We start from the raw sequence: 57671 nt of genomic DNA, 5'->3' as shown, positions 1-57671 counted from the left end.
GCTGCCTGTTCGACGCCATGGGCGCTCTGTCCACCCAATACAACGAGACGCCCGAACGTGCGTCGCGCGCCTACGATGCTCAGCGAGACGGCTTCGTGATTGCCGGCGGTGGCGGCATGGTGGTGGTTGAGGAACTGCAGCACGCACTCAAGCGCGGCGCAAAGATCTACGCGGAAATCGTCGGCTACGGCGCAACCAGCGACGGCTATGACATGGTCGCCCCGAGCGGCGAAGGTGCCGTGCGCTGCATGCAGCAAGCCCTGGCTAACGTAACTACGCCTATCGATTACCTGAATACCCACGGCACGTCGACCCCCGTCGGTGATGTCGCCGAAGCCCGTGCCGTGCGCGAAGTATTCGCGGACAAGGCGCCGCTGATCAGCTCCACCAAGAGCCTCTCCGGGCATTCGCTGGGTGCTGCCGGCGTTCAGGAAGCCATCTACTGCCTGTTGATGATGCAAGGCGGCTTCATTGCCGGCTCGGCCAACATCGACACCCTTGACCCCGAGGTCGCCGATCTGCCCATCCAGCGCAGCACACTGGAAAACGCCAAGATCGACACGGTGATGAGCAACAGCTTCGGTTTCGGTGGCACCAATGCCACCCTGGTACTCAAGCGCTGGCAAGGCTGAGGCAGGCGACAGAACATGCCCTGTCAGTGCAGGGCATGTTTTGTATTGACCGGAGGGGCTGCATGGATCCGCAAGACTTGTTGAAGCTGGTCAGCCAGAGCATGCCCTATGGCAAATACCAGGGCCGCCTGCTGGCTGACCTGCCAGGTCATTACCTGGCCTGGTTTGCCCGCCAGGGTTTTCCACGCGGCGAACTGGGCCGCCTGCTGGCCCTCATGCACGAGATTGACCACAACGGACTGAACGCCCTGCTCACTCCGCTGCGCCGCCAGACGCCTGGCTATTAAGCCGACTGGGTAGCCCGCTGCAGGCTGGGCTGGGCAAAAATCCCCACTTCCACAGCCAGTTCCAGCAGCCTTTCCAGGTCACAGCGATAGACCAGCACTGCCTGCAAGGCATCATCCAGCGGCTCGCTGAAGTCCACTAGCACATAGCCGCCCTTTTCCGGATACAACGCCGACAACTGCACCTGAATGCGATTGAGTGCCTTGGCGGCCTCAACCTTGTGCAACTGCTTGGCCTTGAGCACAAAGTTCACCTGCGGCCCGAAAGACTCGGTGATCTGCTGGAACAACTGGTCATAGCGGTCAGCCTGGAACAGTACGGTATCCGGCAGACTGCCCACCACCACCCATTCACCCAGGGGGATGGGGAATTCATCGTCGTAATTGATATCCGCATTGGCCTGCAGGAAGGCCTGCGGATCGGCATAAGCCTGCGCGGCTTCCTCGGCTACGCGGGCGATCTGCTCATCACTCATGCATCCGGAGCTGATCAGGGTAATGAGTTCCTGCAAAGCGGCTTTCATGGCGCTACCTCAACAACCAAACGCCGCATTGTCGCCGATACGACAGCGCAGCGCCCAGTGGTTTATCCTTGCAGCCCCGTTTCAGACTTCACGGAGCAGCCTGTGTCAGCGGTTATCGCCATCCAGCAGCTGTCAAAAACCTATGCCTCGGGGCACAGCGCCCTGCGCCAGGTCGACCTGGAAATTCAGCGCGGCGAAATCTTCGCCCTGCTCGGCCCCAACGGCGCGGGCAAGACCACGCTGATCAGCATCATCTGCGGCATCGTCAACCCCACTAGTGGCCAGGTACTGGTCGATGGCCAGGACATTGTCCGCGACTACCGTGCCGCGCGCAGCCAGATTGGCCTGGTACCGCAGGAACTGGTCAACGATGTGTTCGAGACCGTCAGTGCCTCGCTGCGCTTCAGCCGTGGCCTGTTCGGCAAGAAGCCTGACCCTGCCTACCTCGAACAACTGCTACGCGACCTGTCCCTGTGGGACAAGCGTGACGCCAAGATTTTCGAGCTATCCGGTGGCATGAAGCGCCGGGTGATGATCGCCAAGGCGCTGGCCCACGAACCACGCATTCTATTCCTCGATGAACCCACCGCTGGCGTCGATGTCGAGCTGCGCCGTGACATGTGGGAAATGGTACGGCGCCTACGCGAGCGAGGCGTGACCATCATCCTGACCACTCACTACATCGAGGAAGCCGAGGAAATGGCCGATCGCATCGGCATCATCCGCAAGGGTGAAATCATCCTCGTCGAGGATAAGGCGCTACTGATGCGCAAGCTCGGCAAGAAACAGCTGAGCCTGCAACTCAAGCAACCACTGGCCAGCCTGCCGGGCAGTTTGCAGGGCTTTGCCCTGGAGCTCGACGCACAGGGCCAAGTGCTGCGTTATCACTACGATGGCCAGCAGGAACACAGCGGCATTGCCGAACTGCTGCGTACGCTGGACGAGGCGGGTATCGAGTTTGGCGACCTGCAATCCAGCCAGAGCTCGCTGGAGGAGATTTTCGTCAACCTGCTGAGGGAGTCGGCATGAACCTCTATGCCATTCGCGCTATCTACCGCGCTGAACTCGCACGCACCTGGCGCACGCTGATGCAGAGCATCGCTACGCCGGTCATTTCGACGTCGCTGTATTTCGTGGTGTTCGGCTCGGCGATCGGCAGCAGCATGACCCAGGTACAGGGGGTCAGCTACGGTGCCTTCATCGTCCCAGGGCTGATCATGCTCGCCCTGCTCACCGAGAGCATTTCCAACGCCTCTTTCGGCATCTACATGCCACGCTACTCGGGCACCATCTACGAAGTGCTCTCGGCCCCCGTCTCACCTCTGGAGATCGTCATTGGCTACGTCGGCGCGGCTGCGACCAAGTCGATCATTCTTGGTTTGATTATTCTTTGCACTGCACGCCTGTTCGTCAGCTTCGAGATCGCTCATCCGCTGTGGATGGTGGCCTTCCTGCTGCTGACGGCCATCACCTTCAGCCTGTTCGGCTTCATCATCGGCCTCTGGGCAGACGGCTGGGAGAAACTGCAGATCGTACCGGCGCTGATTGTCACCCCGCTGACCTTCCTTGGCGGCAGTTTCTACTCGATCAGCATGCTGCCAGCCCTCTGGCAGCAACTCACCCTGTTCAACCCGGTGGTGTACCTGATCAGCGGCTTTCGCTGGAGCTTCTACGGCGTTACCGACGTACCTGTCGGCATCAGCCTGGGCATGACCCTCGGCTTCCTGGCGTTGTGCCTGGCTACCGTTTACTGGATGTTTCGCACCGGCTACCGGCTGAAAAGCTGACCTGCTCTCAGCGTGGCAAGGTAGCCGTAGCTGCCACCAGTGTCTGTGCCTGGTAGCCACGCAACAATTCCAGCACGCCCTGCGCAGGCAGTGGCCGGCTGAAATGGTAGCCCTGCATCTCGTCACAATCATGCTGCGCCAGGTAGAACAGCTGCGCCTGGCTTTCCACACCTTCGGCCACCACGCGCAGTCCCATGCGATGCCCCAGTGCAATGACCGAAGTGGCAATGGCTGCTGCACGCAGGTCCGTGGTGACATGTTCGACGAAGCTGCGATCGATTTTCAGGTAATCCACGGGCAGCCGGCTAAGGTAGGCCAGGCTTGAGTAACCGGTGCCGAAATCATCGATCGACAGCTTCAGCCCCATCTGCTTGAGGCGAGCCAGCACACCCAGTGCCTGCTCGGGATTTTCCATAAAGATGCTTTCGGTCAGCTCAAATTCCAGGCAATGCGCCGGCAGCCCCGTCAGCTGCAACACCTCGGCCACTCGCTCGGGGAAGCCGGGCTGCTTGAGTTGGTCGACGGAAATATTCACGGCCATGGTCAAGGCTGGCAGCCCTTGCTCCTGCCAGCGCCGGCTTTGCTGGCAGGCTTCCAGCAATACCCAATCACCCAGCGCATGAATGAGGCCACTCTCCTCGGCTACCGGGATGAATACCTGCGGCGAGACATATTGACCGGTACGCACATCGCGCCAGCGAGCCAGCGCTTCCACCGCATGGATACGCCCGCTGGCAATCTCGACCTTCGGCTGGTAGTGCAATTCCAGGCCACCCACGCTCAATGCCTGACGCAACGCACTTTCCAGGGCCAGACGCTGCTGGGCGCTGATATCCATTTCATTGCAATACAGGCGCACGCGCTCGACCGGTGATTGCTCGGCATGGTGCAGGGCAATATCCGCATTCTTCAGCAATACTTCGAAGCCGCCGGTAGCCCCCTGCAAAAGACTAATCCCGGCCTTGGGCGTCAGTTGCAGCTGATGCTGCTGCAACAAAAAGGGGCGTGACAAGGCATCGACCATGCGCGTGGCACGCTGCAAGGCATCCTCGGCATCGCGTACCTGGCAGAGCAATACACTGAACTGCCCACCCTCCTGGTGCGAAACGGTGTCCTGGGCTTTTACACAGTTTTTCAGGCGCCGGCCGACTTCACGCAATACCTGGTCACCAACGGCCCAGCCCAGGCTGTCATTGATGGTTTTCAGTCGGCCAATGCTCAGCGACACCATAGCCAGCGCCGGGTGCAACTCACCGGCTTGCTGGCTGGCCTGGGTAAACCGTCGCGCCAGCAACTGGCGATTGGGCAGATTGGTGGTCTGATCGTAATAGGAGACGAAGTCCAAACGCTCGGCGATGCGCTTATGCTCGCTGATATCCAGGTGGATATCGATATAGTGGGTAATCTGTCCCTGCTCGTCACATACCGGGCTGATCGACACCAGCGCCCAGTAAAGTTCACCATTCTTGCGCTTATTGAGCAGTTCACCCATCCATACCTTGCCGCCACGAATGGTATTCCACAAATCCTGATAATTGCTGGAAGCGGTTTCTCCGGAGCGCCAGACACCAGCCTTGTGACCAATCAACTCATCCTCCCGGTAGCCGGTCACCTTGGCAAACTGCGGATTGATGTACTCGATGATGCCGTGTCGATCGGTAATCAGCATGGCCGCCACACTCTGCTCGATAGCCGTGTGCAGTTTATGCAACTCGCGTCCCTGCACGGCGCGGCGCGCACAATCGGCGAGCAGTTGCTCGCGCATACGCTCGAAGGCCTGGCCCAGCCGGCCCACCTCATCGTCCTGCAGTGCCGCCAAGGGGTGATCCAGCTGACCGCCGGCAATCTCGTTGGCAGCCAGGGTCAGGTGCTGCAAGGGTTGCAGGATACGCTTGCGCAGTAGGTGTACAGCCAGGCTGAACAGGGCAAACAGAGCAATGAATGCGAGCAGAACCAGTTGTCTTGCCCATACCGCATTGCGTCGCAACTGTTCGACATTCTCTTCGAACTGCCGGCCCAGGCTGCGCGACATCTGGTGCACGCTCTGGATAGCCAGGGTGGCCTGGGTAAACCACTGCTCGGCGGTTACCTGATAGGCCTCCTCGCGTCGACTGCTAGCCAGGATGTCGGCTCGCAGCTGGTCATAAACCAGCATTTCGCGTTCGAAATGCAGACGCACCTGCTGCAACCCCTGCTGCCCTTGCAACTGGTCAAGAATTGCCTCTGTGCGCCGCCGAGCCTGCTCCACCACGCTGCGATGCTCATCCAGTTGGCGCTGCTCGGCGAGCGTCAGCGGCGAGCGCCGCGACAACACCACGACCAGCAGGGCACGCTCACGGCCCAGGTATTCACCCATGGTGAACAACACATCCTTGATAATCGGCTGCGAAGCATAACTGTAGATGTTGTCTTCCAGCGGCAGCATGCTCACCCCAGCCAGGCTGTGCAGCACCTCGATCATGCGACTGCTGTCACTGATCCATTGGCTGCTTTGCAAGGCCGGCCGCTGCCCTGTCACCGCGGCAGCCACAGCCACGCGGCGCAACTGCAAGGTGCTCAGCATTTGTGCAAGACGCTGCTGGTACTGGGCAAGCGGGTGTCCGGGGGAAAGCTCTACCAGCTCGTCGAGTAAACGGCGTAGCTGTTCATGCTGGCGATCAACAGCTCTGCGCTGCACCTGCACACGCAACCACAGACCATCATCCGGAGCATCCAGGCTGGCCAACAGGCGAGCGGTAAGCCCCCGTTCGACCGCTAGCTCCGCGCTGGCCTGCTGGCTGGTATCGACCAGGCGATTGCTTTTCTGCAGCCAGTCGACCGCCAACACCTTGGTATGGCTGTCAGCCACCAGCCAAAGGCCCAATGCCCCCAGCAACAACACCAGCATCAGGGTCAGCAGGAAAAACAGGTTTCGTATCGACATGCGCTCACTCGTTCCGGACTCGGGCCGCCGCCATTTCACCCACATCACAGCCTGATGCATGGCAGTTTGCGATCTTCTGGGTATTTTCACAAACCCGATCACCCAGAGCGATGCGACCGATGCGCCGAGGCTGATACTCAGGCGCCACGCACCTCGCCGAGTAAATCCCCCTGTAGCGCGCCTGGCTGCGCACTGAACAGGTGTGGGTAGCAGCCCTGCAGGTGCCCCAGAAACAACTCCAGCGGCAGGTCGCTGAACTGCCCGTGATCCCGCAGGTACTCCATGTAGCGGTTACCCGCACTATTGAAGGGATGGAAAACGCTGTCCTGGCGACCATCGAAGTCCAGTGGTGCCACGTTGAAAGCGCGACAAAGCGCAGCATTGAAAGCCGGCGTAGCCTTGACCCAGCGCCCGTCCAGGTACAGCTCGGTATAGCCATGCATGGCAAACACATCCGTGCGCAGTAGCTGCAGCAAACGCGGCGACGACAGGTGATTACGCACATCCGCCAGGCCAATACGTGCGGGAATGCCGCAGTGGCGCGCGCAGGCCGCCAGGAGTAGCGCCTTGGGCACGCAATAGCTTTCCCCTTGCTGCAACGCATGACTGGCCTTGAGCGTGGCCGGTTCACTACTGAAGCAGTAAGGGTTGTAGCGCAACTGGTCACGCACCGCGTAGTACAGGCTGACCGCCTGCTCACGCGGAGCGGCCTGAACGCCACGGTGCTGTTCGGCGAAGGCTTGTACTGCCGGGTGCTGACTATCGATGTACTCGGCGGGTTGCAGGTAGACATGCATGGCAACGCTCCTCTGTCTCCGCCAGTCTAGGACGACAACCGGCAATGTCCCCAGCGCCGATCATGCCAAGTTGCCCGCCTAACAGGCCAGGGCCTTGCGTATAATTGCCAGCCCTACTTCTCCACGGATCACGCCATGACTGCCAAAGATACTGCCCTCGACTATCCCCTGGCTTTACTTCGCCACCTGCGCGGCATCCTGCAGGCGTTGGGCGACGCCGAGCAGATCGAGGACGACAGCCATGCCCTGTTCCTTGAGCGTTATGACGAACTGCAGGAACAACTGCGTGAGGAGCCGGTAACCAGCCAGTACCTGGGCCAGGAACTGATCTGCCAGATATTCCAGCGCTATCCGCAGATTGCCCACCTGGTACCTCGCGACCTGCTGTGGTTCTTCGCCGGCGACTGCCTGCACTACATGCCGGACGAGGAAATCGCCTTGTACCAGCGACTCGATGAACGCCGCTTCGAAGCCGAAGCCAACGATGAACCCTTCGACTGGCAACACGAGAAACAGTGGCTGCTCGAACAGGCCCAGGGCACCCCGCACTGAGCGGGGCTGAGCATAAAAAACGCGACCCGAAGGTCGCGTTTTTTTATGGCCGGGTCATGGCTTACGCCTGACGCAGCTTCTCCGGCTTGATCAGGAAGCGGGCCAAGGCCGGCAACAGCCAGATCGCCCCGAACATATTCCAGAGGAACATGAAGGTCAGCATCAGGCCCATGTCGCCCTGGAACTTGATCGCCGAGAAGATCCAGGTCGCCACGCCAATCGCCAGGCACACACCGGTAAACAGTACCGCCTTGCCGGTGGACTTGAGCGTTTCGTAATAGGCATCCTGCAAAGCCATACCCTGGCGTAGGTAGGTTTCCATGCGGCTGTAGATGTAGATGCCATAGTCGACACCGATACCCACACCCAGCGCGATCACTGGCAGGGTTGCTACCTTCACGCCGATGCCCATGTAAGCCATCAGCGCATTGCCCAGTACCGAAGTCAGCACTAGCGGCAGGATCACACAGAGCGTGGCGGCCAGGGAGCGGAAGGTCAGCAGGCACATGATAACCACCGCCGCATAGACAGCGATGAGCATGGTGGTTTCCGACGAGGCAATTACCTCGTTGGTAGCGGCTTCGATGCCCGCGTTCCCCGCTGCCAGGAGGAACTCTAGGCCGTCTTCGTTATGCTCCTCGGCAAACTGCTTGGCGACTGCAACGGTACGTTCCAGCGTCTCGGCCTTGTGGTCGTTGAGGAACACCAGTACCGGCGCCAGCGAGCAGTTGCCGTTGTACAGGCCTTCGGCACGCGCAATGGAGTTGTTCAGCACGTCCTGGTTGCGCGACAGGGTTTCCCATTTCAGGTTGCCCTCGTTCATGCCCTTGATGACCTGCTTGGACACGCTCACCATGGATACCGCCGACTGCACGCCCTCGGTGTTCTCCATTTGCCACATCAGCTGATCCATCGCCGACAGGGTCTTGTAACTGGAGCAACCTTCTGGCGCCGTCTTGGCCATGATCACCAGCACGTCCGAGCTGGTCGAGTAGTTGCGGATGACAAAATCGTTATCCAGGTTGTAGCGCGAGTCGGGGTGCAGCTCAGGAGCGCCCTGGTCAAGGTCACCGATCTTCAGATTCTGGCCATACCAGATGCCGCCGCCCAGGGCAGCCAGCGCCACCACCACGGAAATCGGCGCCACCAGGGGGTGGGCGAAATTGGAGATCAGGCGCCAGAACGGATGATTCTTGCTGGCCTCTTCACGACTGATGCGTACGGCTTTCTGGCTGATGCCGATATAGGAGATGGTCACCGGCAACAGGATCAGGTTGGTGAGGATGATCACCGCCACACCGACCGAAGCGGCAATGGCCAGCTCGCGGATCACCCCGATATCGATCAACAGCAGGGTAATGAAGCCGACGGCATCGGAGAGCAGCGCCACCATGCCCGGAATGAACAACTGGCGGAAAGCCCGACGCGCAGCCGTCAGGGCATCGGGCGCATCCCCCGAGGCCATGGCAATACCATTGATCTTCTGCACCCCATGAGAAATACCAATGGCAAACACCAGGAACGGCACCAGCATCGAATAGGGGTCAAGACCAAAGCCCAGCACATTGAGCATGCCCAGCTGCCAGACCACGGCAATCAGTGTGGTGCACACCACTGCCAGGGTGCTCTTGAAACAGTGGGTAAACCACAACAGCAGGACAAAGGTAATGGCGATAGCCACACCGAAGAACATCACCACACCGATCAGGCCATCGATCAGGTCGCCGACCTTCTTGGCAAAACCGATGATGTGCACCTTCACATTGGGGTTCTGTGCCTGGTACTTCTCGCGAATTTTCTCTTCCAGCTCATGGGAAAACTGCTGGTAGTCGAGCTTGATCAGACGGCTCTGATCCTGTGGATCCGGGTAGGACTCGAGCAGCGGGACATCAATGATGCTCGACTTGAAGTTGTTGCCTACCAGGCGGCCGACCTGACCAGACTTGAGTACGTTGTTACGCAGCTCTTCCAGACTCTCCGCGGAACCGTCATAGGTCTGCGGAATGACCTCGCCACCATCGAAGCCTTCTTCGGTGACCTCGGTCCAGCGAACGTTGGGGCTCCACAGCGACTTCATGCCGGAACGATCGACGCCGGCAATGTAGAACACCTCGTCATTGATCTGACGCAGGGTCTCCATGTACTCCTTGGTGAAGATATCGCCATCCACCGCTTCCACCGCAATACGCACCGTGTTGCCCAGGTTGGACAGGTCGTTGCGGTGATCCATCATGTTCTTGATGTAGGGGTGCTGCAGGGGAATCATCTTCTCGAAGCTGGTCGACGGACGAACCTGCGCCGCCTGGTAAAACAGGAACAGGCTGATCAGGGTACAGATCAGGATGACCGCCGGACGATTATTGAAAATCAGACGCTCGAGAAAAGGCGCCGGCGTGTGTTGTTGCTTGTTGATGCTCATGGGGCAAACTCCCGGCCTTTATTATTGTTGATCCAGTTCACTGCCATTGGCCGTGGCGAGGTGTACGCCGCCCTGACCAACCAGGATCAAGCCACCATTGCCGGCACTGGCTACTCCCGCCAGCGGCAAGCGGTCGGCACGGTTGATAACCGTGAAACTCTGGCCGGCATCACGACTTAGCAGCACGCTGCCACCATGGCCGACCACAACCAGCTGCCCGTCTTCCAGCAGTGCGCTGCCGGCCAGACCAAACTCCAGCGGGCCGTTCTCCGCTTCCAGGCGAATCGCCTGCCAGCTGTTGCCGAAGTCACTGGAGCGGAACAGATGGCCACGCAAGCCGTACACCACCAGGCTACCGGGCTGCCCAGTGGCACCCACACCAAACAGCGAGCCTTCATAAGGGCTGGCAACAGTTTCCCAGCTCAATCCCCAATCGGCCGAGCGATACATCAGCCCCAGCTCACCGACCACGAACAGGCCGCCGCCCTCCACATAGGTCACCCCGTTAAGGTGATAAGCATCGGGATTGTCCAGGCGTTCGCTGATCTCTTCCCAGGTCTGGCCACCGTTGTTGGTGGTCAGCACAGCACCGTAGGCGCCCACGGCAAAGCCCTGCTGGCGGTTGCGGAACCAGACATCCAGCAACGGCGCCTCGCGTTCGAGATCACGGTACTGACGTTGCCAGGTCTGACCACCATCACGACTGGCAAGGATTTGCGCATCGTGGCCAACCGCCCAGCCATGCTGGTCATCGACAAAGAACACGCCGGTCAGCATCTGCCGAGTAGGCACTTCGGCCTGCTGCCAGTTTTGTCCCTGGTCATCGGAGAAAAGGATATGGCCACGATCCCCCACGGCCACCAGACGCTTGCCGGCACGTACTACGTCGACCAACAGGCTGTGCACGGCACGCTCTGAAGGCACGGCGTAACCAGGCTTGGCAGGCGCAACGGCCTCAGCCTGCACCAGCGCCGGCAGGCTCAAACCGGCCAGCAGGGCCAGCAGCGCGCAAACCTTGCTCAGTGGAAGCAGACGACTGGCTGTCGATGCGGCTACGGGCTCCATGCCCACATCGAATCGCGTGCGCCGCAAGACGGGCTCACTCATACACCTTTCCCCCTTATTGTTATAGGTGAATCTGCATTCGGGCAGACGGGCTATCCTATAGGCCTAGGCAAAGCCCTGACAATCAACCCGTCGTTATGTTTTGTTAAGCGTAACCCCGCATGCTTGAGCATTTCCGGCACTTTTCCCGGGTTTGCACATCAACACGCCGCACAAATGCCGGTCGCCACTCCGCCGTCAAGCCGTACGCAGGCTTTTGTCGAGCACCTCGAAGACATCGCTGGACAATGATCCACTGTCGCGGATACGCAGCAGCTCGTTGCGCATCAACGCTTGGCGCGGCGCGTCGTAGCGTGCCCAACGCGTCAACGGAAGCAACTGACGGGCAGCAATCTGCGGATTGAGGCGATTGAGGGCAATCACCTGGTCAGCCAGGAAACGATAGCCGGCGCCATCGGCCGCATGGAAATGCACCAGGTTCTGGTTGGCAAAGGCACCGATCAGTGCACGCACCTTGTTGGGATTCTTCAGACTGAACGCCGCATGGTTCATCAAAGCCTGCACGCGCGCCAGCGCACCAGGACGCTGGCAGGCCGCCTGCACACTGAACCACTGATCCATGACCAGCGGATTATCGGCAAAGCACTCGGCAAACTGGGCCAGCGCACGCTGCGCGGCTTCCTCGGCGGGGCTGTTGACCAGCACCGCGAGAGCCGCCAGACGCTCCGTCATATTGTCCGCGGTATCGAACTGCTCGACGCAGGCCTCCAGCACTTCGCCACGATTGCACAGCATCAGGTAGGACAGCGCGATGTTCTGCAGGCTGCGCCGGGCAAAGTGCGCGGCCTCGGCCTGATACGGCGTGCTGCGCGACACCTGGCGGTTGGCCTGATAACGCGCCCACAGCGGCTCAAACAGTGCCTCGGCCAGGCGAGCACGGGCAAACTCGCGGGCCGCATGGATAGCCTCGACATCCGCCTGCTCAGCCAGCTCGGCCAGGTAGCCTTCGCCGGGCAACGAGAGCATCTCGGCCACCATGGCCGAATCCAGGCTGTGGTTTTCCAGCACACTGCGCAGCGCCGTAACCAGCCTCGGATCGAGCAACATGGGCTCGCCACGCTGCTGCTGGCCGATCAGCTCCTGCAACACCTGCACGGCCAGCTGCTGGCCAGCTTCCCAGCGATTGAAGCCGTCGGAGTCGTGCTGCATGAGGAACATCAACTGGTCGCGGCTGTACGGGAAGCTCAGCTTCACCGGCGCGCTGAAACCGCGCAACAACGACGGTAGCGGCTGTTCGGCCAGATTGACGAAGGTAAACGACTGCTGCGCCTCGGTAACTGAAAGCACACGCTGAACGCCCTGCGCCTGCGCTTCGCCGGCCAACTGCAGGGGCAGCGCGTTACCCTGGGCATCTAGCAGCCCCAGGGCAACCGGAATGACAAACGGCTGTTTTTCCGACTGCCCCGGCGTGGCCGGGCAGCTTTGTGCAAAGGTCAGGGTATAACGCTGCGCGAGCGCATCGTAGTGTTCACTCACTACCAACTGCGGCGTACCGGCCTGACTGTACCAGCGCTTGAACTGGGCCAGGTCGATGCCACTGGCATCCTCCATGGCCTTGACGAAGTCGTCGCAGGTTACCGCCTGGCCGTCGTGCCGTGCGAAGTACAGGTCCGAGCCCTTGCGGAACAGTTCGGCGCCAAGCAGGGTATGGATCATGCGCAGCACTTCCGCACCCTTCTCGTAGATGGTCAGGGTGTAGAAATTGGAAATTTCCATGTACGCATCCGGGCGCACCGGATGAGCCATCGGGCCGGCGTCCTCGGCGAACTGGTGGGTACGCAGGTAGGCCACGTCTTCGATTCGCTTGACCGTGCGCGAGTGCATATCGGCCGAAAACTCGGCATCACGGAACACCGTGAAGCCTTCTTTCAGAGACAACTGGAACCAGTCGCGGCAGGTCACCCGGTTGCCCGACCAGTTATGGAAGTACTCGTGGGCCACCACCGCCTCGACACGCTGATGGGCGGCGTCGGTGGCGGTCTCGGCACGAGCCAGCACGCAGCTGGAGTTGAAGATATTGAGGCCCTTGTTCTCCATGGCGCCCATGTTGAAGTCGTTGACCGCGACGATCATGAAGATGTCCAGGTCGTATTCGCGCCCGTACACCTCCTCGTCCCACTTCATCGACTTTTTCAGGCTGTCCATGGCGTGCTGCACCTTGTCGATGTTTTCCGGCTCGACATAGATGCGCAGTGCCACGTCCCGCTGGCTCATGGTGGTAAAGGTGTCTTCGACACACCACAGGTCGCCGGCAACCAGTGCGAACAGATAGGCCGGTTTTCTGAACGGATCTTCCCAGGTCGCCCAATGGCGCCCCCCCTCTTCCGTGCCGCTGGCAATCGGGTTGCCGTTGGAGAGCAACACCGGATAGCGATGCTGTTCGGCGCTGAGCGTGGTGGTGAATTTACTCATCACGTCGGGGCGATCGAGGTAGTAGGTAATCTTGCGGAAGCCCTCGGCCTCGCACTGCGTACAGAACATGCTGCCGGACTTGTACAGGCCTTCCAGCGCGGTATTGCTTTCCGGGTGGATACGCACGCTGCTGTCGATGACGAACTGCTCGTGCGTCGGCTGCAGGCTCAACTGGCTGTCGCTCAGCTGGTAATCACCCGCCACCAATACTTGGTCATCCAGTTTCAGCTCCAGCAACTCCAGCTGCTGGCCATCCAGTACCAGCAACGGAAGGCCAGCGCCCGCCTCGGGGTTACGCCGCATCACCAGTTGGGCGTGCACCAGGGTGTGGTCCTCGAACAGCTCGAAGGTCAGGTGTGTCTCGTCAATCAGGTAGTCCGGCACCTGATAGTCCTTGAGGTAGATCATCTTCGGTTGTTCGGTACGCATAAGGGGAGCCTCGTCCAATTCGAGTAACAGCACTGAAAACGGGAAGCTGAACGACTCGGTCATGCGTTCAGCCTCCAGCGTCAAGCGCTCTTTTCGTCTTTAAGCGGCAATCTCGTGGATCGCCAACTGGTAAGCGGTGTATTTGCGGATATTGATGACACCGCCGTCGAACATCAGGTACTGCCCCTTGATGCCCAACAGGGTACCTTCGGCGACAGGATCTTTGTCCAGGTTGAAACTGTTGATCTTCGCCGGGTAGGCCGTGATCGGGTACTGAATGGTCGTGACAGCGACGTCATGCACCGGCTGGATGGCCTGCAGGCCAAAACGCTGCTGCAACGCGGCGATACCCTCCGCACAACGCGCAAACAGCTGCTCACGCAGCGCCGGCAGGTCGACAGGCTCGGCATCGCCCTTGAGCAAGGCACGCCAGTTGGTCTTGTCGGCTACCTGGCTACGCAGCAAATCTTCGACAAAGCCCGACTGCTGACGGGTCGCTACGCGCATGATCGGCAAGGCCTGGCTGGCGCCCTGGTCGATCCAGCGCGTCGGCACCTGGCTAGCCCGGGTAATACCCACCTTCACACCACTGGAGTTGGCCAGGTAGACGACATGATCGGTCATGCAGAACTGCTCACCCCAGGCAGGCTCGCGACAGGTGCCGGCCTCATAGTGGCACTTTTCCGGGCTCATGATGCACAGGTCACACTGCGCCAGCTTCTGCATGCAGGGATAGCAATAACCCTGGCTGTAGCTGCTCTTGGTCTTGCGCCCACAATGGCAGCAATGGATGGCGCCCAGGTATTCCAGGCGTACGGTTTTACCCAGCAGGCTGTTCAATAGCAGCGGCTGCTCACCCAGGTGCAGGGCATACTGCACCGGCGTGTCCAGTTGCGTATGCATCTTGTGCAGTGCGCCACGCGCCAGCTCCTGTATCAATGCCGCGTCCCCGAAGCCGGGGCAAACAGGGCGTTGCTGGCTGCCGCCTGCTTGGCCTTGGATCCACATTCCTGGCCACCCATGTAACCGGTACGCTCCTCCTCGGGCAGGTTGTGCTGTTCCCAGGCGATCATTGCCTGCAGAGTCAGCTCTTTCTGCTCACGGGTCAGCAGGCGGCCATCCGGCCACTTGCCGATCTCTACCGCCTGCTTGAGGTTCTGGTAGATCTCCGGGGTTATGTTGGCAATCATCTCGGCAAAACTGCTCATTGCATTCTCCTCGCCCTCTATCAATTCGTTCGCCGCGCCCAGAGCCCTGCCAGAAGGCCCAGCAGGCAGCCCAGCAACAGGCCGCCGACATGCGCGGCATTGGCTATCTGGCCAAACCCAAGGGCAGTGATCAACCCGCTCAGGCACAACAACAGCCAGACCAGCATCATCACCAGCACCCCGGCCGGCAGTTGCAAGCCGGCCTGCGGACAGAGGCGCTGATACCACCAGCAATAGCCCAGCAACGCATAGAGTACCCCAGACAGGCCGCCAAACAGCCCAGGCCCGCCAATCAGATACTGTGCCAGGTTAGCCACCAGGGCGCTGCTCAAGGTCAGCCAGAGCAGCGTCCAGCCGCCTCTGGCCGCCTCGATACGTCGCCCCAGCTCCCAATACCACAAGCCGTTCATGGCCAGGTGTAACAGCCCAAAATGCACCAGGGCGGGAGTCCACAAACGCCACCACTGGCCTTCGGCCAGGCTGTCCTGCAACGGCAGGAAATACAGATGGCGCTCATCAAAAGTAAAGGCCTGAAAGTTCAGCCAGACGAGCACCTCGATGCGCTCACCCAGCCCGCTGAGCAGTGCGACCAGCAGGCTCAATGCGAGCACCAGCAGGCTCACAGGTGCCTGCAGCAGACGCTGTTTCAGACGCGGCGCCGGAGACGACGCCGTATTGTGCTGCGGCAACCACTGCGGATCCTGCTCGTAGCGCTGATAGAGCATCTCAACCTGCGCCACCCAGGCCTGCTCGGGCACCCACAACACCTGTGCACCGCCCTCTTCGGTAAAACGATGCGGCACCTGCAACTGCTGCAACTGCCGGGCAAAACCGACCAGGTCATGATCCAGGGGCCAACGACGCACCACTACCCCGCTCATTGCGGCAACTCCGGGCGTTCTACCTCGACCCAGCAGAACTTGCCGGGGTCCAGCTGGCGCTCCTCATCGAGCCGATAGGCCACCAGCTTGCCGAACTTCACTGCGCTGTAATCTAGGCAGGCCAGGTTGGGACGAATCGGCGCCGGCCGCCCCTGCCGCCAGTAGTGCCCCACGAACAACAGCGGCTCATCGGCCCCATAGGCCAGCAGCCGGCTACGCTCGCCCGGCCCCAGGGGCATGGCTGCCACCGGCTCGGGCAACGCATCGGGCTGGAAGACCACATCACCATAGGTGCGCGGTGCCTCTTCCCAGAACTTGGTGCGGAAGAAACGCCGGGTATAGCCGTCACCACTGGTCAAGGTCATACCCGCAGGCAATGGCAGGTCAGTACCACGCAACAATCGCTCGAACACCTGGCCAGCCAGGCTGCCTGGTAACGCGGCCTCGGCAACAAACGCCTGATCAACCTGCGCATTGGCAAAACGACCACGTAACTGGTCAATCAACTGTTGATCCCAACAGGCATGCACCAGGCGGAAATGTGCACCCTCCAGCAGTAGCGGCAACTGCAGGAACCAGTCGAGGAAAGCCTGCCAGTCCACAGGATGCGCCTCGAACTGCTGCTGGGTTTCGCGGATCAACCGCGCATGCCGCGGCGTATGCTCGCGCACAAATTGACACGCGCTATGCGGCGGAGCCGGCGTGTGCCAGCCAAGGGCGTTGAACTCATGATTACCCATGATGCACAAGGCCTGCCCGGCCTCGACCATATCGTGCACCAGGTGCAGCGCTTCGCGGATACGCGGCCCACGATCGATGATATCGCCGAGAAACAGCGCCTGTCGGCGCGGGTGCTGCCAGACACCCCGCTGGCGCTTGTAACCCAGCTGCTCCAGCAGGCGCTCCAGGGTATGTGCACAACCATGCACATCGCCGATCAGGTCGTAGCCACGCCCTGCCTCGAGCACACGCGGAGTGTCCATCAATCGCCTCCGCCCAGGCGGCTCCCCCAGCCCAGCTTGGTGCGGCAGACCTCGTAGTAGTTGTGGTCGAGCGGATGGATCAGCTGCAGCTTCTGGGGCTTCTTCAACACCGTGATGGTATCGCCGGGCGCACAAGTAAAGTGATTCTGGCCGTCACAGGATACCTGCGGGTAGATCGCGATATTCGGCGACACCACGATGCGTAGTTCGCTGTTGCTGTCGACCACGATCGGTCGGCTGGACAGCGTATGCGGATACATCGGCACGACCACAATCGCATCCAGCTTGGGATGCATGATCGGCCCGCCGGCCGATAGCGCATAGGCGGTCGAGCCAGTCGGTGTGGCCACGATCAACCCGTCGGCCTTCTGACTGCAGACAAAATGCCCATCGATATACAGCTCGAACTCGATCAACTGGGTCGACTTGCCCGGGTGCAGCACCACATCGTTCAGGGCGTCACCCTGACCTATCGCCTCACCATGCCGACGCACCTCGGCCTCCAGCAGAAAGCGGTTCTCCACCAGGTACTGGCCATCCAGCACCTCGGCAACCTTCTGTTCGAGCTCATCCGGGCGGATATCGGTCAGAAAGCCCAGGCTACCCCGATTGATCCCCAGTACCGGCACCTTGTGACGTGCCAGCGCCCGCGCCGCACCGAGCATGCTTCCATCGCCGCCCACCACGATCACCAGATCGCAGACTTCACCGAGGATCTTCCGCGAGCAGGTCTGCAGGCCATGCCCTGGCAACACTTCGGCAATGGTGTCTTCAAGAATCACATGCAGGTGGCGGTCGAGCAGGAAGCGTTTGAGACGCCGGATGCTATCAAGCACCTGGGTGCTGCCGAGGCGGCCAATAATGCCGATATTGCGGAACTGCTCCATGGGACCCCTGCCTGCCACACCGCCCGAAAAGGGCTCGATTATGGGCGAAAGCACGATCCCTCAGCAAACCGGCAAACGCCCTGGATCAGGCACTACGCTCGATGCGTCCACCACTGCGCGCCAGGTAGCCGGCACCGTTCTCGCTAAGCAGCGCATCGCGCTGCAACGCCGGCAGCGCGTCATAACCATCCCGTAGGGCATAGGCACTGAAACCCAACTGAGCCAATAGGTAGACGGCATTGGCACTGCGCTTGCCGCTGTCGCAGTAGCAGATGTAACTGCGCTCCTTGTCCAGCAGGCGTGCCTTGAGGCGCAGCAGGTGCAACGGCATGTTCAACGCCTGAGCTGCATGCGCCTGCTGGTATTCATCCTGCAGGCGCACGTCCAGCCAGGCCGCCCCCTGCGCCAGCAGACGCGAGGCCTCGCCCAGCGACAGCTGATCGACTACCGGTGCCTTGAGCAGCGCCACGAAATCCTGGCGATCCAGGCGCAACAACAGGCTATCTTCCAGCAGCGTGACGCTGGCATTGCGCGGACGATCGGCCAGCAGGGCTTCTTCACCGAAACAGGCACCCAGCTCCAGCTCGGCCAATACCTGGCGCTCGCTGTCACTGCCACGTAATACCTCGGCCCGCCCCTGCTTGAGGAAATAGCAGCAATCACCCTGCTCACCTTCCTGTAGCACCACACTGCCCGCCGGCAGCGTAACCGGCTGCAGACGACCCAGCATGGCACGCACGTTGGCGGGAGGAACACGAGCAAACAACGGATTGGCCAGCAGGCGCTGTAACCACTCAAGATCCTCGCCATCCTGCTGCAACTCCAGCAACAACCCCTGCAAGGCGGAATGCCAGGTCAGTAGACGAGTCAGCGTGGCACTGTCCAGCACCAGCACACTGACGTCACTCAGGGCTCGAGCCTGCTGCACACGCGGCAAGGCCGGCGACAACGGATGGCAGCTGGCGACAGTGCCAGCCTGCAGACGCTCCTCGCAGCCATCAGCATCTTCCAGTAGCAGCTCGCCACTGAGCAGGTAATAGGTCGTGCGCGCCTGATCGCCGCGGCGGAACAACAATTGCCCGGCCAATACATGCTGCGGCACCAGTTGCGTGCGCAACTCGCGCCACTGCTGCTCGGAAAGCATGTTCAGCGGCGTCAAACTACGCAACTGAGCCGGGGTCAAGGCGTCATTCATCACGGGCTTCCTGCGGGTTGCACCCTTGCCGATCATCGGTCTGCAGGGCACGCACGCCTTGCAAACCGCCAGTGTGCAGCATGACCAGGCGGGTTCCTGGTGGAAAGTAACCCCGCTGCACATATTGGCGCAATGCCAGCAAGGCCTTGCCGGTATAAATCGGCTCCAAAGGTATACCGCTGTGCCGGGTAAAATCACCCATGCTCTGCAGCAGCTCTGCATTGACTCTAGCAAAGCCTCCCAGGCTGGCATCCACCAGCTGATAACCACCTGCCGGGCAGCCTGCCTCAGCCAGCAACGCCTCGATCTGCCGCTGTGGCTGATAGCGCGGCGGCAGCGCCAGCGCGCCCCACAACGGATGCGCGCCCTGCTCGGCCAACACCAGGCCGGCCAAGGTTGTGCCACTGCCCACAGCGAGCCACAGCGCGTCATAGTCAGACCAGCCAATACCTGCCAACCCGGCACGCAGGTGCTCGACAATCATCGCGCAGCCCGACAGGCCAGGTGCACCGCTGCCACCTTCGCCAATCAGCAGATAACCGGGATAGCGTGCCTGCCAGGCAGGCCAGAAAGATTCATGGTGGCGCTGACGATAATCTCCGTGACTCAACCAGTGCAGGGTCATACCCCAAGCCTGCAGATCCATTACGGTAGGCGTCTGCTGCGGCTCGCCGCGCAGCAAACCGACACAGGGCAAGCCCTGTTCCTTAGCCAGTGCAGCCAGGGCATGCAGGTGATTGGAGTGTGCGCCGCCCACGCTGAGCAGGCCACAGGCACCCTGAGATAGAGCCAGCTGCAGGTAGCCGGCCAGTTTGAACGGCTTGTTGCCGGACAGCACGGGATCCAGTTGATCCAGTCGCAACACGGCCAGCTCAACACCGGCCTGCTGCAACCAGTCGCTATTCACCCGCTGCAACGCTACCGGAACATCACGCAGCAGGTTCAGGCCTGGCTTTTTACCCGAGAGGCAACCTTGTGGCGTGAGCAGCAATTGCTATCCCCATCGACAAAACGGCTCGGCGTGTCGACCCGATCCAGGGGCATCGCACACCGCTCGCCATTGGCCAGACTGGCCTCGCACGTCGGCTCCTGATAGTGCGCCAACCACTTGCGATACTGCCCTTCGGCCACAAAACACTTACTGGCTGCGTAGCCTACCGGGTTGTCCTGATAGCGCGCCATGTCTTGCAGAGGGATGGTCAGGTGCCCCGCGCCCGGATGATAGGCGACGAACACCACGCCTAGTCGCGACAGACGCTCAAGTATCTGCTCGCCGCCCTGGCTGGCCAAGTGCTCGCACTGCTGGCGCAGACGCTGGATTTCCGCCTGCGCCTGAGCATCCTGTTCATGGCGATAGGCCAGCTCCATGTCGCGAATGGCAATCTGCTCCTTGTACTCGACCACGGCCGCACGCACCTTGGCCTGCAGCTCGGCCTCGTACTGGCTGCGCAGGCTATCGTTTTCCGTTTGACCGCTGTGTTCGATGCTGCGCAGTTGCTCCTGCATCTCCTGGCGCGCTTGGGCAAAACTGTCACTCTGCGCCTGAATCTGCTGCTTGAGGTTCTGATTGAGTGCCTGCTGCTGTTTAAGTTGTTGCTGGAACTGCAACAACTGCTCCTGCAACGGTGCCAGCTGCTGCTCAGCAGCCAGCCGTGCCTTGGCCAGCTCTTCCTCATGCTGGGCGATCAGGCTGGTGATGCGCAGTCGCTGCTGCTTGATCAACTGGGCGGTTTTCTGGCGATGCTCCTGCTCCAACTGCTCGGCCAAGCGCGCGGCCTCCTCGCGCTCGGCGTCCGGCTTGGCATACCAGCGATCCTCCGAAGCCACCTGCAGACGGCCCAGTTCAACCGGCGCACTGTCTTCCTCGACCAGCACACCGAGGTTGTTGCGTTTCACGGCATCGCGCAGCAGTACCAGATCATTCTGGGTGGGTGCCAGGCTGGGATCCCAGAGGTGCATCTGGTGCCAGGACACCGGGCACTGGCTGCGGCAGGCCAGACGAATCGGCCCTGCCCCCAAATCCGGGCCACGGCCGGCCTTCTCCGCCAGATGACGCAGCGGGATGTTCCAGCCGGTATCGGCTCTCCCCTGCTCGTCGAAGTCCAGGTAGAACAGCACCAGCGAGCGAATCAACAGCCGCGGATTGATCAACACATAGGCCGCCCGCATCTGCCGGTCAGCAAACTCGGCAAAGTTCACCACGCCATCGAGCATGGCCTCAAACTCGGGATAAAACATCTCCTTGCAAATGCCGCGCTCGTTGAAGAACAGCACGGCCTCAACCATCTGCGGTTTGCTTTGCACGCTCATGATCATCTCCAGACTCGACCGTCCATCCGCTCGGACAACAACGGTCAGCCATAGTGCAACAGGCAAGTGCGTCGCTACTAAGGTTCAGCGCAGGTTCGCCAACCCGGCTCGCCCTCGGTGCCTTGACGCTTTTTCAGCGAGTCTAGGGGAATTGCCAACGCGGGCAATGTGACCCGGTTGGCAGGCCTCCGGAGCGGAGTGCCTGGCCAACAGGTCGACAGGAAAAACTGTGATGCGGGTCAGGCCAGCCCACCACGCGGCAGGCTGGCCTGCAGGTCACAGGCTGGCCGCCAGGCGCGAGCCCTGGTTGATGGCACGCTTGGCATCCAGCTCGCTGGCCACATCCGCGCCACCCGCCAGGTGCACGTTGACACCGGCAGCCTGCAGAGCCTCCTGCAGCTCACGTTGCGGTTCCTGACCGGCACAGATGATGATGGTATCTACCGGCAGCACCTGCGGCTCGCCACCGGCTACGCTGATGTGCAGGCCGGCATCATCGATCTTCACGTACTCGACACTATTGAGCATCTGCACATTCTTGCTCTTCAGCCCGGCGCGGTGAATCCACCCGGTGGTCTTGCCCAGGCCATCACCCACCTTGGTTTTCTTGCGCTGCAACAGATAGACCTCACGCGCAGCGGCATGCGGCTGCGGCTTGACCCCGGCGATACCACCGCGCGCATTGAGACCCAGATCGATGCCCCATTCCTTCCAGAAGGCCTCACGATCCAGGCTGCTCGATTCGCCTTGATGGGTGATCAGCTCGGACACGTCAAAACCGATACCACCGGCACCGATCACCGCCACCTTCTGACCTACCGGCTTGCGCTCGAGAATCGCATCGAGGTAACTGATCACCTTGGCATGCTCGATACCTGGAATAGCCGGAGTGCGCGGCACGATACCGGTGGCCAGGATCACTTCGTCGTAGCCGCCGGCAATCAACTGCTCAGCCGTCACCCGGGTATTGAGGCGCACGTCAACGCCGGTCTGCTGCAACTTGTTGGCAAAGTAGCGCAGGGTTTCGTAGAACTCTTCCTTGCCAGGAATCCGCTTGGCCACATTGAACTGTCCACCCACTTCGCTGGCGGCGTCGAACAGGGTCACGTTGTGCCCGCGCTCTGCCGCTACGGTAGCCGCCGACAAACCCGCAGGACCGGCACCGACTACGGCAATCTTCTTCACCTGAGTGGTGGGGATATAGTTCAGCTCGGTCTCATGGCAGGCACGCGGGTTGACCAGACAGCTGGTCAACTTGCCACCGAAGGTATGGTCCAGACAGGCCTGGTTACAGCCGATACAGGTGTTGATGTCCTGGCTACGCCCTGCAGCAGCCTTGTTGACGAACTCGGGGTCGGCCAGGAAGGGGCGCGCCATCGACACCATATCCGCATCGCCTTCGGCCAACACCTGCTCGGCAACTTCCGGGGTATTGATGCGGTTGGTGGTGCACAGCGGGATATTGACCTGACCCTTCAGCTTGGCGGTCACCTTGGTGAAAGCGGCACGCGGCACCTTGGTAGCGATGGTCGGGATGCGTGCCTCGTGCCAACCGATACCGGTGTTGATGATGGTGGCGCCGGCCTTCTCGATGGCCTTGGCCAACGTGACAATCTCGTCCCAGTTGCTGCCACCCTCGACCAGATCGAGCATCGACAGGCGATAAATAATGATGAAGTTCGGGCCGACCGCCTCGCGCACGCGACGGACGATTTCTACCGGCAGGCGCATACGGTTCTCGTAGCTGCCACCCCAGCGATCAGTGCGCTGGTTGGTGTGCGCCGCGAGGAACTGGTTGATGAAGTAGCCTTCCGAACCCATGATCTCCACGCCATCGTACTCGGCCACCTGCGCCAGCTTGGCGCAATTGACGAAGTCGGCGATCTGCTTCTCGATGCCTTCTTCATCGAGCTCACGCGGTTTGAAGGGATTGATCGGCGCCTGGATGGCGCTCGGCGCCACCGACTTGGGGCTGTAGGCATAACGTCCGGCATGCAGGATCTGCATGCAGATCTTGCCATCCGCCTCATGCACGGCGCGGGTCACAATCTTGTGCTTCTCGGCCTCTTCAAGGGTCGTCAGCTTGGCCGCCCCGGAATACACCCCCCCCTCTTCGTTCGGGCCAATGCCGCCGGTCACCATCAGGCCAACGCCGCCACGGGCGCGCTCAGCAAAATAGGCTGCCATGCGTTCGAAGCCGCCCGGCTTTTCTTCCAGACCCGTGTGCATCGACCCCATCAGGGTACGGTTCTTCAAGGTGGTGAAGCCCAGGTCCAACGGAGCCAGCAGGTTCGGGAAATATGCAGCAGTCATGAAAGTCTCCACAGCAGGCGAACGGCGTTACACGGGATAGCTGCAGCGTCGCGGCGCTACAGTCGGTTATGGCATAGACGATAATCAGCCTTCCCGACAGCCTCAATGACCAAAAATAACAAGTTAATGATCTTAAGAGACACGCAGCTCTTGGCTTTACCAGACACTTCTCCTACCCTGAGCCATCACATTCCGTTGCAACCACCCCATGCGCCGATTTGCTCTCTGGCTTGCCCTCCTGCTCTTGGCCTTCGCCATCTTGGGCTACGCATACTGGACACAACAACGTACAGCCAGCTACCAGCTCAGTGACCTGCGTCTACATATACTGACCAGCGCGCAGCCGGCGCCCTTTCTGCTGGATTTGCAGCCACGTCTCTACAGCAGTGACTACCGCGATCTCGCCACCCTGCATGGCAAACTGGCGGGACTGTTGCGCCAGGCTCAGGAAGCTCAGCTGATGTCCTCCGACAACCTGCTGGTCTTGCCCGAGCACATTGCCAGCTGGCTGTTTCTGCAGGAGGAGAAACCCCAGCTGTATGCGGCACAGCAACTCAGCGAGGCGCTGCCCCTGCTCGGTCTAAGCCATCCTTTGCTGTGGCTGCAAGGCAAACTGCAGGGCGAACAGCTGCCCCAGCAACTGATACGCCACAAGGCACAACGCCTGGCAGACGATTATCTGTGGCTGTGTCGCCAGCTGGCCAGCGAGTTCCAGGTTTCGCTGCTGGCCGGCAGCCTGCTGTTGCCCGCCGCCGAATACCGCGACGGACGCCTGCATACAAATGGCCGCGGTGCCTGGCAGCAAGTCGGCCTGGCCTGCGCTGCCGATGGCACTCTCTTGCTACCACCGCAGCAACAGCCCTGGGACGCCCATACACCTCCCGGTCAATTGCAGGCGCAGATGCTTCGCCAGCTTGGCCATACAGCAGCCATTTCCCTGGAGCAGGCCAGCCTGCCCTGGCCCCTACCCGGCAGCCAGCACAGCAACAGCCGCCCAGCGGTCAGCCAACTACAGGCGCACCCACTCCAGCCATGAACCGACCGCGCATTCGCCTCGGCGACCTGTCGGTGGCCTTTACCCAAAGCCTGGCGCAAGCCGTCGAACACTGCGGGCAATCCGGTAGCCAGCTGCTCGCCCAGTTTGGCCTCGATCCCGCACGCCTCAGCGAGGCACAGGCACGCTTGTCCATCCCGCGCTTCATGCACCTGGGACATGCCGCCATCAGCCTCACCAGCAACCCGGCACTGGGCCTGCTGATGGGCGAACTCAGCCATTTCAGTCAGGCAGGCCTGGCCGGCATAACCGCCGCACAGGCCCCCAACGTGCGCGAAGCCGCACGGGTGCTGACTCGTTTCGAACCTTTGTATGCCCACAACTACCGAGGGCAATCGAGCTTTCTCGAAGACAGCGGTGGCGCCTGGCTGTGCTTCTACTCGATCAGCCCCTACAACAGCTATAACCGCTTTGTGGTCGATTCGGTACTGGCCAGCTGGGCCTGCCAACTGAGCCAGCTGTGCGCCCAGCCGCCGGGCCGGTGCCTGCCTATCGAACGTGTCGAAATCGAATTCACTGCACCAGACTACAGCGAACGCTATTCGCCCCTGTTTCAGTGCCCGGTAGAGTTCAGTGCCAAGGCCAATCGCTTGCGCCTGAGCCAGACCAGTCTGGCGCTGCGCAACCCGCAACACTGCCCGAGCACCTGGCAGCACCTTCTGCAACTCTGCGAAGAAGCCTTGCAGCAACGCACCCGCACACGCAACCTGAGCGAACGCGTTGGCCAACTGCTCGGCCCATTGCTACAGGGGCACGAACCGACCCTTGCAGACATTGCGCGACGCCTGCAGATACCGGCCTGGACCTTGCGCCGCCGTCTGGCCGAGGAAGGCACTCAGTTTCGTCAACTGCTTAACGATACGCGCCGCGACCTGGCCATGACCTATATCCGCGACACTGAACTGGCCTTTGGCGAGATTGCCTATCTGCTCGGCTTTACCTCGGCCGCAGCCTTCCAGCGGGCTTTCAAGCGCTGGAGCAGCACAACCCCAGGTGAATATCGCCGATCACAGCGGCAGTCGGCCTGAACCGCACTGACACGCTATGATGTAGCCACTGCACCGGCAAGGAAGACGCCATGCGCTTCACTCGACTGTTACTCGCTGCGCTACTCCTACCGGCACTCACGACGCAAGCTGACGACCTACTGCTGATCCAGAGCTACCACGACGGCTACCCCTGGGATCAAAGCTATATCCATGGCCTGCACAGCAAGCTCGGCGAACAGCACCGCCTGCTGCGCTTTGCCATGGATACCAAGCGCTTGCCCGTGGAAGAGCATGCCGCACGCGCCGAAGCCGCCTGGCAATTTTTTCTACAGAGCAAGCCACGCCTGGTGATCCTCGCGGATGATGCAGCCATTCGCCTGCTCGCCAAACGTCTCAACGAGCATGGCACCCCGACAGTATTTCTCGGCCTGAACGACAACCCTCGCCTGCTCGGCCTACAGCAACTGCCGCTGGTCACCGGCGTTCTGGAACGCCCACTGTTCCGCCGCTCGATCGTCGAACTACAACGCATCATGGGGCCCGAACTGCGCCGCGTACTGGTGTTGTTCGACAGCGACATCACTTCGGCAGTGGCCATCCGTGAAAGCTTTGCCGACCGGCGCCACTATCAGGTCGGCGCGGTCAGCGCCGACATCCATCAGGTCAGCCAGTTCGATGACTGGCAGGCACGCGTTTCTCAGGCGCGCCAACAGGGTTATGACGCACTGATCATCGGTCTCTACCAGACCCTGCGCGATGAACACGACAGGGTCATGGACGGCCAGCAGGTGCTCGCCTGGACAGCACAGCACAGCCCGATCCCCCCCTTTGCCTTCTGGGACTTCAGCGTCGGCCCGGACAAGGCCATTGGCGGCCTGGTGCAATTCGGCCAGGTACAGGGGGAAGCCGCTGCCAGCCTGGCCCTGGAGATTCTCGCAGGCGCCAAGCCATCCAGCCTGACCCCACGCGCTGCGGAAAATGGCCAGTACCTGTTCAGCCGTTCGGGCCTGGCCAGGTGGCAACTCCAGCTACCCGAAGAGCTGCTCGACAAGGTTTACTGGACGGAATAAATCAGCTGTAAAAAAAACCGGAGCCCAAGGGCTCCGGTTCTTTTGACACGCAACGAGCGCTTAGTTGAGGCGTTCGAAGATCGTGGTGATGCCCTGACCCAGGCCAACGCACATGGTGGAAACACCAAAGGTACCGTTGTTCTGCTTCATCACGTTCAGCAGGGTGCCGGAGATACGCGCACCGGAGCAGCCGAACGGGTGACCCAGGGCGATGGCACCGCCGTGCAGGTTGACCTTCTCTTCCATCTTGTCGAGCAGCTTGAGGTCTTTCAGCACTGGCAGAGCCTGGGCAGCGAAGGCTTCGTTCAACTCGACATGGCTGATGTCATCCATACTCAGACCGGCACGCTTGAGTGCTTTCTGAGTCGACGGCACCGGGCCGTAGCCCATGATCGCCGGATCAACACCGGCCACCGCCATGGCACGTACTACAGCCATCGGTTCGATGCCCAGATCCTTGGCGCGCTGGGCGCTCATGACGATCATGCAGGACGCACCGTCGGTGATCTGCGAGGAAGTACCTGCAGTCACGGTGCCGCCTTTCGGGTTGAATGCCGGCTTCAGGGCGGCCAGGCTTTCCACGGTGGTTTCCGGACGAATGGTTTCGTCGAAGTCGAAGACCTTCAGGAAGCCATTCTCGTCGTAGCCTTGCATCGGGATGATTTCATCCTTGAACTTGCCTTCGACGGTGGCCTTGTGTGCCAGACGGTGCGAACGCTCACCGAACGCGTCTTGTGCTTCACGGCTGATGCCATGCATCTTGCCGAGCATTTCCGCGGTCAGGCCCATCATGCCCGATGCCTTGGCGGCATACAGGGACATGTGCGGGTTCGGATCAACGCCGTGCATCATGCCAACGTGGCCCATGTGCTCCACGCCGCCGATGACGAAAACGTCACCGTTGCCGGTCTGGATGGCCTGCACGGCAGTGTGCAGGGCGCTCATCGAGGAGCCGCACAGACGGCTGACGGTCTGACCAGCGCTGCTGTGCGGGATCTGGGTCATCAGCGACGCCATGCGCGCGATGTTCCAGCCCTGCTCCAGGGTCTGGTTGACGCAACCCCAGATCACATCCTCGACTTCCGCCGGGTTGACCTTGCTGTTGCGCTCCAGCAGCTTGCTGATCAGATGCGCCGACATGTTCTCGGCGCGGGTGTTGCGGTGCATGCCGCCTTTGGAACGACCCATCGGGGTACGGCCGAAGTCGACAATGACTGCGTCTCTCGGATTCAGGCTCATATTTCTACTCTCGCTCTGTTCGCTGCGCGATTAACCGAAGAACTTCTGGCCATTGGCGGCCATTTCACGAAGCTTGGCGGTCGGGGTGTACAGCGCGCCCAGGTCGGCATACTTGTCGGCCAGCGCGACGAATTCGGCAACACCGATGGAATCGATGTAGCGCAGTGCACCACCACGGAAGGGAGGGAAGCCGATACCGTAGATCAGGCCCATATCGGCCTCAGCTGCAGTCTCGACAATGCCGTCTTCCAGGCAACGAACGGTTTCCAGGCACAGCGGAATCATCATCCAGTTGATGATGTCTTCGTCGGTCACTTCACGCTGCTCGTACACGATCGGCGCGAGAACTTCCTGAACGCTGGCATCGATAACTTTCTTCGGCTTGCCGCGCTTGTCGGTCTCGTAGGCGTAGAAGCCCTTGCCATTCTTCTGACCCAGGCGGTTGGCCTCATAGAGAGCATCGACAGCCGAACGGCGATCATCCTTCATACGATCTGGGAAGCCGTCAGCCATGACGTCACGACCATGGTGGCCGGTGTCGATACCAACAACGTCCATCAGGTAGGCCGGGCCCATCGGCCAGCCGAACTTCTCCATGACCTTGTCGATGCGCACGAAGTCGACGCCGGCGCTGACCAGCTTGGCGAAACCGCCGAAGTACGGGAACAGCACGCGGTTGACCAGGAAGCCCGGGCAGTCATTGACCACAACCGGGGTCTTGCCCATCTTCTTGGCGTAGGCAACGGTAGTGGCCACGGCCACTTCGCTGGACTTCTCGCCACGGATAACTTCAACCAGCGGCATCATGTGCACGGGGTTGAAGAAGTGCATGCCGACGAAGTTTTCCGGACGCTTGAGCGCCTGGGCCAGCAGGCTGATGGAGATGGTCGAGGTGTTGGAGGCCAGGATGGCGTCTTCACGCACCACACCTTCTACTTCAGCCAGCACGATCTGCTTGACCTTCGGGTTCTCGACCACGGCTTCGACAACGATGTCGACATTGCCGAAATCACCGTAGGACATAGTCGGACGGATGGCGTTCAGCGCTTCGGCCATCTTGGCCGGAGCCATGCGACCCTTGGCAACGCGGTTGCCGAGCAGCTTGGATGCCTCGTTCAGACCCATCTGGATACCCTCTTCGCGGATATCCTTCATCAGGATCGGAGTGCCTTTGGAAGCGGACTGATAGGCGATACCACCACCCATGATACCGGCGCCCAGTACGGCAGCCAGCTTCACGTCGCGCGCTTGGGCATCGTAACCCTTGGCTTTTTTCTTCAGTTCCTGATCGTTGAGGAACAGACCGATCAGGCTCTGCGCAACCGAGGTCTTGGCCAGTTTGACAAAGCCGGCGGCTTCAACTTCCAGCGCCTTGTCACGGCCCATGCCGGCGGCTTTCTGGATGGTCTTGATCGCTTCAACCGGAGCCGGGTAGTTCGGACCAGCCTGGCCAGCCACGAAGCCCTTGGCGGTTTCGAAGCTCATCATCTGCTCAATGCTGTTGAGCTTGAGCTTTTCCAGCTTCGGCTGACGCTTGGCCTTGAAGTCCAGCTCGCCGGAAATAGCGCGCTTGACCAGATCCAGCGCAGCAGCCTGCAGCTTGTCGGCAGCTACCACGGCATCCACGGCACCCACTTTCAGGGCGTCAGCTGCCTTGTTTTCCTTGCCACCACAGATCCACTCGATGGCATTGTCATTACCGATCACGCGCGGCAGACGTACGGTACCGCCAAAGCCTGGGTAGATGCCCAGCTTGACTTCAGGCAGACCTACCTTGGCGCTCTCAGCCGCTACGCGATAGTCGGCAGCCAGGCACATTTCAAAACCGCCACCCAGGGCGATGCCATTGATGGCGACCACGGTCGGAACCGGCAGGTCTTCGAAATCGTTGAAGATCTTGTTGGCTTCGAGGTTGCCGGCCACCAGCTCTTCGTCAGGCAGCTTGAAGTTATCGACGAACTCGGTGATGTCGGCGCCGACGATGAACACGTCCTTGCCACTGCTGACGATCACACCCTTGACCGAAGCGTCGGCCTTGATGGCGTCGACTGCTGCACGCAGCTCATTCAGGGTAAGGCGGTTGAATTTGTTGACGGACTCACCCTTGAGGTCGAAATTCAATTCGACGATGCCGCCCTCAAGAGCCTTAACCGTGATGGCTTTACCTTCGTAAATCATCAACTGATCTCCACGGTATGGAAGCTGAACAGTTACACATCGGACGCCAGCCTACAGCAGGCATCCCCGGACATAGCCGAGGGAGCATAGCTGCATTCTTTTCTCTGGCACACCCGCCGACGCGATAATCAGGCGAAATAGCGAAGCCCACAGGACAAACGCTCAATTCATACGCCCGTTTGATTCGGGTGCGCACACATTCAGGCAAACGCCGACGTTTGTCAATTACGGATCAGTTCACGAAACCTCCGCACCATACGGCGATGGAGAATTATTCAGCAACGCAATGATCCGCGATAAGAAACAACACGCCAGACAGCACAACGCCCCGCAAGCGGGGCGTTGTGCTGTCTACAGGTACAACTTAAAAACGCTCGATTTCCGCGCTGGCCTGCAACTGCCGACGGTAAGCCGCAAAGTCTTCCTGACCGACACGCGAAGCCAGGAATTGCCTGTACATGGCCAGCTCTTGCGGCTGCAACTCACCCTGGTCGTCGTTGACGCCATTCAGACGCACGAGCACCTGGTCACCATTACTCAAGGCCACTTGCGTAAATACCGGCTGCTCGGGCGACTGCGGTCGCTGCATACGGAATACTGCCTGCAGGATAGCCGGGGCCACCCCTTCCTGAGCACGGCCAGCCGCTTCCAGAATCGTCCAGGCCTGCGCCTGATCCTGCGATGTAAACCCCTTGCGCAGAGCTTCAAGCTGCTGACCAGCCAGTTCCTCGGCCTGCTTGGCAGCCTGTTCGGCTTCCAGCTGCTGACGAATCTCGAGCTGCACGTCGACCAAGGCCTGCGGTTGCGGCTTGAGGTGTTGCTTGACACGCACCACCACAACCGTCGAGGGGTCCAACTCAATGGCTGAACTGTTGGCACCGTCCTCAAGCAACTCAGCACTGAAAGCCGCTTGAACAACCTGCCGGTTAGCCGCCAGACCTTCGCCCCCCTCACGACCGAACGGACCAACGCTGAGCACGGCCAGATCCATTTCCTGAGCAGGCTGATGCAGGTCAGAGGCTTCAAACGCCGAGTCCTCCAACTGCTTGACCGCTTCGACAAAGCGCTGCTCAACCTGCTGGGTTTTCAGCTCACGCTCCAGTTTTTCACGTAGCTCAGCAAAGGCCGGCACCTCTGGCGCCTGCACACCCAGCAGCTTGATCAGGTGAAAACCGAACTCCGTACGTACCGGCGCAGAGACCTCTTGCAGCTGCAGCCCGTACAAGGCCTCTTCAAAGGCCGGGTCATAAACGCCCGGCCCCGCAAAACCAAGATCCCCGCCTTCGGCAGCTGAGCCGGTGTCTGCGGAGAAGTCACGAGCCAGAGCTGCAAAGTCTTCACCCTTGGCAATACGCTCAGCCAGCTGCTCGATCTTGGTACGAGCCTTGGCCTCGTCCTGCTCTGCATTGACTTCCACAAGGATATGCGCGGCCTGACGCTGCTCAGCCAGATTGGCAATCTCCTTCTGATACAGCGCCTGCAAGTCATCTTCATTGACGTCGACCTGATCGAAGAAGGCATCCTTCTTCAGTTCGACATACTCCAGTGTCACCTGCTCGGGCGTCATGAAGCGTGCTTCATGCTCTTTGTAAAACGACTCGACTTGCTCATCGGATACGCTGACCGCAGCACGATCAGCGACAACCGTCAGGTAGGCAAAATCGCGTGTCTGACGATCCAGACGAGCAAAGGCCTTGATCTCCGCATCCGTCACAAAGGCACTGCCTGCCAGGCCGGCGCGCAGCTGGCCAATGAGCATTTCCTCACGCAGCATCTGACGAAAACGCAGGCGATCAAAACCCATCTGGCGAATAACCTGATCGAAGCGGTCGGCATTGAACTGCCCATCGACCTGGAATTCAGGCGTCAGCAAAATCAACTGGTCAATGGCCGCATCGGAGAATGCAAAACCGGCATCCGCCGCGCCTTGCAACAGCAACTGCCGATCAATCAACCCCTTAAGAGCCGACTCACGCAGCAGCTTGTCATCCAGCAACGAAGCATCAAAATCCTTGCCCAGTTGCTGCTGCAACTGACGGCGCTGCATATCAGCTGCCTGAGTCAGTTGATCAAGGGTGATTTCCGCACCATTGACCAACGCGGCATTGTTGCGATTACTGCCCGAGTTGACGATCGCCTCAAAGCCGGTAAAGGCCATCAGCACAACAATCAGGCCGACAATGGTCTTGGCAATCCAGCTTTGTGAATTGTCACGAATATTCTGCAGCATGGCTCCCCCAGAACGACCATAAACGACTGGTCGTGCGGCTTGGGTAGATTCTAAATAGAACAAAGGCGCATCCTAGGATGCGCCTTCTAGCAAGTTGCGAAGCGGATGGGACTCGGTTCCGCGCCCCTCGGCAAGCTAGCTTGCCGCTTCGCTGTCAGCTGGAACATGCCAGCTGACAGGGCAAAGGCTGAGCGACGCGTATCAGTTGACGGCGTCTTTCAGTGCTTTACCCGCTTTGAAACCCGGAATCTTGGCAGCAGCGATGTTGATCGGCTTGCCAGTTTGCGGGTTGCGGCCAGTGCGCGCAGCGCGCTCTTTAACGGCGAAGGTGCCAAAGCCAACCAGTACCACGGAATCACCAGCCTTCAGGGCATCAGTGACGGATTCGATTACTGCATCCAGCGCACGGCCAGCAACAGCTTTCGGGATATCAGCAGATGCGGCGATGGCATCGATCAGTTCCGACTTGTTCACTCTAAGTCCCCTTTAATTCCTATTGGATTGTTTCTTGATTTTGGTGTGAGCAAAGCGGGCGCTGGTTGGCCTGCTGACACGCGTGAGCGGCTTTATAACAAGGGCTCGGAAATAGTGTCAACAAAGCCCCCCGGCTAATGCGTGCTGATTCGCTCCTTGGAATCAGGCTCGCGCTTGTCATCCTTTGCAACCATCTCGGGAGCCGCATCGGGCAAGGGCTCCGGGGCGTATTGCAACGCAATCTGCAGGACCTCGTCAATCCATTTAACCGCTTTGATCTGCAGGTCCTGGCGAATGTTCTCGGGAATGTCCTTGAGATCGCGCAGGTTCTCTTCCGGAATGATCACTGTCTTGATGCCGCCACGATGTGCGGCCAGGAGCTTTTCCTTGAGCCCGCCAATGGCCAGCACCTGGCCACGCAGGGTGATTTCACCCGTCATTGCCACGTCGGCACGCACCGGAATCTTCGTCAGCGCCGAGACCAGTGCCGTACACAGACCGATACCGGCACTCGGGCCGTCCTTCGGCGTTGCCCCCTCGGGCATGTGAATATGCACGTCATGCTTCTCGTAAAAGTCTGTAGCAATACCCAGACTCCGCGCCCTGCTGCGCACCACGGTCAGCGCTGCCGTCATGGACTCAGCCATGACATCCCCTAGCGAACCGGTTTTGATCAACTGCCCCTTGCCCGGCACCACAACGGTCTCGATGGTCAACAGCTCGCCACCGACCTGTGTCCAGGCCAGGCCGGTAACCTGCCCTACCTGATCTTCCTGCTCCGCCAGACCAAAACGGAACTTGGCTACCCCCAGGTAGCTTTCCAGGTCATCTGGCTGCAGGGTCAAGGCGATGCGCTTATTGCCAGCCTGCTGCTTGACCACCTTGCGGCACACCTTGGCAATCTGCCGCTCAAGGCCACGCACGCCCGCTTCTCGGGTGTAGTAACGAATGATGTCGCGCACTGCGGCCTCACTAAAGGCCAACTCACCTTTCTTCAGGCCATTGGCCTGGGTCTGCTTGGGCACCAGGTAGCGTACGGCAATGCTGACTTTTTCGTCTTCGGTATACCCGGGCAAACGAATGATTTCCATGCGATCCAGCAAGGGCGCCGGGATATTCATGGAGTTGGCCGTGCACAGGAACATCACATCGGAAAGGTCGTAATCGACTTCCAGGTAGTGATCGTTGAAGTTGTGGTTCTGCTCCGGATCGAGCACTTCCAGCAAAGCCGAAGCAGGGTCACCCCGCATATCGCTGGCCAACTTGTCGATTTCATCCAGAAGGAACAGTGGGTTGCGCACCCCTACCTTGCTCAGTTTCTGGATCAGGCGTCCCGGCATTGAGCCGATGTAGGTACGTCGATGCCCACGAATCTCTGCTTCATCACGCACCCCCCCCAGGGCCATGCGCACGAACTTGCGATTGGTGGAACGCGCAATGGACTCGGCCAGCGAGGTTTTGCCGACACCTGGCGGACCGACCAGGCACAGCACCGGCCCCTTGAGCTTCTTCACCCGCTTCTGCACAGCGAGGTATTCGAGAATGCGCTCCTTGACCTCCTCCAGACCGAAGTGATCAGCATCGAGGATTTCCTCGGCACGTGCCAGATCCAGACGCACCTTGCTGTGCGCCTGCCAGGGCACATTGATCAGCCAGTCCAGGTAGGAGCGCACCACGGTCGCTTCTGCCGACATCGGTGACATCTGGCGTAACTTGTTCAACTCAGCAGTCGCCTTGGCCTTGGCTTCGACCGTCATGCCGGCCGCCTCGATGCGCTTTTTCAGCTCATCGATTTCGTTATGACCGTCCTCGTCCTCGCCCAGCTCCTTCTGAATGGCTTTCATCTGCTCATTCAGGTAGTACTCGCGCTGGCTACGCTCCATCTGCTTCTTCACCCGGCCACGGATGCGCTTTTCTACCTGCAGAAGATCCAGCTCAGCATCCAGCAACGCCAGCACATGCTCGACACGCTCGGACAGCTCTACCTTTTCCAGGATGCCTTGTTTCTGCTCGATCTTAAGCGCCATGTGCGCCGCCATGCTGTCCACCAGGCGTCCGGGCTCATCAATGGCACTCAGCGAAGCCAAGACTTCGGCAGGCACCTTTTTGCTGAGCTGCACATACTGCTCGAACTGCCCGAGCAGGCTGCGCACAAATACCTCAGCCTCACGCTCAGCCGGTTCAGCCTCTTCCAGCAAGCTGACGCAGGCCTGGCCATAGCTGCCGGACAGATCGAAGTGATCGACGGCGCCACGCTGCTCCCCTTCGACCAACACCTTGACCGTGCCATCAGGCAGCTTGAGCAATTGCAGGATGGTGGCTACCGTACCCATACGGTACAGCCCCTCCTCAGCCGGATCATCATCCGCCGGGTTGCGCTGTGCCAGCAGCAAGACCTGCTTGTCGCCATTCATCGCAGCTTCAAGCGCCTCGATGGACTTCTCGCGTCCAACGAACAGAGGAATGACCATGTGCGGATAAACCACGACATCACGCAACGGCAGCAAGGGCAATTCGATGGTTGTATTCATATATTCAGCTCTGCGGCGACCGGAAGGTCGATAAAGACAGGATCTTATGCAGCCAAGATGGGGATGGCTGGCGAAAAAAACAAGCCGCGCGCCCATAAAACTAAGGGGCCAACAGGCCCCTTTTGTTTCATTACGCGTCGGGTGCGGCCTTGGCCGGCAGGTCATTACTGGCGTAGATCAACAGTGGCTTGGAAGCCCCCTGGATCACGCTTTCATCAACCACAACCTTGCTGACACCCTCCTGCGAGGGAATGTCATACATGGTATCCAGCAACACATTCTCGAGAATCGAGCGCAGGCCACGTGCCCCGGTCTTGCGCTCCAGCGCACGCTGGGCAACTGCCTTGAGCGCATCAGCACGAAACTCCAGCTCAACACCCTCCAGTTCGAACAGACGAGCGTACTGCTTGGTCAGCGCGTTCTTCGGCTCGGTGAGAATCTGCATCAGCGCCGCCTCGTCCAGTTCATCCAGGGTGGCAATCACCGGCAGACGACCAACGAACTCAGGGATCAGACCAAACTTGACCAGATCATCCGGCTCCACATCACGCAGGGCCTCACCGACCTTCTTGCCACTGTCCGGGCTACGCACCTCGGCATTGAAACCGATACCACCTTTGGTAGAGCGCCCCTGGATGACTTTCTCCAGACCAGCAAAAGCCCCACCACAAATGAACAGGATATTGCGCGTATCCACCTGCAGGAATTCCTGCTGCGGGTGCTTGCGACCACCCTGCGGAGGCACCGAAGCCACCGTACCTTCAATCAGCTTGAGCAGAGCTTGCTGCACACCCTCACCCGATACATCACGGGTGATCGAGGGGTTATCGGACTTGCGCGAAATCTTGTCGATCTCATCGATGTAGACAATGCCCATCTGGGCCTTCTCGACATCGTAGTCGCACTTTTGCAAGAGCTTCTGGATGATGTTCTCGACATCCTCACCGACATAACCCGCTTCAGTGAGCGTAGTGGCATCGGCAATGGTAAAGGGTACGTTGAGCAAACGCGCCAGCGTCTCGGCAAGCAAGGTCTTGCCCGAGCCGGTAGGACCGATCAACAGAATATTGCTCTTGCCCAGCTCGACCTCATCTTTCTTGTCACGCTGGTTGAGACGCTTGTAGTGGTTGTACACCGCCACCGAAAGAATCTTTTTGGCACGTTCCTGACCAATCACATACTGATCTAGGATGGCGCTGATCTCACGCGGAGCGGGCAACTTGTGCGCCTGGCTGTCAGCCTGAGCTTCCTGCACCTCCTCGCGGATGATGTCGTTGCACAGGTCGACGCACTCGTCGCAAATGAACACGGAAGGACCGGCAATCAGCTTGCGTACTTCGTGCTGGCTCTTGCCACAGAACGAGCAGTACAGCAGCTTGCCGTTATCCTCTCCGTTACGGGTATCAGTCATTCGATTGATCCAATCCGATAGGCCTAAAACACAAGATGGCGGCTAGCCCGGGTATTTTCAACCCTGCCTGGCAGGCATTGGCCGCCGTAGCATCATTTTCCTGACGACCTGTCAGCCAATAACCGGGCGCTTGCTCAGCACCTGATCGATCAGGCCGTACTTGACCGCCTCATCGCCACTCATGAAGTTGTCGCGATCGGTATCGCGAGCAATGACATCAATCGGCTGCCCGGTATGATCAGCCAGGACCTTGTTGAGGCGGTCACGGATGGTCAGGATTTCCCGGGCATGAATCTCGATATCCGAGGCCTGTCCCTGGAAACCACCCAATGGCTGGTGAATCATCATCCGCGAATGGGGCAGACAATAGCGCTTGCCAGCGGCACCCGCCGTCAGCAGCAAGGCACCCATGCTGCAGGCTTGGCCGATACAAATAGTCGAGACATCAGGCTTGATGAACTGCATGGTGTCGTAGATCGACATGCCTGCGGTAACCGAGCCACCCGGTGAATTGATGTAGAGGTGAATATCCTTGTCCGGATTCTCCGCCTCAAGGAACAGCAACTGAGCTACCACCAGATTGGCCATGTAGTCTTCTACCTGACCAACCAGGAAAATCACCCGCTCCTTGAGCAGGCGAGAATAGATATCGTAGGCACGCTCGCCACGGGCAGACTGCTCGACCACCATGGGCACCAGGCCACCGGCTGCTTGAATTTCGGGCATTTGCTGCAGATAAGAATTGCGGGACATGTCCGGCGATCGCTCCCTAATGGTTTTTCATGTCGCTAAGACACATAAGCCAGCGAATCCGCTGGCTTATGTTCAACTCGAAGGAAGCTAGGTACTTACTCGGCAGCACCAGGTGCGGCGGCCGGCTTGACTGCTTCTTCGTAGGAAACCGGCTTATCGGTCACCTTAGCCTTCTGCAGGACAGTATCTACAACTTGCTCTTCCAGCACAACCGAGCGAACCTCACCCAGTTGTTGCTCATTCTTGTAGTACCAGGCCACGACCTGCTCCGGCTCTTGATAGGCCGAAGCCATTTCTTCGATCAACTCGCGAACGCGCGCATCATCGGGCTTCAGCTCAGCCTGCTTGACCACCTCAGCAATAATCAGTCCCAAGCTGACGCGACGCTTGGCCTGCTCTTCGAAGAGCTCAGCAGGCAGCTGTTCAGGCTTGATGTTGCCACCGAACTGCTGCACGGCCTGCACACGCAGACGCTGCACTTCATTGGCCACCAGCGCCTTGGGCAGCTCAACCGTGTTGGCAGCCAGCAGGCCTTCCATCACCTGATTCTTGACCTTCGACTTGATAGCCTGGCGCAGCTCACGCTCCATGTTTTTGCGCACTTCGGCGCGGAAGCCTTCCAGGCCACCCTCGCTCGCACCAAACAGTGCGAAGAACTGTTCGTTGAGCTCCGGAAGAACCGGTGCAGCTACAGCATTGACCGTCACAGTGAATTCGGCGGTTTTACCAGCCAGTTCGAGATTCTGGTAGTCCTCAGGGAAGGTCGGAGTAATTACGCGCTCTTCGCCGGCCTTGGCACCCACCAGTGCATCTTCAAAACCCGGGATCATGCGACCCGAACCCAGCACCAGGGCAGTCCCCTTAGCCGAACCACCCGCAAAAGCCTCACCCTCGATCTTGCCGACGAAGTCGATGTTCAACTGGTCGCCATTCTCAGCAGCACGCTCCACGGCTTCAAAGCGCGTATTCTGCTTGCGCAGAATGTCCAGCATGTTGTCCACATCCGCCTCGCTGACTTCAGCCTGCGGGCGCTCGACCGTGATGCCCTCGAAACCGGCCACCTGAATTTCCGGATAGATCTCGAACGTAGCCACGTACTCGAGGTCTTTGCCTTTCTCGAACACCTTGGGCTCCACGGAAGGCGCACCGGCCGGATTCAGCTTCTCGGCGACGATGGCTTCGTAAAAGCTGCTTTGAATCAGATCGCCCAGCGCTTCCTGACGAGCACTGTCCTCATAGCGCTGACGAATAACGCTCATCGGCACCTTGCCGGGACGGAAACCAGGCACTTTGGCACGGCGTGCAGTTTGCTGCAGGCGCTTGGTCACTTCACTCTCGATACGCTCGGCCGGAACGCCAATGGTCAGACGACGCTCAAGAGCGGAGGTGCTTTCAACAGAAACTTGCATGGATATCCCTCGTTGCACAGACGTAGGCCGGCCGCACCGGCTCCCAGAATCAAGGGCACGCATTCTAGAGACTTGCGAAAAAGAAGTCACCCACGCGCGCGCAATGAAGCAGGCCGCTACAACCGAAATTGGCTATATAAAAGGAAGAGATGGTGCGGACGGAGAGACTCGAACTCTCACACCTTGCGGCGCCAGAACCTAAATCTGGTGTGTCTACCAATTTCACCACGTCCGCGTGGTCTTGCCGGAAACGAAAACGCCAGGCTTAGCCTGGCGCTTTCTCGAATATGGGGTGGACGATGGGAATCGAACCCACGACACCAGGAGCCACAATCCTGTGCTCTACCAACTGAGCTACGCCCACCATATTGCGTTACCGCTTTGCTTACCCTGCGAGCCAATGGCGCACCCGGCAGGACTCGAACCTGCGACCATCCGCTTAGAAGGCGGATGCTCTATCCAGCTGAGCTACGGGCGCTTATCAATCTGCATTCTTAGCTGAGCGCAGACTCAAAGCTTTGGCTCTACAAACTGTTACCAGTCCAGAGTGCCATCTAACCCAGCGCAGGCTGTGCTCGACAAGCGGGGCGCATGTTACTCAGCCGCCTGCTCAGCGTCAACAAGAAAAAATAAAAATTTCAGCCAGTTACGTAGCCGCAAGAATTTTCGTCCAGCAGCCTGGCCAGCTCCGAGCACACTTTCCGCTGACACAACATCAGCAACTGGCGAGTGCCTTTGCCAGTTCTGGTCATCGTGCGAGAATAGCCGTCCTTTTTAGCCCCAGCATGGTTAAGCAGCTTCATGACCGCACAACTGATCGATGGCAAAGCCATTGCCGCCAGCCTGCGCCAGCAGATTGCCCAACGAGTCACCGAGCGCCACCAGCAAGGTTTACGCGCCCCCGGCCTGGCGGTGATCCTGGTCGGCAGCGACCCTGCCTCGCAAGTCTATGTAGCGCACAAGCGCAAGGACTGTGAAGAAGTCGGTTTCGTTTCACGGGCGCATGACCTCCCTGCCAGCACCACGCAGGAGGAGCTGCTTGCACTGATCGACCAGCTCAACGCCGACACGCAGATCGATGGCATTCTCGTGCAACTGCCCCTACCTGCTCATCTCGACGCCTCGCAGCTGTTAGAACGTATTCGCCCAGACAAGGATGTAGACGGCTTTCACCCCTTCAATATTGGCCGCCTGGCGCAGCGCATGCCCTTGCTGCGCCCCTGCACCCCCAAGGGCATCATGACCCTGCTACACAGCACCGGTGCCGACCTACACGGCCTGCATGCGGTCATCGTTGGCGCTTCCAATATCGTTGGCCGCCCCATGGCCCTGGAACTGCTGCTGGCCGGCTGCACCACCACGGTTACCCACCGCTTTACCAAAGACCTGGCCAGCCATGTCGCCCAGGCCGACATTGTCGTGGTGGCGGTGGGCAAGCCGGGACTGGTCAAGGGCGAGTGGATCAAGCAAGGCGCCATCGTCATCGATGTGGGCATCAACCGCCAGGCCGATGGCAAACTGGTTGGCGATGTTGACTTCACCAGCGCAGCGCAACGTGCCGCCTGGATCACCCCGGTCCCCGGTGGTGTAGGTCCGATGACCCGCGCTTGCCTGCTGGAAAACACCCTGCACGCCGCCGAACAACTCCATAACTGATCCAACCCGGCCTTGTCATCCCTTCCAGACCGACAAGGCCTGCCGGACAACACACTGTCAGACCTCACACTGGCATTACGGCGCATTTCGCTTATGGTTAATCACGAAGTGCGCTGTTTTGGCACATTTGCCGCTCAAGTCCCCCCTGCCCTATGCCGATACTGCACAAGGCACATGAATGGAGTTTCTTCATGCAACAGGGTCTTCTCGCCAGATTCATTCCGTCACAACTGACCGACCAAGCCAGCATCCTGCAAGCTCGCACACTCGCCTTCAGTGGCCTGTGCAGCCTGCTCATCGGCCTTTACAGCTGCATCAAGTGGGGGCGCCTGGGTAATGAAGCCCTAGCTTATGGCTCGCTGCTGCTGGTGCTGGGCATGCCCTTGATGCTGTTTTTGTTGCGCAGTGCCTGGCTGCCGGTAGCCGCCGTAGCCAACGTGGCACTGACCTGCATGGCCAGTTACTCGATGATTCTCATCTACCAGCTGGGCGGCCTGCATTCGGCACACCTGTACTGGCCGGCGGTAATGATCGTTTTCGCCTACCTGATGGCAGGGCCACGCAGTGCAGCTGTCTGGGGTTTATTGCAAGCACTGTTCGTATTCTGGCTAATTCGCCTGGAGCGCAGTGGCGCCAACCTACCGGTCTTCGAGCTAAGCCCACGCGACGCAGCCGTCAACACTTACTCAGGCTTCCTCCTGCCGATCCTCACCTTGTGGCTCGCCCAGTGGTACACGGCACGCTTACGCCAGCAAGCCTTTGGCGAAGCAGCTGAAGGTGTGGAGGAGGCACGACGCAACGCCGCCCAGGCCAGCCGTAACCAGGAGCAACTGGGCAGTCTCGTCGAAGAAGTACGCCAAGGCGCCAACAGCCTGCTGCACATGGCCCAGCAATTACAGGACACCCTGGGCGGCATCCGCCAGCGTTGTCAGAGCATAGACCAGGACGTACAGCACCAGGCCGACGCCATGCAACAACTGGATGCCGCCGTGCACGAAGTCCTGCAGCAGCTGGCCAGCAGCACCACACACATGCAGCAACTCAACCAGCAGACCGAGCAAAGCACCACACAAATGCAACAGTGCGCCGCACGCATGGGTGATGCCGAGCAGAGCATGCAGGCTATCGAGCAAAGCAACCAGCGCATTGCCGAAGCCATGCAAATGATCAGTGCCATCGCCCAGCAAACCAATCTGCTGGCCCTTAACGCCGCCATTGAAGCAGCACGCGCCGGCGAACATGGCCGAGGCTTTGCCGTGGTTGCCGATGAAGTACGCAACCTGTCGCAACGCAGCAACCAGACAGCCGATACGGTGCAGGGCGTGCTGGAAGCCTCGCAGGGGATTGTCGCAACCGGCGTCAACCAGGTAGGCCAGGCAGGCAGCACCATTCTCGATAACGCCGCACGCAGCGCCGAGATATCCAGCTCCATTGCCGAGCAACGGCAGACCCTGGATAACGCGCACAGCCAATTGGTCGAAGTGCGCGAACACAGTGCCAGCCAGCGCGCCGCCAGCCAACGCCAGCGCGAAGCCAGCGCCGAGCTGCTCGCCGCGCAGGGCGAACTCAGCGAACTCGGACAGCGCCTGGCGGCACTCTCCCAGCAGCTGCACCAGCGTATCAATCACTGACGAGCACTTGCCAGATTCGTGGCGGCAATCGTATTGTCGCCACCTGGCCAGCCTACTGGCCAACGTCGCTCGGACGGTTCCGGGCGCTTACGTCTGCTGAGGAAATCATGGCTGAACATGCCAAGCGCCGCTTTGCGCGCATCGATCGTCTGCCCCCCTACGTTTTCAACATCACCGCCGAACTGAAGATGGCCGCCCGCCGCCGTGGCGAGGACATCATCGACTTCAGCATGGGCAATCCGGACGGCGCCACCCCGCCGCATATCGTCGAGAAGCTGGTGCAGGTCGCCCAGCGCGAAGACACCCACGGCTACTCCACCTCCCGCGGCATCCCGCGCCTGCGCCGCGCCATCTCGCGCTGGTACAAGGACCGCTATGACGTGGAGATCGACCCGGAAAGCGAAGCCATCGTCACCATCGGCTCCAAGGAAGGCCTGGCGCACCTGATGCTGGCCACCCTGGACCACGGCGACACCGTGCTGGTACCCAACCCGAGCTATCCCATCCACATCTACGGCGCGGTGATCGCCGGCGCTCAGGTGCGCTCGGTGCCGCTGATACCGGGCGTGGACTTCTTCGCCGAGCTAGAGCGAGCCATCCGCGAAGCTATCCCGAAACCGAAGATGATGATCCTCGGCTTCCCCTCCAACCCCACCGCACAGTGCGTGGAGCTGGACTTCTTCGAGCGGGTGGTAGCCCTGGCCAAGCAGTATGACGTGCTGGTGATCCACGACCTGGCCTACGCCGACATCGTCTACGACGGCTGGAAAGCTCCGTCGATCATGCAGGTGCCGGGCGCCAAGGACATCGCCGTGGAGTTCTTCACCCTGTCCAAGAGCTACAACATGGCCGGCTGGCGGATCGGCTTCATGGTCGGCAACCCTGAACTGGTCAGCGCCCTGGCGCGGATCAAGAGCTACCACGACTATGGCACCTTCACCCCGCTGCAGGTCGCAGCCATCGCCGCCCTGGAAGGCGACCAGCAATGCGTGCGCGATATCGCCGAGCAGTACCGGCAGCGCCGCAACATGCTGGTCAAGGGCCTGCACGAAGCCGGCTGGATGGTGGAGAAGCCCAAGGCCTCCATGTATATCTGGGCCAAGATACCCGAGCCCTATGCCCATATGGGCTCGCTGGAGTTCGCCAAGAAGCTGCTGCTGGAGGCCAAGGTCTGCGTCTCGCCGGGCCTGGGCTTCGGCGACTACGGCGATGACCACGTGCGTTTTGCTCTGATCGAAAACCTTGATCGCACCCGTCAGGCGATCCGCGGCATCAAGGCGATGTTCCGCGCCGATGGCCTGCTGCCAGCCAGCCCGCGCAAATCCAGCTAGCACGCACCAAAAAAAGGCAGCATCCAGCGATGCTGCCTCCCCATAAGCCTGCCATTCTGTCCATAGACTCCTCTTGCATGCGCCCGACAAGCCACGCCCAGCGTTAACGAATACCTCGCAATAGGTAGCCAGCCTGTTGTTTTAAAAGGTTTTTATCTACCCCTGAAAATTTCTTCGAGCTGCTATGGAGCGGCTGGCCCGCACCTTGCAAACCTCCTGTCACCGCCACCCACAACAACAAGAAAAGGTGGCGCTCCTGCCTAGCCAGGCGCCGTTAAGACAGAAGGACTTTGCCATGACCGAGCGTGACAAACCCCAGGCCCAGAGCCGCCGCAGCTTTCTAAAAAAATCCATTGCCCTGGCCGGTGCCGTAGGTGGTATTACCAGCCTGGGCCTGGCCGCTCCGAACAGCTTGCGCAGTGCCGCCTGGGCGGCCGGCTCCGATGCCCCGGAAAAAACCAGCCTGAAAGTCGGCTTCATCCCGCTGACCGATTGCGCCTCTCTGGTGGTAGCCGCTACCCAGGGCTTTGCCGGGAAATATGGCTTGCACATCACCCCGAGCAAGGAAGCCTCATGGGCAGGCGTACGCGACAAGCTCAACACTGGCGAACTGGACGCCGCCCACGTGTTGTACGGCATGATGTACGGCGCGCAACTGGGTCTGGCCGGACCGCAGAAAGACATGGCCGTCCTCATGGGCCTCAACCAGAACGGCCAGGCCATTACCCTCTCCAAACAGCTGCGTGAAGCCGGTGTCACAAACGGCGCACAACTAGCCGCTCACCTCAAGCAAGGTGGCAAACCCCTGACCTTCGCCCAGACCTTCCCCACCGGCACCCATGCCATGTGGCTGTACTACTGGCTGGGCAGCCTGGGCATCAACCCACTGAGCGACGTAAAAACCATCACCGTACCGCCACCGCAAATGGTCGCCAACATGCGCGTCGGCAACATGGATGGCTTCTGCGTAGGCGAGCCCTGGGGCGCCCGGGCAATCTTCGACCGTATCGGCTTCACGGCCGTCACTACCCAACAGATCTGGCCGGACCATCCGGAGAAAGTTCTCGGCACTACCCGCGCCTTTATCGAGCAACACCCCAACACGGCACGCGCGCTGATCATGGCCATCCTCGATGCCAGCCGCTTTATCGAAGCCAGCGAGGCCAATCGGCGCAGCACGGCCAAGCTGATTTCCGGCAAGGCCTATGTAAACGCTCCGCTCAAGGTCATCGAACCGCGCTTTCTGGCTCAATACGAAGATGGCCTGGGCAACAGCTGGCAGGATGAACACGCCATGGCTTTCTGCCGCGAGGGCCAGGTCAATTTCCCCTATCACTCCGACGGCATGTGGTTCCTCACCCAGTTCAAGCGCTGGGGCCTGCTCAAGGAGCAGCCCGACTATGCCGGCCTGGCCGCCCAGGTCAACCAGACCACGCTGTATGGCGAAGCCGCCAGCCAGTTGGGCCTGGCCGTACCCGAGAGCGTCCTGCGTAGCAGCACACTGATCGACGGTCAGCGCTGGGATGGCAGCGATCCGGCTGGCTATGCGCAATCCTTTGCCATCCACGCCTGACCTGGAGCCAGACCATGAATGCGCCCCTGAAAGTCCCTGCGCCAGTTCCTCAGCCGGTGAGCGCCTGGCAGCGCTTGAGCCCTTCACGCAGCACCCTGCTCAATCTGGCGCGCGCCGTGCTAGCGCCCCTTTTGGGCCTGTTGCTGTTCCTTCTGGTATGGGCGGCGATTGCCAGCCGCAGTGAAGGCCTACCCGGCCCCTGGTCGACCTGGCAGGCGGCCCTGCTGCTGTTTGCCGACCCCTTTTATGACAACGGCCCGAATGACATGGGCATCGGCTGGAACATCCTGCACTCGCTGGGCCGCGTCGGCATTGGTTTCGGCCTTGCCGCACTGGTCGGCATCCCGCTGGGTTTCGCCATTGGCCGCTTCGCCTTCCTCAACGGCATGCTCTCGCCGATCATCAGCCTGCTGCGTCCCGTATCTCCGCTGGCCTGGCTACCGATCGGCCTGCTGGTGTTCGAGGCTGCCGGCCCGGCGTCGATCTGGGTGATCTTCATCAGCTCCATCTGGCCAATCATTCTCAACACGGCCGCCGGCGTGGCCAGCGTGCCACAGGACTACCTGAACGTAGCCCGGGTGCTCAAGCTTTCCGAGTTCAAGGTACTCACCCGCATCCTTTTCCCGGCGGTGCTGCCCCATCTGATGACCGGCATTCGCCTGGCCATCGGTGTCGCCTGGCTGGTGATCGTCGCCGCGGAAATGCTCACTGGCGGCACAGGCCTCGGCTTCTGGGTGTGGGACGAGTGGAACAACCTCAACGTCGAACACATCCTCATCGCAATCATCATCGTCGGCCTGGTCGGCCTGGCTTTGGAGCAGAGCCTCGTCTGGTTGGCCAAACGCTTCGACTATGCCAGCTGATTGACCTCACCCAGCACGCCTGCCACGGCAGGCGCAGGAGATATTCTCATGGAAAAATTCGTAGAACTCAGCCAGGTCAGCAAACACTTCGATACCAAGCAGGGACGTTTCCAGGCGCTCAGCGATGTCAATCTGAGTATCGCCCGTGGCGAGTTCGTGGCACTGATTGGCCACTCAGGTTGCGGCAAGTCGACGGTGCTCAACCTGATTGCTGGCCTGCTCGATGCCGACAGCGGCGGCCTGATCTGCAATGGCCGAGAAATCGACGGCCCCGGCCCGGAACGTGCAGTGGTCTTCCAGAACCACAGTCTGCTGCCCTGGATGACCTGCTTTGCCAACGTGTACCTGGCCGTGGAGCGCGTCTTCGGGCGCGACCACAGCAAGGCCGAGCTCAAGTCACGTACCGAGCAAGCCTTGCAGATGGTGGGGCTCAGCCATGCCAGCCACAAATACCCCAACGAAATATCCGGCGGCATGAAGCAGCGGGTCGGCATCGCCCGCGCCCTGGCCATGCAACCCAAGGTGCTGCTGATGGATGAGCCGTTCGGGGCACTGGACGCGCTGACCCGCGCTCACCTGCAGGATGAGCTGCTGCGTATCGTCACGCAAACGCAAAGCACCGTGGTGATGGTCACTCATGATGTCGATGAAGCGGTACTGCTTTCCGATCGTATCGTGATGATGAGCAATGGTCCCGCCGCCACGGTCGGCGACATCCTGCAGGTCGACCTGCCGCGCCCACGCGACCGCCTGGCACTGGCAAACGACGCGCAATACCACGCCTATCGCAGTGCCGTCCTGGAATTTCTCTACCAGCGCCAGCAGCGCCCTGCCGCCTGAAGCAGCTGGCAGTCGTGGCGTGCCACGACTGCCAGGCGGTATACAATGGCCGCCCTGTCTGCCGAGAGAACACCATGGCCCGCCTGACCCTCGATTTCCCTGAAGAGCTGTTCTGTTTCAGCACCTCGCTCAGCGTGCGCGTCACTGACATCAATGGCGCCAATCACCTGGCCAACGACGCGCTGATCTCGATGATCTCCGAGGCCCGCGCGCGCTTTCTGCACGCCTATGCCATCGCCGAAGTCAACCCGCAAGGTATCGGGATTATCGTCACCGACCTGGCCACCGTGTATCGCGCCGAAGCCTATGCGCGCGATCAGTTGCTGTTCGAAGTCGGCATGATGGACCTCAACAAATACGGAGCCGATATCATCTTCCGCATCAGCCGTCCTGCCGACGGCACGCTGATCGCCCTGGCCAAGTCCGGCTTTGTCTTCTACGACTACACCCAGTCGCGGGTCAGCCCCTGGCCCGAGGCGCTGCAGCAACGCTTTAGCCAGGCCGATCGCCTCGCCTGACACAGCACCAACACGGGGCAAACCGCGCGCACCGGCACGTTGCTGACGCCCCAGCAGCGCGCACCCAACGCCTCACCTGCGCGCCTCACCCCTGCTGCAACCCCAGCCGCAACGGGCCCTCCAGCCTGTTGGCCCGAGACTTGCTAAACCTGCCACAGCAGCAGCCAGGCGGCTGCCCGCTAGGAATCGTGCAGGCGCTTGTCAGCACCTCCTGTGCCGCCCCGTTACCGGGGCCACCGACCAGCCTATCCGGCTAGCCGGTGCCTTGCCCGCTTGCCTGACAAGCCAAAGGTGGTCTCGCCACACCCCGCCGGCCACAAGTCGGCGTCTCTCCGCACCGTAGTGTCTAGTGCCACGCACGCTAGCCACTACGGTACGGGGCCCTCTATCGCTGATACCGAGGTACGCCATGCACACAAGTTTCTGGAAAGCCGGCCACCCACCGACCCTGTTTGCCGCCTTTCTTTATTTCGACCTGAGCTTCATGGTCTGGTACGTACTTGGCCCGCTGGGCGTGCAGATTGCTGCCGACCTGGGGCTGACAACCCAGCAACGCTCGCTGATGGTCGCTACACCGATTCTCGCCGGAGCCATTCTGCGCTTCGTACTGGGCATCCTCGCTGACCGCACCTCGCCCAAGTCCGCCGGGCTGTTTGGCCAGGTGGTGGTGATTCTTGCCCTGGCGGTCGCCTGGCTGCATGGCATCCACAGCTTCGAGCAGGCGCTGCTGCTGGGGCTATTCCTCGGTTTTGCCGGCGCCTCTTTTGCCGTTTCCCTGCCGCTGGCCTCGCAATGGTATCCGCCCGAGCACCAGGGCAAGGCCATGGGCATCGCCGGCGCCGGCAATTCCGGGACGGTCCTCGCCGCGCTGTTCGCGCCTGGCCTGGCGGCCCTGTTCGGCTGGAACAACGTGTTCGGCCTGGCGCTGATTCCACTGCTACTGACGCTGCTGATCTTCGCCGGCATGGCCAAGAACGCCCCCACCCGTCCTGCCCCCAAAGCCCTGGGTGACTATCTCAAGGCACTGGCCGACAAGGACAGCTGGTGGTTCATGTTCTTCTACAGCGTGACCTTTGGTGGCTTCCTCGGTCTGGCCAGTGCCTTGCCCGGTTACTTTTTCGACCAGTACGGTTTCGACCCGGTCAAGGCCGGCTACTACACGGCGGCCTGCGTCTTCGCCGGCAGCCTGATGCGCCCACTGGGTGGCGCGCTGGCCGACCGCATCGGCGGCATTCGCTCGCTGCTGGTGATGTACACGGTAGCCGCACTGGCAATCGCCGTGGTCGGTGTGAACCTGCCCAGCGCCAGCGCCGCACTGGCGCTGTTCGTGGTCGCCATGCTGTGTCTGGGCGCCGGTAACGGCGCAGTGTTCCAGCTGGTGCCGCAACGCTTCCACCGCGAGATCGGCGTGATGACCGGGCTGATCGGCATGGCCGGTGGCATCGGCGGCTTCTGCCTGGCCGCCGGCCTGGGTGCCATCAAGCAGGCCAGCGGCGACTATCAGCTGGGCCTGTGGCTGTTCGCCAGCCTTGGCGTGCTGGCCTGGATCGGCCTGTTCAGCGTCAAGCGTCGCTGGCGCAGCACCTGGGGCAGTTCGGCCATGACCGCCGCACGCGTGTGAGGCAGACTGGCATGACCGACCAGCAGCCGGGGATGGCCAGGCATGACACTGCAACTTGCCCTTGGTGAAGCCAGCCAGCGCGGGCCACGGCGTGATAACCAGGACGCCTTGCGCGTGGTCACCCCGGCGCCCGCCCTGGCCAGCAGCAAAGGCTATCTACTGGCCATGGCCGACGGCGTCAGCCAGTGCAGCGATGGTGCACTGGCCGCACAAAGCAGCTTGCAGGCGCTGGCGATGGACTACTACGCCACGCCGGAAACCTGGCCGGCAACGCAGTCTCTGGAGCGTTTGCTGCAGGCACACAACCGCTGGCTGTTGGCCCAGGCCCCTGGGCAGAGTCTGCTGACCACCCTCAGCTGTCTGGTCTTGCGCGGTCGTCGCTATACCCTGGCGCACATCGGTGATTGCCGCATCTACCGTTACGCCGATGGCCGCTTACAGCGCCTTACCGAGGACCATGTGTGGCCACAAGCCAACATGCAGCACGTACTCAGACGTGCCCTGGGGCTGGATCAAAGCCTGCAGGTGGACTACCAGCAAGGCAGTCTGCAACCCGGTGAACGCTACCTGCTACTCAGCGATGGCGTCTGGGCTTACCTGGCAGACAGCCAGATCAGCCAGTTGCTCGCCGCCGGTCACGACTGCCAGGCTACCTGCCAGGCCCTGGTCGACAGCGCATTGCGCAATGGTGGCCAGGACAACGCCAGCGCTCTGCTGGTGCATGTACTGGGAGTACCCGAAAACGAACTGGCGGCGGAACTGCAAGAACGGCAGGATTGGCCAACCCCGCCACGCCTGCAGCCCGGCCAGCACTTCGAAGGCTGGCAGGTCGAGGCGCTGTGGCGCCGCTCGCGCCAGGCCGTGCTGTATCGGGTACGTGATGCGCAGGGGCTGCCCTGGCTGCTCAAGACCCTGCCGGAAGAACTGGCGACCGACAGTGCGGCACGCCAGGCACTGCTCCACGAAGAGTGGTTGATGCGTCGCCTGGCAGGCCAGTCTGTGGCCGACCTGCACGACATGCCTGGGCGTCGCCACCTGTATTTCGTTCAGCGGCAACTCGATGCCCAGCCACTCAGCACGCTGCTCGAGCAACAGGGGCCCTGGCGTCTGGCGCCCTGGCTGGAGCTCATGCGCGCCATGCTCGGGTTACTCGGCCAATTGCAACGACGCCACATCGTGCATCGCGACCTGACCCTGGACAACCTGCTGCTGGACGCGCAGGGCCGCCTCTACCTGGTGGACTTCGGCCTGGCCTACTGCCCAGGCCTGCATCCGGAAGCTCCCCCAGCGGGGGCCGGCACCCCCAGCTACCTGGCACCGGAACTGTTTGCCGGCGCCGCACCGCATAGCCAGCAGGATCTCTATGCGCTGGGCGTAGGCCTGTACCGGCTGCTCACCGGACACTATCCCTACGGTGAGATCGAAGCGTTTCAGCGACCACGCTTCGGCGTGGCAAAGCCACCTAGTCGCTACCGTCCGGAACTACCGGACTGGGTCGACGCCCTGCTGCTCGATGCCCTGCACGCCGACCCCAGGCAACGCTACGAGTCCGCCGAGCACTGGCAGCATGCCCTGCAACAGGGCGAACGGCGGCCATTACGGCACACGGCTCAACCCTGGCTGATACGCCAGCCATTACGCCTCTGGCAAGGCATTGCCCTGCTGGCGCTGCTCGGCAACCTGCTGTTGCTGATTGCCCTGCTGCACTGACAGCCGCGCACCTGCACCAACGTGAAGCAGACGCCCATCCCTGGCTCGCCACCTCGCACCAAGACCGCCCTGCACGCGCTTCGGTGTTTTGTCAAAACGCTCAATAAACAAAGTAACTAACTGTTTTAAAAGCATTTTTAAATAACGGCACAGTTCCTGCTTAAGCCCCGACACACTGCGGCACACGGAGATCGCTCCCTGGCCAGCTGCATTCCAGGAACAGATGCAGCCAAGCAGGCTCAACATCCGCAAGGCATGACGGTGAGGACGATGAAAAAACTCAAGCTGGTGATGGTCGGCAACGGCATGGCTGGGGTACGCACCCTGGAAGAGCTGCTCAAGATAGCCCCGGATCTATACGACATCACAGTGTTCGGCGCCGAGCCGCACCCCAATTACAACCGCATCCTGCTATCACCGGTGCTGGCGGGCGAACAGACCTTCGAAGAAATTATCCTTAACGACCTCGACTGGTACGCCAAACACGACATCGACCTGCGCCTGGGCCGCAAGGTGGTGCAGATCGACCGACGCAACCGTCGGGTAGTCGCGGATGACGGCAGCAGTGCCGAATATGACCGCCTGCTCCTGGCCACCGGCTCGTTGCCCTTCATCTTGCCGATTCCCGGCAAGGACCTGCAGGGCGTGATCGGCTACCGCGACATCGCCGACACCCTGGCGATGATGGACGCCGCCAAGCAGTACAAGCATGCCGTAGTCATCGGCGGCGGCCTGCTCGGCCTGGAAGCCGCCAATGGTCTCAAGTTGCGCGGCATGGACGTCAGCGTGGTACATATCGGCGACTGGCTGCTGGAACGCCAGCTCGACCGTACCGCCGGCGCATTGCTCCAGCAGTCACTGGAGCAGCGTGGCCTGAACTTCCTGCTGCCCAAACACACCGCCGAGCTGCTGGATAACGGCGACGGCCGGGTATGCGCGGTCAAATTCAAGGACGGCGAGGTGATTCCTGCCGACCTGGTGGTAATGGCCGCCGGCATCCGCCCCAACAGCGAACTGGCGGAACAGGCCGGCATCGCCTGCAACCGCGGCATCCTGGTCAACGACACCCTGCAGACCTACGACCCACGCATCTATGCCATCGGCGAATGCGCCAGTCACCGCGGTATTGCCTATGGCCTGGTCGCGCCGCTGTTCGAGCAGGCCAAGGTGTGTGCCAATCATCTGGCCCAGCTCGGCTTTGCCCGTTACCAGGGCTCGGTGACCTCCACCAAACTCAAGGTCACCGGTATCGATCTGTTCTCCGCCGGCGAGTTCATGGGCGGCGAAGGCACCGAGACCATCACCCTCTCCGACCCTATCGGCGGCGTCTACAAGAAGCTGGTGCTCAAGGATGACGTGCTGGTCGGCGCCTGCCTGTATGGTGATACCGCCGACGGCGGCTGGTATTTCCGGCAGATCCGTGAACAGGCCAATGTCGCGGCCATTCGCGACCACCTGATGTTTGGCGAAAGTACCACCGGGGATGTTGGCCACCAGGGCCAGAGCAGCGCCGCCAACATGCCCGACAGCATGGAAGTGTGCGGCTGCAATGGCGTGTGCAAAGGCACCATCGTCAAGGCCATCCAGGAGAACGGCCTGTTCTCGGTGGACGAGATCAAGAAGCACACCAAGGCCGGCAGCTCCTGCGGCTCCTGCGTCGGCCTGGTCGAGCAGATCCTCATCAGTACCGTCGGCGGTGCGGCAGACGTCAAGCCGAAAAGCGAGAAAGCCATTTGCGGCTGCAGCGAGCTGACCCACGGCCAGGTACGCAAAGCCATCCGCGACCACCACCTGACCAGCCTGAGCGACGCCATGACCTTCATGGACTGGCAAACACCCAACGGCTGTGCCACCTGTCGCCCGGCACTCAACTATTACCTGATTTCCACCTGGCCGGGCGAGGCCAAGGACGACCCGCAGTCGCGCCTGATCAACGAACGCGCCCACGCCAACATCCAGAAAGACGGCACCTACTCGGTAGTCCCGCGCATGTGGGGCGGCGTGACCAACCCGTCCGAGCTGCGCCGCATCGCCGACGTCGCCGACAAGTACCACGTGCCGATGGTCAAGGTCACCGGTGGTCAGCGCATCGATTTGCTGGGCATCAAGAAGGAAGACCTGCCGGGTGTGTGGAAGGATCTGGACATGCCCTCCGGCCACGCCTACGGCAAGTCCATCCGTACCGTGAAGACCTGCGTGGGCAGCGAGTTCTGCCGCTTCGGCACGCAGAACTCGACCCAGCTGGGCATCGACCTGGAGCACGACCTGTTCAACATGTGGTCGCCGCACAAGGTCAAGCTGGCCGTCTCCGGCTGCCCGCGCAACTGCGCAGAAGCGGGCATCAAGGACATCGGCATCATCGGCGTGGACTCCGGCTGGGAGCTGTATATCGGCGGTAATGGCGGTATCAAGACCGAGGTAGCGGAGTTTTTCGTCAAGCTCAAGAGTGCCGAGGAAGTGCGCGAATACAGCGCCGCCTTCCTGCAGCTGTACCGCGAGGAAGCCTTCTACCTGGAACGCACCGTGCACTACATGCAGCGCGTCGGCATGGAGCACATCAAGAAAGCCGTGCTGGAAGACGAAGTCAACCGTAAGGCCTTGGCCGAGCGCCTGCGCTACGCGCTGTCGCTGGAGCAGGACCCCTGGCAAGAGCGCATCCACAGTCCGGCGCTGAAGAAAGAATTCGAACGCATCCCGGTCACCCAACTGGAAACCGCCTGACCTTGCCGGCCCGCCTACGGTGGACCGTTACCTACCTTTTCTCTGTTGGAGTACGACCCATGAACTGGATGGATATCTGCGCGCTGGACGAAATCAACCCGCTGGGCTCGCGCATCGTCGCCAGCAGCAAAGGCGACATTGCCATTTTCCGCACCGCCGATGACCAGGTGTTCGCTCTGCGTGACCGTTGCCCGCACAAGGGTGGCCCGCTCTCTCAGGGCCTGGTGCATGGCAAGCAGGTGACCTGTCCGCTGCACAGCTGGCAGATCAGTCTGGAAAACGGTGAAGCGCTGGCCCCCGACGAAGGTTGCGCACACAAGTATCCGGCCAAGGTGGAAAACGGCCGGGTACTGCTCTGCCTGGAAAAACAGCGCGACTGCGCCTGCCACTGAACGCGTTCGGCGCTTTTCGCCCAACACGGGCCCCAAGGCTGTCAGGCGTAGATCGCCGGAGTAATGCCATGACCCTGCATACCACCGCCTCTACCTGTTGCTACTGTGGCGTCGGCTGCGGCGTGCTGATCGAGCATGACGGGCAGCGCATCCACAACGTACAGGGTGATCCGCAGCATCCGGCCAACCTGGGCCGGCTATGCAGCAAGGGCGCCAACCTGCACCGCAGTGGCGACCCGGCGGCACGCGCCCTGTATCCCGAGCTGCGCCTGGGCAAAAGCCTGCCGCGCAGCCGCTGCGATTGGGACAGTGCACTGCAACATGCCGCCCAACGCTTTGCCGACACCGTGCGTGAGCACGGCCCGGACAGCGTAGCCTTCTACGTATCCGGGCAGTTGTTGAGCGAGGACTACTACGCCTTCAACAAGCTGGCCCGCGCGCTGATCGGCACCAACAATATCGACAGCAATTCGCGCCTGTGCATGTCCAGCGCCGTGGTCGGTTACCAGCGCAGCCTGGGCAGCGATACACCACCGTGCAACTACGAAGACATCGAGCTGACCGATTGCCTGCTGATCGCCGGCTCGAACATGGCGCATGCCCACCCGGTGCTGTTCCGCCGCCTGGAAGCGGCCAAGGCACGCCGCCCTGAAATGCGCATCATCGTCATTGATCCGCGGCGCACCGACACCAGCAGCCTGGCCGACCTGCACCTGGCCATCCTGCCGGGTACCGATGTCGCGCTGTTTCACGGCATTCTGCACCTGCTGTTCTGGGAAGATGCCCTCGACCAGGCGTTCATCGCCGCGCATACCGAAGGCTTTGCCGAACTCAAGCAACTAGTGCGCGACTATACACCCGCCGCTGTCGCGGACATCTGCGGCATCTCCCTGGACGACCTGCAGCACTGCGCACAACTGATCGCCCAGGCACCGCGCTTCCTGTCGTTGTGGTGCATGGGGCTCAACCAGTCCACGGCTGGCACCGCCAAGAACAATGCGCTGATCAACCTGCACCTGGCCACTGGCACCCTCGGCCGCCCCGGTTGCGGGCCTTTTTCACTAACCGGACAGCCCAACGCCATGGGCGGACGGGAAACCGGCAGCCTGGCCAACCTGTTGCCCGGTCACCGCCAGGTGGCCAACCCCCAGGACCGCGCCGAGGTAGCCGACTACTGGCAGGTTGCTCAGTTGCCCGAGCAACCCGGGCTGACCGCCATCGAACTGTTCGAGGCCGTGCGCCAGCAGCGCATCAAGGCGCTGTGGATCGTCTGCAGCAACCCGGCACAATCGCTGCCCGACCAGCAAAAAGTCCACCAGGCACTCGCCGAATGCCCCTTCGTGATCGTCCAGGAGGCCTTCGCACACACCGAAACCTGTGCCTATGCCGATCTGCTGCTGCCGGCTGCCAGCTGGGCAGAAAAGGAAGGCACGGTAACCAACTCCGAGCGGCGCATCAGCCATGTGCGTGCAGCCATACCCGCACCGGGTGAGGCGCGGGCAGACTGGGCGATTGCCTGCGACGTTGCCCGTCGCCTGGAAAACCTGCTGCGCCCCGGACAACCCAGCCTGTTCGCCTTCCAGCAGCCCGAGGAACTGTTCAACGAGTACCGCGGACTGACCCTGGGCCGCGACCTGGATATCGGCGGGCTGAGCTATGCCCTGCTCGACAGCCAGGGCCCGCAACAGTGGCCACTGCCTGTCGGCGCCCGCCAAGGCACGCCGCGCCTGTATGAGGACCTGCGTTTTGCCACCGCCAGTGGCCGTGCCCGCTTCATCAGCGAGGCTTACCGTGCGCCCTGCGAACAACGCGATGCACGTTTTCCGCTGCTCCTCAACACGGGCCGCTTGCGTGATCACTGGCACGGCATGAGCCGTACCGGCACCCTGGCCAGCGCCTTCGGGCATGTCGAGCAGGCCTGCCTGAGCCTGCACCCGGATGAGCTGCGCCGCCGTCAGCTCAAGGACGGCGACCTGGTCAAGGTACGCAGCCGCCGGGCCAGCCTGGTCCTGCCGGTGCTCGGCGATACCAATTTGCGTCCCGGCCAGGCCTGGTTACCGATGCACTGGGGCGATCGTTTCCTCAATGGACTGGGTTGCAACGTACTCACCCAGCCGGCCTATGATCCACTTTCCAAGCAGCCGGAACTCAAATTGAGCGCCATCCAGATCAGTAAACTGGTCCTGCCCTGGGAACTCTATGTATTGGTCGAGGGTGATATCCAGGCACACTTCAATGCCTTGCGCCCGTTGTTCGATGGTTTCACCTACGCCAGCTTCAACCTCACCGGGCATGAACGACCCGCACTGCAGATCAACGCCGGCAGCCTGGTCGCGCCGCAAAGCGAATGGCTGGAGCAACTCGATCAACGCCTGCAACTGCAGCAGGGCCCCGTTCTGGCCTATGACGACCCGCGGCGCCGGGTTGGCAAGCGTGTACGTATCGAACAGGGACGTATCCACACCATCCGTTTGGCCGGCGAGACTGCTGCCAGGCACTGGCTGAAAGGCCTGTGGCACAGCGGTGAGGCCGACGCACAACTGCGGCGCTGGCTCCTGGCCCCGCTGAGCACCCCGCCCGGCAATACGGCCTGCACCTTGGGCAAAACCCTGTGCAGTTGCCGCAACGTCAGTGAAGCCGCGGTCATACAAGGCATTGCCGACGGTCTCAAGTTGCCCGAACTACAGGAACAACTGGGCTGTGGTAGCCAGTGCGGCTCCTGTGTTCCAGAAATCAAGCGCCTGCTGGCCAGCCAGGCACTGCCAGTCAGCGCCTGACTGGCGTATCCCCTTGCACGAGGAGCACACGATGAACGCAAAAGTCTGGCTGGTAGGTGCTGGCCCCGGCGACCCGGAATTGCTGACCCTCAAAGCCGTCAGAGCACTCAACCAGGCGCAGATCGTCATGACCGATGATCTGGTCAATCCCGCCGTGCTGGAGCACTGCCCGCAGGCCCGTGTACTGGCGGTCGGTAAGCGTGGTGGCTGCCGCTCCACACCCCAGGCGTTTATCCACCGGTTAATGCTGCGCTACGCACGCCAGGGCAAATGCGTGGTACGCCTGAAAGGCGGCGACCCGTGCATTTTCGGCCGTGGCAGCGAAGAAGCCGACTGGTTGCGCGCCCAGGGTATCGAAGTGGAACTGGTCAACGGCATCACCGCTGGACTGGCGGGCGCCACCGCCTGCGATATCCCCCTGACCCTGCGCGGTGTCGCGCGTGGGGTAACCCTGGTCACCGCGCATACCCTGGACGACAGCCCGCTGAACTGGGCCGCATTGGCCCAGGGCGGCACCACCCTGGTGGTATACATGGGAGTAGCCAGATTGCTCGATATTCGCGATGGCCTGTTGGCCGGAGGGATGCCGGCCAGCATGCCGGTGGCGATGATCGAGAATGCCTCGCTACCACAGCAACGTGAACAGTTCTGCACGCTGGGTGGCTTGCTGCATGCGGCGCAAACCTTTCAACTTCGCGCACCGGCCATTCTGGTGATTGGCGAGGTAACCCGCCAGGCAGGTTGGCACAGCGTGGCAAGACACGCCTGAAGACTTCGCACTCCTGCGGAGCAGTCCTTGGCCCGCCATATGGCGGGCTTTTTTTGCCCGGTAGGCCAACACGGCGCGCAAAAAAACCCGGCCTTGGCGTAATGCTGTTCACTTAAGCATTTGAGCCCTGACGGGGCTTCCCCGAAAATCCGATGTCAGATCCCTGGCATCGGATTTTTTATGTCTCTGCAACAGCAACTGCTCGACTTAGGTGAACTGTTCAACTTCTCGGATCTGAGCACCTTCACTCAAAACATCCGGATCGCGTGG

44 protein-coding genes and 3 tRNA genes (1 of these 47 running past the window's edge) are annotated in these 57671 nt (G+C 60.8%); 21 read left to right on the top strand and 26 right to left on the bottom strand.

Annotated elements, in window-relative coordinates:
- A protein-coding gene (gene fabB / locus CFY91_RS05835; protein WP_093985410.1) for a beta-ketoacyl-ACP synthase I crosses the window boundary here: on the top strand, window positions 1-632 show its 3' portion. Its footprint begins 586 nt before the window's first position; the window shows 632 of its 1218 coding nt (coding positions 587-1218); its start codon lies beyond the left edge, outside the window; it ends in the stop codon at window positions 630-632.
- Between the two features lie 62 nt (window positions 633-694).
- A complete protein-coding gene (locus CFY91_RS05830; RefSeq protein WP_093985409.1) occupies window positions 695-919 on the top strand; it encodes a DUF3820 family protein in 225 nt (74 codons plus the stop codon).
- Here CFY91_RS05830 and CFY91_RS05825 read toward each other — a convergent pair.
- Complete coding sequence (locus tag CFY91_RS05825) at window positions 916-1440, bottom strand: hypothetical protein (protein WP_093985408.1); 525 nt, start codon at window positions 1438-1440, stop codon at window positions 916-918. The genes CFY91_RS05830 and CFY91_RS05825 overlap by 4 nt on opposite strands.
- A 102-nt stretch (window positions 1441-1542) precedes the next feature.
- On the opposite strand from CFY91_RS05825, the gene CFY91_RS05820 reads away from it, so the two are divergent.
- Both CFY91_RS05820 and CFY91_RS05815 read left to right on the top strand, forming a co-directional pair.
- On the top strand, window positions 1543-2469 hold the full coding sequence (locus CFY91_RS05820) for an ABC transporter ATP-binding protein (protein WP_093985407.1): 927 nt from the start codon (window positions 1543-1545) through the stop codon (window positions 2467-2469).
- The gene (locus CFY91_RS05815; RefSeq protein ID WP_093985406.1) at window positions 2466-3227 is read left to right on the top strand and encodes an ABC transporter permease; all 762 of its coding nucleotides are present in this window, start codon (window positions 2466-2468) and stop codon (window positions 3225-3227) included. The genes CFY91_RS05820 and CFY91_RS05815 overlap by 4 nt, the downstream gene beginning before the upstream one ends.
- 7 nt (window positions 3228-3234) lie before the next feature.
- Here CFY91_RS05815 and CFY91_RS05810 read toward each other — a convergent pair whose 3' ends face one another.
- Both CFY91_RS05810 and CFY91_RS05805 read right to left on the bottom strand, forming a co-directional pair.
- Entirely contained in the window at window positions 3235-6150 is a 2916-nt protein-coding gene (locus CFY91_RS05810) for an EAL domain-containing protein (protein WP_165765305.1), read from the bottom strand.
- 137 nt (window positions 6151-6287) lie between these two features.
- Complete coding sequence (locus tag CFY91_RS05805; RefSeq protein ID WP_093985404.1) at window positions 6288-6947, bottom strand: transglutaminase-like domain-containing protein; 660 nt, start codon at window positions 6945-6947, stop codon at window positions 6288-6290.
- A 135-nt stretch (window positions 6948-7082) separates the two neighbouring features.
- Between CFY91_RS05805 and CFY91_RS05800 the strand changes: the two genes are divergently transcribed.
- Window positions 7083-7499, top strand: coding sequence for a PA2817 family protein (locus CFY91_RS05800; protein WP_093985403.1), 417 nt, complete (start codon window positions 7083-7085; stop codon window positions 7497-7499).
- Window positions 7500-7560: 61 nt separating this feature from the next.
- Here CFY91_RS05800 and CFY91_RS05795 read toward each other — a convergent pair whose 3' ends face one another.
- The 12 genes from CFY91_RS05795 to CFY91_RS05740 form a co-directional block, all read right to left on the bottom strand.
- Complete coding sequence (locus CFY91_RS05795) at window positions 7561-9918, bottom strand: efflux RND transporter permease subunit (RefSeq protein WP_093985402.1); 2358 nt, start codon at window positions 9916-9918, stop codon at window positions 7561-7563.
- 21 nt (window positions 9919-9939) lie between these two features.
- Window positions 9940-11025, bottom strand: a complete 1086-nt coding sequence (locus CFY91_RS05790) for a WD40/YVTN/BNR-like repeat-containing protein (RefSeq protein ID WP_093985401.1) — start codon at window positions 11023-11025, stop codon at window positions 9940-9942.
- A 195-nt stretch (window positions 11026-11220) separates the two neighbouring features.
- Window positions 11221-13884, bottom strand: coding sequence for an aminopeptidase N (gene pepN / locus CFY91_RS05785; protein ID WP_093985441.1), 2664 nt, complete (start codon window positions 13882-13884; stop codon window positions 11221-11223).
- Between the two features lie 99 nt (window positions 13885-13983).
- On the bottom strand, window positions 13984-14820 hold the full coding sequence (locus tag CFY91_RS05780) for a DUF2797 domain-containing protein (protein ID WP_093985440.1): 837 nt from the start codon (window positions 14818-14820) through the stop codon (window positions 13984-13986).
- On the bottom strand, window positions 14820-15092 hold the full coding sequence (locus CFY91_RS05775; RefSeq protein WP_093985400.1) for a YeaC family protein: 273 nt from the start codon (window positions 15090-15092) through the stop codon (window positions 14820-14822). The genes CFY91_RS05780 and CFY91_RS05775 overlap by 1 nt, the downstream gene beginning before the upstream one ends.
- Window positions 15093-15112: 20 nt before the next feature.
- Window positions 15113-15973 carry a rhomboid family intramembrane serine protease gene (locus CFY91_RS05770; RefSeq protein ID WP_093985399.1) on the bottom strand — a complete coding sequence of 287 codons (861 nt, stop codon included), beginning with the start codon at window positions 15971-15973 and terminating at the stop codon, window positions 15113-15115.
- On the bottom strand, window positions 15970-16956 hold the full coding sequence (locus tag CFY91_RS05765; RefSeq protein WP_371870538.1) for a metallophosphoesterase: 987 nt from the start codon (window positions 16954-16956) through the stop codon (window positions 15970-15972). Before CFY91_RS05765 ends, CFY91_RS05770 begins: the two co-directional genes overlap by 4 nt.
- Window positions 16956-17843: an NAD(+) kinase gene (locus CFY91_RS05760; RefSeq protein WP_093985398.1), complete on the bottom strand. Its 888-nt coding sequence runs from the start codon at window positions 17841-17843 to the stop codon at window positions 16956-16958. Before CFY91_RS05760 ends, CFY91_RS05765 begins: the two co-directional genes overlap by 1 nt.
- 85 nt (window positions 17844-17928) lie before the next feature.
- Complete coding sequence (locus CFY91_RS05755) at window positions 17929-19038, bottom strand: cyclic nucleotide-binding domain-containing protein (RefSeq protein WP_093985397.1); 1110 nt, start codon at window positions 19036-19038, stop codon at window positions 17929-17931.
- A complete protein-coding gene (locus CFY91_RS05750; protein ID WP_093985396.1) occupies window positions 19031-19954 on the bottom strand; it encodes a 1-aminocyclopropane-1-carboxylate deaminase/D-cysteine desulfhydrase in 924 nt (307 codons plus the stop codon). Before CFY91_RS05750 ends, CFY91_RS05755 begins: the two co-directional genes overlap by 8 nt.
- Window positions 19955-19980: 26 nt before the next feature.
- Window positions 19981-21348, bottom strand: a complete 1368-nt coding sequence (locus CFY91_RS05745) for a chromosome partitioning protein ParA (RefSeq protein WP_093985395.1) — start codon at window positions 21346-21348, stop codon at window positions 19981-19983.
- A 276-nt stretch (window positions 21349-21624) separates the two neighbouring features.
- Window positions 21625-23661, bottom strand: coding sequence for an NADPH-dependent 2,4-dienoyl-CoA reductase (locus CFY91_RS05740; RefSeq protein WP_093985394.1), 2037 nt, complete (start codon window positions 23659-23661; stop codon window positions 21625-21627).
- A 208-nt stretch (window positions 23662-23869) separates the two neighbouring features.
- Between CFY91_RS05740 and CFY91_RS05735 the strand changes: the two genes are divergently transcribed.
- The 3 genes from CFY91_RS05735 to CFY91_RS05725 are packed head-to-tail and all read left to right on the top strand — an operon-like array spanning window position 23870 to window position 26774.
- Entirely contained in the window at window positions 23870-24697 is an 828-nt protein-coding gene (locus CFY91_RS05735) for a carbon-nitrogen hydrolase family protein (protein ID WP_093985393.1), read from the top strand.
- Window positions 24694-25743, top strand: coding sequence for an AraC family transcriptional regulator (locus CFY91_RS05730; protein ID WP_093985392.1), 1050 nt, complete (start codon window positions 24694-24696; stop codon window positions 25741-25743). Before CFY91_RS05735 ends, CFY91_RS05730 begins: the two co-directional genes overlap by 4 nt.
- 50 nt (window positions 25744-25793) lie before the next feature.
- The gene (locus tag CFY91_RS05725; protein ID WP_093985391.1) at window positions 25794-26774 is read left to right on the top strand and encodes an ABC transporter substrate-binding protein; all 981 of its coding nucleotides are present in this window, start codon (window positions 25794-25796) and stop codon (window positions 26772-26774) included.
- A gap of 60 nt (window positions 26775-26834) precedes the next feature.
- Here CFY91_RS05725 and fadA read toward each other — a convergent pair whose 3' ends face one another.
- The 11 genes from fadA to CFY91_RS05670 all read right to left on the bottom strand — a co-directional run bounded on the left by fadA (window position 26835) and on the right by CFY91_RS05670 (window position 39477).
- Window positions 26835-28013, bottom strand: coding sequence for an acetyl-CoA C-acyltransferase FadA (gene fadA / locus CFY91_RS05720; protein WP_093985390.1), 1179 nt, complete (start codon window positions 28011-28013; stop codon window positions 26835-26837).
- Window positions 28014-28043: 30 nt separating this feature from the next.
- A complete protein-coding gene (gene fadB / locus CFY91_RS05715) occupies window positions 28044-30191 on the bottom strand; it encodes a fatty acid oxidation complex subunit alpha FadB (RefSeq protein ID WP_093985389.1) in 2148 nt (715 codons plus the stop codon).
- Window positions 30192-30555: 364 nt separating this feature from the next.
- Window positions 30556-32421 carry a SurA N-terminal domain-containing protein gene (locus tag CFY91_RS05710; RefSeq protein WP_093985388.1) on the bottom strand — a complete coding sequence of 622 codons (1866 nt, stop codon included), beginning with the start codon at window positions 32419-32421 and terminating at the stop codon, window positions 30556-30558.
- 201 nt (window positions 32422-32622) lie between these two features.
- A complete protein-coding gene (gene hupB, locus CFY91_RS05705; protein ID WP_093985387.1) occupies window positions 32623-32895 on the bottom strand; it encodes a nucleoid-associated protein HU-beta in 273 nt (90 codons plus the stop codon).
- A gap of 134 nt (window positions 32896-33029) precedes the next feature.
- Window positions 33030-35426 carry an endopeptidase La gene (gene lon / locus CFY91_RS05700; protein ID WP_093985386.1) on the bottom strand — a complete coding sequence of 799 codons (2397 nt, stop codon included), beginning with the start codon at window positions 35424-35426 and terminating at the stop codon, window positions 33030-33032.
- Window positions 35427-35556: 130 nt separating this feature from the next.
- A complete protein-coding gene (gene clpX, locus CFY91_RS05695) occupies window positions 35557-36837 on the bottom strand; it encodes an ATP-dependent Clp protease ATP-binding subunit ClpX (protein WP_093985385.1) in 1281 nt (426 codons plus the stop codon).
- 111 nt (window positions 36838-36948) lie between these two features.
- Entirely contained in the window at window positions 36949-37590 is a 642-nt protein-coding gene (clpP, locus tag CFY91_RS05690; RefSeq protein WP_093985384.1) for an ATP-dependent Clp endopeptidase proteolytic subunit ClpP, read from the bottom strand.
- A gap of 95 nt (window positions 37591-37685) precedes the next feature.
- Window positions 37686-38999: a trigger factor gene (tig, locus tag CFY91_RS05685; RefSeq protein ID WP_093985383.1), complete on the bottom strand. Its 1314-nt coding sequence runs from the start codon at window positions 38997-38999 to the stop codon at window positions 37686-37688.
- 150 nt (window positions 39000-39149) lie between these two features.
- Window positions 39150-39234: transfer RNA gene (locus CFY91_RS05680), tRNA-Leu, on the bottom strand.
- A 53-nt stretch (window positions 39235-39287) separates the two neighbouring features.
- A tRNA-His gene (locus CFY91_RS05675) sits at window positions 39288-39363 on the bottom strand.
- Between the two features lie 37 nt (window positions 39364-39400).
- A tRNA-Arg gene (locus CFY91_RS05670) sits at window positions 39401-39477 on the bottom strand.
- 323 nt (window positions 39478-39800) lie between these two features.
- Between CFY91_RS05670 and folD the strand changes: the two genes are divergently transcribed.
- The 13 genes from folD to cobA all read left to right on the top strand — a co-directional run bounded on the left by folD (window position 39801) and on the right by cobA (window position 57401).
- Complete coding sequence (folD, locus tag CFY91_RS05665; RefSeq protein ID WP_093985382.1) at window positions 39801-40655, top strand: bifunctional methylenetetrahydrofolate dehydrogenase/methenyltetrahydrofolate cyclohydrolase FolD; 855 nt, start codon at window positions 39801-39803, stop codon at window positions 40653-40655.
- Window positions 40656-40807: 152 nt separating this feature from the next.
- Entirely contained in the window at window positions 40808-42286 is a 1479-nt protein-coding gene (locus CFY91_RS05660) for a methyl-accepting chemotaxis protein (protein ID WP_093985381.1), read from the top strand.
- Between the two features lie 107 nt (window positions 42287-42393).
- A complete protein-coding gene (gene alaC, locus CFY91_RS05655; protein WP_165765303.1) occupies window positions 42394-43617 on the top strand; it encodes an alanine transaminase in 1224 nt (407 codons plus the stop codon).
- Window positions 43618-43912: 295 nt separating this feature from the next.
- Entirely contained in the window at window positions 43913-45190 is a 1278-nt protein-coding gene (locus CFY91_RS05650; RefSeq protein ID WP_093985379.1) for a CmpA/NrtA family ABC transporter substrate-binding protein, read from the top strand.
- 14 nt (window positions 45191-45204) lie between these two features.
- Window positions 45205-46053: a nitrate ABC transporter permease gene (gene ntrB / locus CFY91_RS05645; RefSeq protein WP_093985378.1), complete on the top strand. Its 849-nt coding sequence runs from the start codon at window positions 45205-45207 to the stop codon at window positions 46051-46053.
- A 48-nt stretch (window positions 46054-46101) separates the two neighbouring features.
- Window positions 46102-46893, top strand: a complete 792-nt coding sequence (locus CFY91_RS05640; protein ID WP_093985377.1) for an ABC transporter ATP-binding protein — start codon at window positions 46102-46104, stop codon at window positions 46891-46893.
- Between the two features lie 74 nt (window positions 46894-46967).
- Complete coding sequence (locus CFY91_RS05635) at window positions 46968-47411, top strand: thioesterase family protein (protein ID WP_093985376.1); 444 nt, start codon at window positions 46968-46970, stop codon at window positions 47409-47411.
- 409 nt (window positions 47412-47820) lie between these two features.
- Window positions 47821-49032 carry a nitrate/nitrite transporter gene (locus CFY91_RS05630; protein ID WP_093985375.1) on the top strand — a complete coding sequence of 404 codons (1212 nt, stop codon included), beginning with the start codon at window positions 47821-47823 and terminating at the stop codon, window positions 49030-49032.
- Between the two features lie 42 nt (window positions 49033-49074).
- Window positions 49075-50742, top strand: coding sequence for a bifunctional protein-serine/threonine kinase/phosphatase (locus tag CFY91_RS05625; RefSeq protein WP_093985374.1), 1668 nt, complete (start codon window positions 49075-49077; stop codon window positions 50740-50742).
- 270 nt (window positions 50743-51012) lie between these two features.
- Window positions 51013-53463, top strand: a complete 2451-nt coding sequence (gene nirB / locus CFY91_RS05620; protein ID WP_093985373.1) for a nitrite reductase large subunit NirB — start codon at window positions 51013-51015, stop codon at window positions 53461-53463.
- 59 nt (window positions 53464-53522) lie between these two features.
- Window positions 53523-53855: a nitrite reductase small subunit NirD gene (nirD, locus tag CFY91_RS05615; protein ID WP_093985372.1), complete on the top strand. Its 333-nt coding sequence runs from the start codon at window positions 53523-53525 to the stop codon at window positions 53853-53855.
- Window positions 53856-53923: 68 nt separating this feature from the next.
- Complete coding sequence (locus CFY91_RS05610; protein WP_093985371.1) at window positions 53924-56632, top strand: nitrate reductase; 2709 nt, start codon at window positions 53924-53926, stop codon at window positions 56630-56632.
- Window positions 56633-56663: 31 nt separating this feature from the next.
- Window positions 56664-57401, top strand: a complete 738-nt coding sequence (gene cobA, locus CFY91_RS05605; protein WP_093985370.1) for a uroporphyrinogen-III C-methyltransferase — start codon at window positions 56664-56666, stop codon at window positions 57399-57401.
- Window positions 57402-57671 lie beyond the last annotated feature (270 nt).

It is taken from the genome of Pseudomonas fluvialis, from assembly GCF_002234375.1.
Classification (GTDB): domain Bacteria; phylum Pseudomonadota; class Gammaproteobacteria; order Pseudomonadales; family Pseudomonadaceae; genus Aquipseudomonas; species Aquipseudomonas fluvialis.
Note: the sequence above shows the minus strand (reverse complement) of the source record. Positions and strands in the feature narration are given on the sequence as shown.

What these genes read in the sequence shown, in the direction of transcription:
- CFY91_RS05735 (WP_093985393.1), top strand. Translation starts at nt 23,870, where the DNA reads ATGCGCCGATTTGCTCTCTGGCTTGCCCTCCTGCTCTTGGCCTTCGCC.
- CFY91_RS05800 (WP_093985403.1), top strand. Translation starts at nt 7,083, where the DNA reads ATGACTGCCAAAGATACTGCCCTCGACTATCCCCTGGCTTTACTTCGC.
- CFY91_RS05810 (WP_165765305.1), bottom strand. Translation starts at nt 6,150, where the DNA reads ATGTCGATACGAAACCTGTTTTTCCTGCTGACCCTGATGCTGGTGTTG.
- CFY91_RS05755 (WP_093985397.1), bottom strand. Translation starts at nt 19,038, where the DNA reads ATGAATGACGCCTTGACCCCGGCTCAGTTGCGTAGTTTGACGCCGCTG.
- CFY91_RS05825 (WP_093985408.1), bottom strand. Translation starts at nt 1,440, where the DNA reads ATGAAAGCCGCTTTGCAGGAACTCATTACCCTGATCAGCTCCGGATGC.
- CFY91_RS05635 (WP_093985376.1), top strand. Translation starts at nt 46,968, where the DNA reads ATGGCCCGCCTGACCCTCGATTTCCCTGAAGAGCTGTTCTGTTTCAGC.
- cobA (WP_093985370.1), top strand. Translation starts at nt 56,664, where the DNA reads ATGAACGCAAAAGTCTGGCTGGTAGGTGCTGGCCCCGGCGACCCGGAA.
- CFY91_RS05770 (WP_093985399.1), bottom strand. Translation starts at nt 15,973, where the DNA reads ATGAGCGGGGTAGTGGTGCGTCGTTGGCCCCTGGATCATGACCTGGTC.
- lon (WP_093985386.1), bottom strand. Translation starts at nt 35,426, where the DNA reads ATGAATACAACCATCGAATTGCCCTTGCTGCCGTTGCGTGATGTCGTG.
- clpP (WP_093985384.1), bottom strand. Translation starts at nt 37,590, where the DNA reads ATGTCCCGCAATTCTTATCTGCAGCAAATGCCCGAAATTCAAGCAGCC.
- CFY91_RS05795 (WP_093985402.1), bottom strand. Translation starts at nt 9,918, where the DNA reads ATGAGCATCAACAAGCAACAACACACGCCGGCGCCTTTTCTCGAGCGT.
- CFY91_RS05815 (WP_093985406.1), top strand. Translation starts at nt 2,466, where the DNA reads ATGAACCTCTATGCCATTCGCGCTATCTACCGCGCTGAACTCGCACGC.
- folD (WP_093985382.1), top strand. Translation starts at nt 39,801, where the DNA reads ATGACCGCACAACTGATCGATGGCAAAGCCATTGCCGCCAGCCTGCGC.
- nirB (WP_093985373.1), top strand. Translation starts at nt 51,013, where the DNA reads ATGAAAAAACTCAAGCTGGTGATGGTCGGCAACGGCATGGCTGGGGTA.
- CFY91_RS05710 (WP_093985388.1), bottom strand. Translation starts at nt 32,421, where the DNA reads ATGCTGCAGAATATTCGTGACAATTCACAAAGCTGGATTGCCAAGACC.
- ntrB (WP_093985378.1), top strand. Translation starts at nt 45,205, where the DNA reads ATGAATGCGCCCCTGAAAGTCCCTGCGCCAGTTCCTCAGCCGGTGAGC.
- tig (WP_093985383.1), bottom strand. Translation starts at nt 38,999, where the DNA reads ATGCAAGTTTCTGTTGAAAGCACCTCCGCTCTTGAGCGTCGTCTGACC.
- CFY91_RS05740 (WP_093985394.1), bottom strand. Translation starts at nt 23,661, where the DNA reads ATGACTGCTGCATATTTCCCGAACCTGCTGGCTCCGTTGGACCTGGGC.
- CFY91_RS05725 (WP_093985391.1), top strand. Translation starts at nt 25,794, where the DNA reads ATGCGCTTCACTCGACTGTTACTCGCTGCGCTACTCCTACCGGCACTC.
- CFY91_RS05745 (WP_093985395.1), bottom strand. Translation starts at nt 21,348, where the DNA reads ATGAGCGTGCAAAGCAAACCGCAGATGGTTGAGGCCGTGCTGTTCTTC.
- CFY91_RS05660 (WP_093985381.1), top strand. Translation starts at nt 40,808, where the DNA reads ATGCCGATACTGCACAAGGCACATGAATGGAGTTTCTTCATGCAACAG.
- pepN (WP_093985441.1), bottom strand. Translation starts at nt 13,884, where the DNA reads ATGCGTACCGAACAACCGAAGATGATCTACCTCAAGGACTATCAGGTG.
- nirD (WP_093985372.1), top strand. Translation starts at nt 53,523, where the DNA reads ATGAACTGGATGGATATCTGCGCGCTGGACGAAATCAACCCGCTGGGC.
- clpX (WP_093985385.1), bottom strand. Translation starts at nt 36,837, where the DNA reads ATGACTGATACCCGTAACGGAGAGGATAACGGCAAGCTGCTGTACTGC.
- CFY91_RS05760 (WP_093985398.1), bottom strand. Translation starts at nt 17,843, where the DNA reads ATGGAGCAGTTCCGCAATATCGGCATTATTGGCCGCCTCGGCAGCACC.
- CFY91_RS05610 (WP_093985371.1), top strand. Translation starts at nt 53,924, where the DNA reads ATGACCCTGCATACCACCGCCTCTACCTGTTGCTACTGTGGCGTCGGC.
- alaC (WP_165765303.1), top strand. Translation starts at nt 42,394, where the DNA reads ATGGCTGAACATGCCAAGCGCCGCTTTGCGCGCATCGATCGTCTGCCC.
- CFY91_RS05625 (WP_093985374.1), top strand. Translation starts at nt 49,075, where the DNA reads ATGACACTGCAACTTGCCCTTGGTGAAGCCAGCCAGCGCGGGCCACGG.
- CFY91_RS05640 (WP_093985377.1), top strand. Translation starts at nt 46,102, where the DNA reads ATGGAAAAATTCGTAGAACTCAGCCAGGTCAGCAAACACTTCGATACC.
- fadB (WP_093985389.1), bottom strand. Translation starts at nt 30,191, where the DNA reads ATGATTTACGAAGGTAAAGCCATCACGGTTAAGGCTCTTGAGGGCGGC.
- CFY91_RS05775 (WP_093985400.1), bottom strand. Translation starts at nt 15,092, where the DNA reads ATGAGCAGTTTTGCCGAGATGATTGCCAACATAACCCCGGAGATCTAC.
- CFY91_RS05630 (WP_093985375.1), top strand. Translation starts at nt 47,821, where the DNA reads ATGCACACAAGTTTCTGGAAAGCCGGCCACCCACCGACCCTGTTTGCC.
- CFY91_RS05790 (WP_093985401.1), bottom strand. Translation starts at nt 11,025, where the DNA reads ATGAGTGAGCCCGTCTTGCGGCGCACGCGATTCGATGTGGGCATGGAG.
- CFY91_RS05650 (WP_093985379.1), top strand. Translation starts at nt 43,913, where the DNA reads ATGACCGAGCGTGACAAACCCCAGGCCCAGAGCCGCCGCAGCTTTCTA.
- CFY91_RS05830 (WP_093985409.1), top strand. Translation starts at nt 695, where the DNA reads ATGGATCCGCAAGACTTGTTGAAGCTGGTCAGCCAGAGCATGCCCTAT.
- fadA (WP_093985390.1), bottom strand. Translation starts at nt 28,013, where the DNA reads ATGAGCCTGAATCCGAGAGACGCAGTCATTGTCGACTTCGGCCGTACC.
- CFY91_RS05805 (WP_093985404.1), bottom strand. Translation starts at nt 6,947, where the DNA reads ATGCATGTCTACCTGCAACCCGCCGAGTACATCGATAGTCAGCACCCG.
- CFY91_RS05730 (WP_093985392.1), top strand. Translation starts at nt 24,694, where the DNA reads ATGAACCGACCGCGCATTCGCCTCGGCGACCTGTCGGTGGCCTTTACC.
- CFY91_RS05765 (WP_371870538.1), bottom strand. Translation starts at nt 16,956, where the DNA reads ATGGACACTCCGCGTGTGCTCGAGGCAGGGCGTGGCTACGACCTGATC.